This is a genomic window from Achromobacter agilis (genome assembly GCF_900496965.1).
Classification (GTDB): Bacteria; Pseudomonadota; Gammaproteobacteria; order Burkholderiales; family Burkholderiaceae_B; genus Achromobacter; species Achromobacter agilis.
The window spans coordinates 1-57,671 of the sequence record NZ_UFQB01000005.1; the positions used below are offsets into that span (position 1 = coordinate 1).

Sequence of the window (57,671 nt, forward strand, 5' to 3'; positions counted from 1 at the left end):
AAGTCCACGTTGAACTTCAGGCCCGACACGCGCTCCAGCACCGGCACGCAGTCTTCTTCGGTGGCGCCCGGATAGACTGTGGACTCATAGATGACGATGTCGCCGCGCTTGAGCACGGCGCCGATCGTTTCGCTGGCCTTGACCAGCGGCGTCAGGTCGGGCTGCTTGTATTCGTCGATGGGGGTCGGCACGGTCACGATGAACACGTTGGCCTTGCCCAGTTCTGCGCGGTCTGCGGTGTACGTCAGTTCGGCGGCTTCGGCCAGCTCGGCGTCGCTGACTTCCAGCGTATGGTCGTGGCCGGACTTCAGGGCCTCGATGCGGCGCGTATTGATATCGAAACCGATAACCGGACGCTTCTTGCCGAACTCGACTGCAAGCGGCAGACCGACATAGCCCAGGCCGACGACGGCGAGTTTCACATCCTGGATTCGCAACATAACTCTCCCTTCACCGTAGAACGATTACGGCATTTTAAATTTGATCGGGTGATGGATAACCGAGCCCCCGGCGGCGGTCGCTGGGGCGCTCAACACTAATCGGTGGTCCGCAAGACGGAGGGCAGCAGCAGCCAGCCAGGGCGGCGCCAGGACACAAGGCGCGCATAGAGCCAGATATACACGCTGGCGAACACCACCAGGCTGGCGCTCAGCGCCCAGGCGTTGTCCCACCAGATGGTGGCCGGCACCAGGCCGATCAGGGCCAGCACCCACATGTAAGGCGACGCCAGCGCATTGCACAGCGCCGGCACGGCATGGCGGCGGCCGCGGCTGAACGTGACGCGCACCAGGCGGCGGAACACCAGCTGATGCAGGTGCAGCGCGTCCGGCTGGTCGACGGGCACGCCGCGCTTGAAGCGGCGGCGCCAAATCGAAAAGCCGGTTTCGAATACCGGGTAGAACAGCACGGCCAGGGCGTAGAACGGCGACACCGACGGATTGCGCACCACCAGCAGCACGGCCAGTTCAGCCAGCATGAAGCCCAGGAAGTACGCGCCGCCATCGCCCAGGAACACGCGCCCGAACGGGAAATTCCAGACCAGGAAACCCAGCGTGGCCGATGCCAGCGCCGCAGCCACCAGGAAGATCGGCACGTCGCCCACTTGCAGCGCCACCAGGCTGATCGAGACCGCCATCAAGGTGGCGACCATGCCGGCCAGGCCGTTCATGCCGTCCACGATGTTTAGCGCATGCGTACAGCCGCCCACCGCGAACATGGTGAACAGCAGCGACACCGGCCAGAAGGACAGCACGTAATCCACCGGGGCCATGCCGACACGGCTGACGCCGCCCAGCAGCCACCAGGCGATCGCGGCCGACAGGAATGCGGCCAGCAGGCGCTTGCTGGCGCCGATATCCTTGGTAATGTCCTCAAGCAGGCCGGCCACGAAAACGGGCAGCGCCGCGACGAACAGCGCGGGCCACAGCCAGGTCAGCGTCATGTTGCTGGGGCCGAGCACCAGCAGGCCGGCGAGCGTGCCGGCAAGCACAGCCAGGCCCCCGACCCGAGGCGTTGCCCGGGAATGGTTGGCTTGAGGCTTATTGAGGTCGCTGTCGCCAGTAAAAGCGCCATGCCAGCGCTCCGACGCCACGATGAGTCCCCCCACCATGAATGCGACCACGCAAATGTACAGCCAGGTCACAGAATCACCTCTGGTTGGTCTATCGAGACAGGCCCGCCATTATCGGGGGCAGGTGTAACGCCCATATATGGGAGGAATAAGGAAGTGCAATTCCACGGCACAGAACGTAACGCCCCGCGCCAGGCTGGTCGTCCGCAACCCGGCCGCCGGCCGGGACGGACCGCAGCGGCTGAACCGCAGACGCGCGGATATACAGGTTTCATAGAGCGATTGTAGAACTTTCCGCCCTGGCGCACTCGAAATATCCAAGGGAAAACGCGAAGGTCGGCCCAGGGCGAAAACGGCGCCCGGCCCTGGCGGGCCGGCCATCTCCTCAATTAAATAGGGACGCATCTTACTCAGACAAAAAAAAGCCCGAGATCGTGAGATCTCGGGCTAAATCCACCAAAGGAGGAGGGTGGAGGAGACAACCTTGGCATGCTGGGAGCTGGCCTTCCGCTCGCTACGCTTTCGGGGTTTTGCACCGCGCCGACTGCGTTTCAACATCCGATGAGTGAATAGTACAGAGGTTTTTTGTGCGATGCAAGATTTTTTTTGATCGGTGCTCCAGGCGTTTTTTTTCGTTGCGTTTTTGCCGCAGCGCCTGCCCCCTCCCCCTGGAAACCCGCGCCAATCATTGGCCTGTCCAAAAAAAGGGTTTTTGCCGAATGGGTAAACCCGTTTCGGACTAACCCTAGATCGTATCGGGTAATCCCGCTCTTTCTTTTGCACCAAAGCAGTGCATCAAGCACCGTTCTGCAGCTTTTTTGCGCATTGCAACATTTCGACGCCGGCGGCCTCAGATCCAGTAAGCCGTGGTCGTCATCACCTTCGACATGGCCTTCATGGCCGTCCTCACGGGCAGCGACAGGGGCACGCCCCCCGCCTGCTCCGCGCTGGCGCGGTGCTGGGCTTCATCTTCCTTCATCTTTTCGACGATCTGGCGGGAGCGCTCATCCTGCACCGGCAAGGTGCGCAGATGGCTCTCGAGGTGGGCCTCCACCTGCTTTTCGGTTTCGGCCATGAAACCCAGGTTGCGGGGCACGCCTGCATAGCTGGCCAGCACGCCGAGCGCAAACGATCCGGCGTACCAGACGGGATTCAGGAGGCTGGCGCGGCTGCCGAGCTCGGCCAGGCGCTGGTTGCACCAGACCAGGTGATCGACCTCTTCGGCCGCGGCGTTCAGCAGCAGCGCCCGGGGCGCGGGCTCGCGGCACACGGAAGCCTGGCCGCGGTAGAGCGCCTGCGCGCAAATCTCTCCGACATGGTTCACGCGCATCAGCCCGGCCGCGTGGCGCTTCTCCTGCGCCGACAGGGTCTGCGGCGCTTCGTCGGCCGTGGCCGGATAGGGCCGCCCGGCGGTGGCGCTGCCGCTCAGCACCCGCAGCGCGCGGTCCGCTTCGGCCAGCAAGGCGTCCAGCGGATTGGCGCGACGCAGGAAAGAAACAGGGCCGGATCTAGACAGGGCGGTGGACATAAACGACTCCTCGGCAAGGCAGGCGCCCACACCCCTGATGCGGGGCGGGGTTCTCATGCCTGGAATTGTACGCAACAGGTATCATCAACCATTGACTGCGCTCAAGCTCAAGGACACGACAAAATGGAATGCACGATCGACTGGGGCGGCCCGAACGGCATGCTCTTTACCGCCAGCACCGGCAGCGGCCACGTGGCCGTGATGGACGGCGCCGTTGACGGCGGCGGCCACAACCTGGCCCCCCGTCCGATGGAAATGCTGCTGGCCGGCACCGGCGGCTGCACCGCGTACGACGTGGTGCTGATCCTCAAGCGCGGCCACCACGCGATCAACGGCTGCAGCGTCAAGCTGCAGGCCGAGCGCGCCGACAGCGACCCCAAGGTCTTCACGCGCATCCATTTCGCCTTCACCGTCACCGGCCGCGACCTGCCGCGCGCCGCGGTCGAACGCGCGGTGCAGCTCTCGCACGAGAAATACTGCTCCGCCTCGGCCATGCTGGAAAAGACGGCCGCGCTGACGTTTTCGGTCGATATCGTCGACACGCAGGAACCCCCCGCAGCAGCCTGAACCACCATGAAACAATACCTGGACCTCGTTCAAACCATCCTGGACACCGGCGCGTGGCAGGAAAACCGCACCGGAATACGCACCCTGAGCATGCCGGGCGCATCGCTGCGCTTCGACCTGCAGAAAGGGTTTCCCGCGGTGACCACCAAGAAGCTGGCGTTCAAGTCCGCCGTCGGCGAAATGGTCGGATTCCTGCGCGCATCCCGCAGCGCCGCGGAATTCCGCGACCTGGGCTGCAAGGTCTGGGACCAGAACGCCAACGAGAACAGCCAGTGGCTGGCCAACCCGTACCGCGAAGGCGCCGACGACCTGGGCCCGGTGTACGGCGTGCAATGGCGCCAATGGCCGGCCTACAAGATGCTGGACGCCGGCCGCGGCGACCAGGTCGCCGATGCCCTCTCGCGCGGATACGCCAAGGTGGCCGACCTGGAAGAAGGCGGCCGGCCGAAGGTGCTGCTGTACAAGGCGGTGGACCAGCTGCGGCAATGCCTGGACACCATTCACGAGCGTCCCGGCGACCGCCGCATCCTGTTCCACGGCTGGAACTGGGCGCAGATCGAGGAAATGGCGCTGCCGCCCTGCCATCTGCTGTACCAATTCCTGCCGAACGCGACGACCCGCGAAATCTCCCTGTGCCTGTACATCCGCTCCAACGATGTCGGCCTGGGCACGCCGTTCAACCTGACCGAAGGCGCAGCCCTGCTGCACCTGGTCGGCCGGCTGACGGGCTACACGCCGCGCTGGTTCTCCTACTTCATCGGCGACGCCCACATCTATGAAAACCATCTGCCGATGCTGCGCGAGCAACTGACGCGCGAGCCGTACGAGGCGCCCCGGCTGGTGCTGTCGGACCGCATCCCCGACTTCGCGGTCACCGGGCGCTACGAGCCCGAATGGCTGGAAAAGGTGGAACCCAGCGACTTCTCGCTGTCCGGCTACCGGCACCACGCGCCGCTGACCGCGGCCATGGCCGTCTAGGATCTCGTCGGGCCGCGGTTCCGCGGCCTTCGGAATGGATGCGGCGGCGCTGGCCTCGGGCATCAGCCCGGGGCAGCCCCCGTTGCGCTCCCGCCTGGCCGCAAGTGAAGATTGGTGAGCATCTGGAAGCGCGATTTCGGTATAACCCATCCCTTAGCCACGGGCGCGCGTCCAGCATGCCGCGCGCTGTTGGCTCCGACCGGCCCATGCCGCGCCCTGCCCGTCGCTCGCCGCGAACCGGGCACTCCGCCTGGCAGCGCCGACCGCCGGCGTCGCCCAGCCGCCTCCCCTTCCCGACCAGAGAGTACGTAAATCGCCAAACTCGGCAGCAGGACTTGCCCTGCGTTCGAATTGCAACCGTTGAATACCAATTGATTTGAGTTGAAGCCCGCGCGGCGGCTGTATGCGCTAAGGACAGGACCCTATAAATGCTCGTTGGAACTTATAACCCTTCGCTCGTCCTCGTATCCCTAGGGGTCGCCATCCTGGCGTCATATACAGCGTTGGGCATGGCCAACCGCGTCAGGGCCGCGACCGGGCTGCCCGCCGCGCGCTATTGGCTGGCAGGCGGCGCCTTCGCCATGGGCATCGGCATCTGGGCCATGCATTTCATCGGCATGCTGGCGTTCAGCCTTCCCATTCCCATGGGCTACGACCTGCCCCTGACCCTGCTGTCGCTGGCCATCGCGATCGGCTGCTCCGCATACGCGCTGTGGACCGTGAGCAAGGACGAACTGCCGCGCCGGCGGCTCGCGGCCGGCGCTCTCTTGATGGGCATCGGCATCGCGTCGATGCACTACATCGGCATGGCCGCAATGCGCATGGCGCCCGGCATCGTGTACGACGCGGCATGGTTCGCGCTGTCCATTCTCATCGCCGCGGCGGCCTCCGGCGCGGCGCTCTGGATCACCTACCGGCTGCGCCAGGACGGGCCCCGGGTGGCCTTGTCGCGCCCGCTTGCCGCTGTCGTCATGGGCCTCGCCATCGTGGGCATGCACTACACCGGCATGGAAGCCGCCGGCTTCCCGGAGGGCAGCATCTGCATGGCGGCGGACGGCGGCATCTCGGCCGGCTGGCTGGCCATCGCCGTCACCGCGGTGACGCTGAGCGTGCTCGCGATCGCCCTGCTGGTCGCGGTGCTGGACAACCGGCTGGAGGCACGTACCTCGGCCCTCGCCTCTTCGCTGGCCGAGGCCAACGAAGAACTGGTACAGCTGGCGCTGCACGACACGCTGACCAAGCTGCCCAACCGCATCCTGCTGGAAGACCGGCTGGAGCAGGCCATCGAAAGCGCCAGCCGGCGCAAGGGCTATTTCGCGGTCCTGTTTTTCGACCTGGACGGATTCAAGGCGGTCAACGATGCCTACGGGCACCACACGGGCGACGCCCTGCTGATCGACCTGGCGCAACGCATCCGCCAGACGCTGCGCACCCAGGACACCGTGGCGCGCCTGGGCGGCGATGAATTCATCGTGCTCAGCGAAGTGGTCGAGCCCACCGACGCCGCCAACGTGGCCGACCGCCTGATCGACGCCATCGCCCGTCCGGTCACGGTCTACGGGCACGAAGTGCTGGTGACCTCCAGTGTCGGCATCGCCATCTACCCGAACGACGGCGAAGACACCCATGCCCTGCTCACCAATGCCGACGCCGCGATGTACCACGCCAAGCGCCTGGGCGGCACCGGCTACAGCTTCTTCGAGCCGTCCATGAACGCGGATGCGCACGAGCAGATCGAATTGCTGCACGATCTGCGCCTGGCCCAGGAGCGCAACCAGTTCATCCTGCACTACCAGCCCAAATACGAAGCGCCCTCGGGCCCCATCGTCGGCGCCGAGGCCCTGCTGCGCTGGAACCATCCCACGCGCGGCCTCGTCGGCCCGGACCAGTTCATTCCCACCGCGGAAAAAACCGGACTGATCCTGCCCATCGGGGAATGGGTCATCAACGAAGCCTGCCGCCAGATGCGGGAATGGATAGACGCCGGCCAGGGCCACTGGACTGTCGCCGTGAATATTTCGTCGCTGCAGTTCGCCCATGCCAGCCTGGTGGAAACGGTGCGCTCCGCCCTGCTGCGGCACGACGTGCCGCCGGCCTGCCTGACGCTGGAGGTAACCGAATCCACCGCGATGCGCGACGCCGAGGCCAGCCTGGCCGTGCTCAAGCGCCTGTCGACCCTGGGCGTGACGATTTCCATCGACGACTTCGGCACCGGCTATTCCAGCCTGCTTTACCTGAAGCGCCTGCCCGCCACCGAACTGAAGATCGACCGGGGCTTCGTGAACCAGCTGGAAAACGACAACGAAGACGCCGCCATCGTGTCGGCCATCGTCGCGCTGGCGCAGCAACTCAACCTGCGCATCGTGGCCGAAGGTGTGGAAACGGCGGCGCAGCAGAAGTTCCTGACCGGCCTGGGCTGCGACTCCCTGCAAGGCTTCCTGCTGGGCAAGCCCATGCCCGCCACCGAATTCCTGGAACACGCCGCGGACTGAACCGCCCGCGCGGCCCCGCCGCCGCGCTAATTTGCTACGCTAGGCGCGTCCAACCGAACCCTCAACGCAGCCTATCCGCATGTCCGCCAGCCTCACCCTGATCGTTGCCTATTCCACCAACCGCGCCATCGGCCGCGACAATGCCCTGCCCTGGAAGCTCCCGGGCGACCTGGCGCACTTCAAGCGCAGCACGCTGGGCCGCCCCATCATCATGGGCCGCAAGACCTGGGACTCTCTGGGCCGGCCCTTGCCCGGCCGCAGCAACATCGTGATCAGCCGCAATCCGGACTTCCACGCCGAAGGCGCCACCCTGGTTCCCACGCTGCAGGCCGCCATCGACGCTTGCGGCAGCGTCGAGGAAGCCTTCGTGATCGGCGGCGCGCAGATCTACGCGCAGGCCCTGCCGCTGGCGCAGCGCGTGCTGGCCACCGAAGTCCATGCGCAGGCCGAAGGCGACGCCTTCTTCCCGCTGCTGCCCGCCTTCCTGTGGAAAGAGGTGGCGCGCGCGTCGCAGCCGGCCGAAAACGGCTACGCCTACGACTTCGTTACGTACGAACGCGCCTGAGCCTCAGGCCGCGCCCGCGTTGCGCATGAAGCGCCATAGCGCGGGCGCTTCCGAATAGGCCACATTGAACCGCACCCACGGCGTATCGGCCTCGTCCGCCTCGAAGTAGGAGCCGGGCGCCAGCCAAATGCCGTCCTTGAGCGCCAGTTCCGCCAAGCCGTTGGCGCCGCGCTCGCGCCACTGCCCGCCCACCTTGGCCCACAGGAACAGGCCGCCCTGCGGCCGTCCGTAGATCTCGAAACCGTGCTGCGCCATCTGCTGGGCCACGCCGGCATGGGCCGCCGCCAGCCGCTCGCGGGTGCGCGCGATGTGGGCGCGGTAGCGCCCTTCCCGGATGACCTGGTGCACGATGCGCTCCATGATCTCCGGCGACGTCAGGCCCACCGCCATCTTGGTGCGCGCGATGTCGCGGGTGAGATCCCGGTGCGCCACCACGTAGCCCACCCGCACCGACGGGCTGATGACTTTGGAATAGCCGCCCAGGTAAACCACCCGCCGGGTGCCGTCCAGGGCGGCCAGCATCGGGGTGACCCCGGGCGCCAGCTCGCGGGAGATGTCGTCCTCGATCACCCACAGGCCGTGGCGTTCCGCCGCCTGCAGGATGCGGAAGGCATTGGCCATGCCGATGCTGGCGCCCGACGGATTCTGCAGGGCAGTATTGACGAACAGGGCGCGGGGCCGGTGCCGGGCCACGGCGACGTCCAGCGCGTCGCAATCCAGCCCCTCCAGCGTGCGCGGCACGGCCACGGCGCGCAAGCCCGCCAGCCGCAGCATCTGCAGCAGATTGGCGTAGGCCGGCTGCTCCACCACCACGGTATCGCCCGGCCGCAGCAGCGTGCGGATCACCATGTCCAACCCGTGCGTCACGCCCTGGGTCAGCAGGACCTGCGACGCCTCGACCTCCATGCCCTGCGCGCTGAGGCTGGCCGCGATGGTTTCGCGCAGCGGCGCATAGCCGTAGGGATGACCGTAATTCGCGATGCGCATGGCCGGCACCCGCCCCATGTGGCGCAGGGCCATGTGCAGCCCTTCCTCGTTCAGCCATTCGCCCGGCAGCCAGCCACAGCCCGATTTGATGGGGATGGAGTGGTCCGCGAAGATGTCCGACAGCAGCCACCCGGCATTCAGGCGCGGCGGCTCCCAGGACAGCGGCTGGCGGGGACGCGCGGGCGCGTCCGGCGTGGCGACCCGGTAGCCCGCGCCCGGCCGCGCCGCCAGCCATCCCAGCGACACGAGCCGGCTGTAGGCGCTGGCCACGGTGAAGGTGCTGACGCCGTACTGGCGCGCGAACTCGCGCACCGACGGCAGGGACATGCCCGGGCGGAGCGTCTGCGCCTCGATGGCCTGCAGGATGGCGGCAACCAGCTGTTCGACCAGGGTCGGCGCGTGGCCGCGGGCACGGTTGGGCTGGAAATCGATCACGGACATATCTGTACAGTTGTGTTGCCTGCAACTATACAGTTAGCGGCATTTGCGCGGATCGTATATTTGCATTCCCCTCCGGACGCACCAGAATCGTTTGCATGCCGCTGGCTGCGCGATTGTCGCGCCGGCCCGGCGCCTGCCCTACCCTGGAGCCGCCATGAACGCCCCCGCCGCCTTGCCCGATCTGTCCCACCTCTGGATGCCTTTCACTGCCAACAAGCAGTTCAAGGCCCAGCCGCGCATGCTGGCCACGGCCAAAGGCATGTACTACACCTCGACCGACGGGCGCCAGGTCCTGGACGGCACCGCCGGCCTGTGGTGCGTCAACGCCGGCCACGGCCGCGAGGAAATCGTCGCCGCGATCGCCAATCAGGCGGGCACCCTGGATTACGCCCCCGGCTTCCAGCTGGGCCACCCGCTGGCCTTCGAAGCCGCCACGGCCGTCGCGGGCATGATGCCCCAGGGGCTGGACCGCGTCTTCTTCACGAATTCGGGCTCCGAGTCCGTCGATACGTCCCTGAAAATCGCCCTGGCCTATCACCGCGCCCGCGGCGAAGGCCAGCGCACCCGCCTGATCGGCCGCGAGCGCGGCTACCACGGCGTGGGCTTCGGCGGCATCTCGGTCGGCGGCATCTCGACCAACCGCAAGACCTTCTCCGGCGCGCTGCTGCCCGCCGTGGACCACCTGCCGCACACGCACAATATCGAGCAGAACGCCTATTCCAAGGGCCAGCCCGCCTGGGGCGCCCACCTGGCCGACGAGCTCGAGCGCATCATCGCCCTGCACGACGCGTCCACCATTGCCGCGGTGATCGTCGAGCCCATGGCGGGCTCCACCGGCGTGCTGATCCCGCCCAAGGGCTACCTGGAAAAGCTGCGCGAAATCACCTCCAAGCACGGCATCCTGCTGATTTTCGACGAAGTCATCACCGCCTACGGCCGCCTGGGCGCCGCCACGGCCTCCGAATTCTTCGGCGTGACGCCGGACATCATCGCCATGGCCAAGGGCGTCAGCAACGCCGCCGTGCCGGCCGGCGCGGTCGCCGTCAAGCGCGAGGTGCATGACGCCATCGTCAACGGCCCGGCCGGCGGCATCGAGTTCTTCCACGGCTACACCTATTCGGCGCACCCGCTCGCGGCCGCCGCCATCCTGGCCACGCTGGACATCTACCGCCGCGAAGACCTGTTCGGCCGCGCCCGCAAGCTGTCTGGCGCCTTCCAGGACGCCGCCCACTCCCTGAAGGGCGCCCCGCACGTGATCGACGTGCGCAACCTGGGCCTGGTCAGCGGCATCGAACTGGCGCCGCGCGCCGGCGCGCCCGGCGCCCGCGCCGCCGAGGTCTTCCAGAAGTGCTTCGACAGCGGCCTGATGGTGCGCTACACCGGCGACATCATCGCCGTCTCGCCCCCGCTGATCATCGACGAAGCCCAGATCGGGCAGATCTTCGAACAGATCGGCAAGGTCCTGAAGGAAGTGGCATGAAGACGATCCCGCATTTCATCAACGGCCAGCGTTACGACGGTAGCAGCAGCCGCTACGCCGATGGCTTCAACCCCGCCACCGGCGAAGTCACCGCGTCGATCCCGCTGGCGTCCAATGACGATGTGGCGCTTGCCGTGGCCGCCGCCAAGGCCGCCTTTCCTGCCTGGTCCGAAACCCCCGCGCTCAAGCGCGCCCGCATCCTGTTCAACTTCAAGGCGCTGCTCGACAAGCACCAGGACGAACTGGCCGAGCTGATCACCCGCGAACACGGCAAGGTCTTCTCCGACGCCAAGGGCGAAGTCACGCGCGGCATCGAGATCGTCGAATTCGCCTGCGGCATCCCCCAGTTGCTCAAGGGCCAATACACCGACCAGATCGGCGGCGGCATCGACAACTGGAGCATGCGCCAGGCCCTGGGCGTCGTGGCCGGCATCACGCCGTTCAACTTCCCCATGATGGTGCCGTGCTGGATGTTCCCCGTGGCAATCGCCTGCGGCAACACCTTCGTGCTCAAACCCTCCGAACGCGACCCGTCGGCATCGCTGCGCCTGGCCGAACTGCTGACCGAGGCAGGCCTTCCCCCCGGGGTCTTCAACGTCGTGCACGGCGATAAGCAGGCCGTGGACGCGCTCATTGCGCACCAGGACGTGGAAGCCCTGTCGTTCGTCGGCTCCACGCCCATCGCCGAATACATCTACGCGGAAGGCACCCGCCGCGGCAAGCGCGTGCAAGCGCTGGGCGGTGCCAAGAACCACCTCGTCGTCATGCCCGACGCCGACCTGGACCAGGTCACCGACGCGCTGATGGGCGCGGCCTACGGCTCTGCCGGCGAGCGCTGCATGGCCATCTCGGTCGCCGTGGCGGTGGGCGACGTGGCCGACCAGCTGATCGAACGCCTGACGCCGCGCGTGAAGTCGCTGATCGTGAAGGACGGCATGCAATCGGACGCCGAAATGGGCCCGCTGGTGACCGCGCAGCATCGCACCAAGGTCATGGGTTACATCGAGGACGGCATCGCCGCCGGCGCCGATCTGGTGGTGGACGGCCGCGGCCTGAGCGTGGCCGGCAACGAACGCGGCTTCTTCCTGGGCGGCACGTTGTTCGACAACGTGAAGCCGTCCATGAACATCTACCGCGAAGAAATCTTCGGGCCGGTGCTGTGCATCGTGCGCGTGCCGGATTTCGCCACCGCGGTGGATCTGATCAACGCCCACGAATTCGGCAACGGCGTGGCCTGCTTCACGTCCGACGGCGGCGTGGCGCGTGCCTTCGCCCGCCAGATCAAGGTGGGCATGGTCGGCATCAACGTGCCGATCCCCGTGCCCATGGCCTGGCACTCCTTCGGCGGCTGGAAGCGTTCGCTGTTCGGCGACCACCACGCCTACGGCGAAGAAGGCATCCGCTTCTATTCGCGCTACAAGAGCGTGATGCAGCGCTGGCCGGACAGCATCGCCAAGGGCGCCGAATTCACGATGCCTGTGGCTAAATGAGGCCCCCCCCGAAGCGCTGCGCGCCTCCCCCCAGGGGGCGTCGCTGCGGACCGGCGGAGCCGGATCCGCGCGACCCGGCTTGGGGGAGGTTTTGCCGGTTTGGGGCGATCTGCTTGTAGTAGTGCGATGGGCGCGGGGTGATACCCGCGCCTTTTTACATTGGGACGACTGGGAAAATCTGATGCGCATCGGAATAGGCGGGTTTCAGCATGAGACCAATACGTTCGCGCCGTCGCGCGCCGCTTGGGAGGATTTCGCCGAGAAAGGCGGGGGCTGGCCCAGGCTGGTCAGCGGACCCGCGATGTTCCAGGCGGTGGCGGGCGCCAACATCCCGGTAGCGGGATTCATTGAGGCGATGGGCCGGCATACGCTGCTGCCGACCACCTGGGCCGCGGCCAGCCCCTCGGGCCACGTTACGCGCGACGCATTCGAACGCATCAGCGCCATGATTCTGCAGGGCCTGTCCCTGGCCGCTCCGCTGGACGGTGTCTATCTGGATTTGCACGGCGCGATGGTGACCGAGCATCTGGACGACGGCGAAGGCGAGCTGCTGCGCCGCGTGCGCGAGCTGGTGGGCCCGGACGTGCCCATCGTGGCCAGCCTGGACCTGCATGCCAATGTTACTCGCGCCATGGTGCGCTATGCCGACGCGCTGGTCTGCTATCGCACCTATCCTCATATCGACATGGCCGAGACCGGCCAGCGCGCCGCCGAATTGCTGTCGCAACGGCTGGCGGGGATGCCCCGCCCCCACGTAGCGCTACGCTCGCTGCCCTACCTAATTTCGCTGTGCTGGCAGTCCACTGACATTGAGCCCTCGCGCAGCCTGTACGCGCTGGTAGGTGAAATCGAAGCGCGCGGCGCCACCAGCCTGTCTTTTGCCACGGGGTTCCCCGCGGCCGACTTCCCCGAATGCGCGCCGACGGTGTGGGCCTACGGCGCCAGCCAGGCCGATGCCGACGCCGCGGCCGACGAAATGACGCGCGCCGTATTGGATGTGGAACGCGACTTCGGCGGCAAACTCTATACGCCGGACGAAGCGGTTGAAGAAGCCATGCGGCTTGCGCGAGACGCCAGCAAACCCGTGGTTATCGCGGACGCGCAGGACAACCCGGGAGCGGGCGGCAGTTCCGACACCACCGGCGTGTTGCGCGCGCTGATCCGCCACGATGCGCGCGATGCGTCTATTGGTCTGATTGTGGATCCGGAGGCCGCTCTGGCCGCCCATCGCGCGGGCGTTGGCAAGAAGGTCCGGATTGCACTGGGTGGACATTCGGGTATTCCCGACGATGAACCGCTGGACACCGAATTCATTGTCGAGAAAACTTCAGATGGGCGTTTCGATACGCACGGCGCGTTCTACCGCGGATTCCACATGGACCTGGGCCCCAGCGCCTGCCTGCGCATCGGCGGCGTACGCATCATCGTCGCCTCCAACAAGGTGCAGATGGCGGACCAGGAAATGTTCCGTTTCGCGGGCGTGGAGCCGCGGCGCGCGGCCATCCTGGTGGTCAAGAGTTCCGCGCACTTCCGCGCGGACTTCTCCCCGATCGCGCAGACGATCCTGGTGTGCGCGGCCCCTGGTTCCATGCTGATGGATGCGGCAAAACAACCATGGACACGGTTGCGTCCGGGCATCAGAATGGCGCCTTGCGGACCGGTCTTTACCGGCCGGTCGGCTACTGCCTGAACCTCGCACGCCGCCTCGCGCGGCGGGTTAACGACGCAGCGACGCATTGCGCCGCTCATTACGCATCAAGGGGAAGATTCATGCTGAAGTTCGTCCGAGCCGCCGCCTTGGCGGGCGCGACCCTCATGATGGCTCACGGCGCCTACGCCGAGACCGTCATAAAAACGGTGATGCACTCGCCTTTGCGCCTGACCGATCCGCATGCCACCACTGCGTACATCACGACGTGGCACGGCTACATGATCTACGACACCCTGCTGGCCACCGACGCCGACAACAAGATCCAGCCGCAGATGCTGGAAAAATGGGAAGTCTCGCCCGACGGCAAGACCTACACCATGACGTTGCGCGACGGCCAGAAATGGCATGACGGCAAACCGGTCACCTCGGAAGACTGCGTGGCCTCGATCAAGCGCTGGGCCGCCGGCGACGGCATGGGCCGCACGCTGATGAAGTTCACCGACAAGATCGAAGTCATCGACGACAAGAATTTCCGCATCGTCATGAAGGAGCCCACCGACCTGGCGCTGCGCGCCTTGTCCAAGCCCACCGGCACCGCGCCCTTCATGATGCCCAAGCGCATCGCCGACCTGGCCATCGGCCAACCCATCACCGACATGACGGGCTCGGGTCCGTTCAAGGTCATCGAATTCAAACCGGGCGTGAAGACGGTGTACGCCAAGAACGCCGACTACGTGCCGCGCAAGGAACCCGCCAGCGGCCTGGCCGGCGGCAAGGTCGTCAACGTCGACAAGGTCGAATGGGACGTCATGCCCGACGCCCTGACCACCGCCAACGCGCTGCTGGGCGGCGAAATCGACTTCGTCGAGCAGTTCCCGTACGACCTGCTGCCCATGATCGAAGGCAATAAAGACCTGAAGGAAGAGTCGCTCAGCCCGGTCGGCTACTTCACGATGTACCGCTTCAACTTCAAGTACCCGCCCTTCAACAACAAGAAGATCCGCCAGGCCGCGATGTACGCGATCGGCCAGGAAGACGTGATGAAGGCGCTGGTCGGCAATCCCAAGTACTGGAAGACCTGCGCGTCGCTGTGGGGCTGCGGCACGCCGCTGGAAAGCGACATCGGCAAGGATATGATCGTGCCGTCCAACATCGAGAAGGCGAAGGCCCTTCTGAAGGAAGCGGGTTACGACAACACCCCCATCCTGGTCATGCATGCGACCGACGTGGGCACCTTGTCGGCCCAGCCGGTCGTGATGGCCCAGGCGCTGCGCAAGGCCGGCTTCAACGTCAACCTGGCGGCGATGGACTGGCAGAGCGTGGCCACCCGCCGCGCCTCGAAGGCCGCGCCCGCGGAAGGCGGCTGGAACGTCCACAACACCAACTGGTACGCCACGGACGTGATGGATCCGGTCCGCTCCGCGCCCGCTGCCGCCAACGGCGACAACGCCTGGTTCGGCTGGCCCGACTTCCCGCAGATCGAGGAATTGCGCACGAAGATGGCGCTGACCTCCGACCCCGCGGAACAGAAGAAAATCGCCGAAGAAGTGCAGCGCATCGGCATCGACGAAGGCCTGTACGTGCCGCTGGGCCAGATGTCCGTGCCCACGGTGTATTCGGCCAAGCTCTCGGGCCTGGTGCATGCGCCGGTCTTTGCATTCTGGAACGTCAAGAAAGCCCCTTGACGGGCACGTAGTACAGGGGGAATTACATGCTGGCATTTGTCTCACGCCGGCTCCTCGCGACCATCCCCGTTCTGGTGATGGTCGCGGTGGTGGTCTTCGCGATATTGCGTTTCAGCCCGGGAGATCCGGCCATCATCATGGCGGGCGACGGCGCCACGCCTGACCGTATCGAACAAATACGGCAGACGATGGGCCTGGACCAGCCGGTCATCAAACAATTCTTCATCTGGGGCACCCGGCTCCTGCAGGGCGACCTGGGCACTTCGCTGATGTCCGGCGTGCCCGTCACGAAACTCATCGGGCAGCGCCTGGAACCCTCATTGGGCCTGGCGGTCCTGACCCTGGTCTTCACCCTGCTCGTCGCCATTCCGCTGGGCGTGCTGGCGGCATGGCGCCAGGGCAAGCTGCTGGACCGCGCGGTGATGGGCTTTTCGGTGCTGGGCTTCTCCGTGCCGGTGTTCGTCACGGGCTATCTGCTCATCTGGCTCTTCGCGATCAAGCTGGGCTGGTTCAACGTGCAGGGCTACACGCCGCTGGCGAACGGCTTCTGGCCGTTCCTGCACCGGCTCATCCTGCCGTCGCTGGCCCTGTCCACGGTCTATGTGGCGCTGATCGCGCGCATCACGCGCACCAGCGTGATCGAAGTCATGGGAGAGGATTTCATCCGGACCGCCCGCTCCAAGGGCCTGGGCGAAACCGGCGTGCTGCTGGGGCATGCCCTGCGCAACGCCGCCGTGCCCATCGCCACCGTCGTGGGCCTGGGCATCGCGCTGCTGATCAGCGGCGTCGTCGTGACCGAATCGGTCTTCAACATCCCCGGCCTGGGCCGGCTGGTGGTGGAAGCCGTCCTCGCCCGCGATTATCCGGTCATCCAGGGCCTGACGCTCTTCTTCGCGTTCGTCTACGTGTTCATCAATCTGGTTGTCGATTGCGCCTACACGGTGTTCGACCCGAGGATCAGGTACTAGGGGCCCACCATGCAAACGCCAACCGATGTCGCCGATCTTCCCGGAGGCGGCAATCCCCAAGTCACGGCCTGGCGGCAGGTCCGCCAGGGGCTCAAGAGCTGGCCGGTCATGCTGGCGCTGGTGGTGCTGGCGGCGATCGTCGTCACCGCCCTGTTCGCGCCCCTGCTGGGCACCGTCGACCCGACGCTCATCAACCCCGGCTCCCGCCTGAAGCCGCCCTTCTCCGATTACCTGTTCGGCACCGATGCCTTCGGCCGCGACGTCTGGTCGCGCGTGGCCTACGGCGCCCGCGTCTCGCTCATCGCGGGCCTGGGCGCGGCGGTCGTCAGCGTGGTCATCGGGCTGGTCATCGGCGTGATCGCGGGCTGGTTCCGCTCGCTGGACGGGCTGATCATGCGCACCATGGACGCCATCATGGCGATCCCCGGCATCCTGCTGGCGATCGCCCTGGTGTCCGTCACGGGCGCCAGCCTCATGACCGTGCTGGTCGCCATCACCATCCCGGAAATCCCCCGGGTGGTGCGGCTGGTGCGAGGTCAGATCCTGACCGTGCGCGGCGAACCCTACGTCGAAGCCGCGCTGGCGCTGGGCACGCCGCTGCCGCTGCTGCTGTGGCGCCACATGGTGCCCAGCACGATCGCGCCGCTGACCGTGCAGGGCACCTATGTCTTCGCGTCCGCGATGCTGACCGAGGCCATCCTGAGCTTCCTGGGCGCGGGCATCCCGCCCGAGATCGCCTCCTGGGGCAACATCATGTCCGAAGGACGCATGTATTTCCGCATGCTGCCCGGGCTGATTCTCTTTCCCGGCCTGTTCCTGTCGCTGACCGTGCTCAGCGTGAACATTCTGGGAGACGCCCTGCGCGATGCGCTGGACCCGAAAATGGTGCGCAGGATCTGATGCCCATGACCACCTACTCCCCCATTCCCCCCGCGGGCGACACGTCGTCCGCCATTCTCGCCATCCGCAACCTGTCGGTGGAAGTCGCCGGCGCGGGCAATCGCGTGGTGCGCAACCTCAGCCTGGACGTGCATGCGGGCGAAACGGTATGCGTCGTCGGAGAATCCGGTTCGGGCAAGTCCGTCACGTCCCTGGCCGTCATGGGCCTGCTGCCGCCCGGCGTGCTGACCGTCAACGCCGGCTCGATCCGCGTGGAAGGCGAAGACGTGGTCACCGCCACGCAGCGCCGCCTGCGCGAAATGCGGGCCACCCGCATGGCCATGGTGTTCCAGGAGCCCATGACCGCGCTGAACCCCGTGCACACGGTGGGCAAGCAGGTCGACGAAGTCTTGCGCCTGCACCGCAAGAAGATGTCGGCCGCGGAGCGCCGCGCCAAGGTGCTGGACATGTTCCGGTCCGTGCACCTGCCCGACGTCGAGCGCATCTTCGATTCGTATCCCCACCAGTTGTCCGGCGGCCAGCGCCAGCGCATCGTCATCGCGATGGCGCTGATCCTGGAGCCCAAGCTGCTCATTGCCGACGAGCCCACCACCGCATTGGACGTCACCACTCAGAAGCAGATCCTGGCGCTCATCAAGGAACTCCAGGTCAAGCACCAGACCGCCGTGCTGTTCATCACCCACGACTTCGGCGTCGTGGCCGAGATCTCCGACCGCATCGTCGTGATGAACCGCGGCGACCTGGTCGAAAGCGGGACCCGCAACGAGATCCTGGCCGAGCCCAAGCAGTCCTACACCCGCCGCCTGGTGTCGTCGGTGCCCAGCCTGGTCCCGTCGCGCCGGGAAGCGCCCTCCGGCATGCCGGTGCTGCACGTCAAGGGGCTGGGCCGCACCTATGGCGGCAAGCGCTCGGTGCTGTCGCGCAAGGCGGCGCACAACATCATCGCAGCCGCCGACGTCAACCTGACTCTGCGCAAGGGCGAGATCCTGGGCATCGTGGGCGAATCCGGGTCGGGCAAGTCCACGGTAGCGCGCTGCATCGTGCGGCTGATCGAACCCACCGCCGGCCACATGATGATGGGCGGCGAAGACCTGAGCACCCTGTCCGGCTCAGCGCTGCGCCCCGTGCGCCGGCGGATCCAGATCGTGTTCCAGGATCCCTACCGCTCGCTGAACCCGCGCCGCACCGTCGGCGAATCCATCATCGAAGGCCTGCTCAACTTCGGCGTGCCGCGGGAAGACGCCTTGAAGCGCGCCGGCGAGACCCTCTCCGTGGTGGGCCTGAGCCCGGACGCGATGCGTCGCTACCCCCACCAGTTCTCCGGCGGCCAGCGCCAGCGCATCTGCATCGCGCGCGCGCTGGTCATGGATCCGGAGATCCTGGTGGCCGACGAAGCCGTGTCCGCGCTGGACGTATCGGTGCAGGCGCAGGTGCTGGAATTGCTGGAACAGGTGCGCCAGCGCACCGGCGTGGGGGTGCTGTTCATCACGCACGACCTGCGCGTGGCCGCCCAGATCTGCGACACCATCATGGTCATGCAGCGCGGCAAGGTCGTCGAGACCGGCTCCGCCGAAACCGTGCTGACCGAACCGCGCCACGAGTACACCCGGGCCCTGATCGACGCGGCGCCCGGACGGGACTGGGACTTCCGCAACTTCCGGCCCATCTCGGCCGGCTTGGCGCCGGCCTCCGCGCCGTGACGCAACGATCCGCACACAGGAACCGAAATGTCGCAACCGCATGAACTGTCCGCAGTGGAGCTTCTTCAGGCATACCGCGACAAGACGCTGTCGCCCGTCGAGGTGACTCGCTCCGTGCTGGAGCACATCGCGCACTGGGAGCCGCAACTGAAGGCCACCTACGCGCTGGATCCCGAAGGCGCGCTGGCGATGGCCCGCGCCTCCGAGGCCCGCTGGATGAAAGGCGAGCCCCAAACGGCCGGCGGCCATACGCTGGACGGCGTGCCGTCCACCATCAAGGAAAACATCGCCACGCGCGGCGTGCCCGTGCCGCTGGGCACCGCGGCGACCGACCTGACGCCTGCCGCGGCCGATGCCCCACCCGCCGCCCGCATGCGGGAAGCCGGCGCGGTGCTGCTTGGCAAGACCACCATGCCCGACTACGGCATGCTGTCGTCGGGCCTGTCCAGCTTCCATGAATTGACGCGCAACCCCTGGGACCTGTCCAAGAATCCGGGCGGCTCCAGCGCCGGCGCGGGCGCCGCGGCGGCCGCGGGCTACGGCCCCCTGCATATCGGCACCGACATCGGCGGCTCCTTGCGCCTGCCCGCGGCGTGGTGCGGCATCGCGACGCTCAAGCCCAGCCTCGGCCGCATTCCCATCGACCCGCCGTTCATGGGCCGCTGCGCCGGCCCCATGACCCGCACGGTCACCGACGCCGCCCTCATGATGGGCGTGCTGTCGCAGCCCGACGCGCGCGACCACATGAGCCTCCCGTTCCAGGATTTCGACTGGCTGAACCTGGAGCGCGAAGTGCGCGGCCTGCGCATCGGCCTGTTGCTGGACGCGGGCTGCGGCTTGCCGGTGGATCCCGAGATCATCGAGGCAGTGGAAGCCGCGGCCCGCGCCTTCGAGGCCGCGGGCGCCATCGTGACGCCCGTGCAGCCCTGGATGACCCCGGACATGCTGGACGGCGTGGACCGTTTCTGGCGCACCCGCTCGGCGCTCGACCTGGCCGCCCTGCCGGAAGCGCGCCGCGCCAGGATCCTGCCCTTCATCCGCGCCTGGGCGGAAAGCGGCGGCGGCCAGTCCGGCGAGGCCGTGTTCCGCAGCTACCACGAAACCGTGAACGTGCGCGCCAAGACCGTCGCGGCCTGCGCGCCGTACGACTACGTGCTGTCGCCCGTGGCGCCCGTGGTCGCCTACAACGCGGAATGGCCCTCGCCCACCAACGAGCTCGCCACCACGATGCACCACATCGGCTTCACGTTGCCCTTTAACATGAGCGAGCAGCCCGCGGCTTCCGTCAATTGCGGCTACACCAAGGCGGGCCTGCCCATCGGCCTGCAGATCGCCGGCCCGCGCTTCGACGACCTGGGCGTGCTGCGGCTCGCGCGCGCCTGGGAACGGATGCGCCCCGCCCAACATCCCTGGCCCCAGCCCCCCCCAGGCAGCCTGATTCTTCCACAGCAACCCACAGGAATTCCCATGCGTTGGCTTTTGGCAATGATCAAGCACGAAACGAATACGTTTTCGCCCGTGCCGACCCCGCTCGACCGCTTCTTCCGCGGCAATCCCGAAGTCCTGGCCGGCGAACGCGCCATCAAGGCCTACGAGAACACCGACAGCGGCCTGGGCGGCTACATCGAGGTGGCGCGCCGCGAAGGCGCCGACATGGTCGTGCCCGTGGCGGCAGAGTCCTGGCCCAGCGGACCGGCCAGCGCGGAAACGCACGAGCGGCTGTGCAAGCTGATCCTGGACGAGGTCAAGCGCGGCGGCTTCGACGCCATCCTGCTGGATCTGCACGGCGCCATGGTGGCGCAGGGCGTGGACGACGCCGAAGGCGACCTGCTGCGCCGCCTGCGCGAGATCGACCCCACGACGCCCGTGGCGGTCACGCTGGACATGCACGCCAACATCTACGACGACATCGTCAAGAACGCCACGGTCATCAGCGGCTTCCATACCTATCCCCACGTCGACATCCGCGAATCGGGCGTGCGCGCCGCGAACGTGATCGTCCGCACTTTGAAGGGCGAGATCAAGCCCGTCATGGCCTGGGCCAACAAGCCCATGCTGCCTCACATCATGTGCCAGGGCACCCATGCCGCGCCCAACAAGCCCCTGCAGGAACGCTGCAAGGAACTGGAGGCCGGCGGTGTGCTGGCCGCCTCGGTCTTCGTAGGGTTTCCCCACGCCGACATCCGCGAAGCGGGCCTGAGCGCCGTGGTCTGTACGAACGGCAAGCTGGAAGAAGCGCAACAGTACCGAGACGAACTGCTGGACCGCGCCTGGGCCGGCCGCGCCGACTGGGTGTTTCACCCGCAACCGCTCGCGCCGACCATCGCGCGCGCCAAAACCATCGAGCAAGGCCCCGTGGTGCTGCTGGATCACTACGACAACACCGGCTCGGGCGGCACGATGGACACCACCGCCGTCCTGGCCGAGGTGCTGAGCCAGGAACTGGAAAATGTCGTCTTCTACGCCATCTGCGACCCGCAGGCCGCGCAGGAAGCGGCCGCGGCCGGCGTGGGCCGGACCATCACCCTCAAGCTGGGCGGCAAAGTGGCCATGCCCGCCATTCAAGCGCCCAATGAGCCGCTGGAAGTCACCGGCCGCGTCAAACTGGTGTTTGACGGCGTCTACCTGAACCGCGGCCCGATGTACCGCGGGGTGCGCAACGATACCGGCCTGACCGTCGTGATCGACACGGGCCGCGTCGAGATCGTGGTGGTGTCGCGCCACCAAGAGCCCTTCGACGTGAACTGCCTGCTGTCGGCCGGTATCGACCCGCTGCAAAAACGCTATGTGGTGCTGAAGAGCCGCGTGCATTGGCGCGCGGGCTTCTCCGACATGGCCACGGAAGTCATTGAATGCACCGGCGTGGGAGTCACCACCTCCGACTACGGCCAGTTGGAGTTCAAGAACGTGCGCCGCCCGATTTACCCGCTGGATCCGCTGTAACTTCCCCGTCTTTCCGCAGAAAAAGCCGGCGCCAACGCGCCGGCTTTCATTTTGAAATCTTCTGTAACCGTGAGCACGGTCAGGTGACCTACTGCCTCGGTATACTCGCCGCGGGCCTTACAGGCCGATGAATACGTGTATTCCGATGAAGGGCTCCTCAAGGGCGCCCCGCGGCTGAAGCCGCCGCGGCTATCGGATATGACTCGATAATCAACGACACAAGCAGAACGATGAAAAAGAGCGTAGCGATCACCCTCGGCGTGGTCATAGTGGGAGCAGGAAGCTGGGTAGGCGCCACGTGGTACACCGGCAAGCGCATCGAAGAAAGCTCGCAGCGCCATTTGGCCGAGGCCAATGAAAAACTGGCCAAGATCACGCCGCTGTTCGGCCTGCGCATCGATCAACTGAAGTACGAACGCGGCCTGTTCTCGACGCAGGCGCGCTACGGCCTGTCCTTCGTCAAGAGCGACAACACTCCCGACGGCATGCCCGCCGGCATGGTCGAGTTCGACGCCACCATCGAACATGGCCCCTTCCCCAAGAGCGCCCTGGCGCGCGGCGCGATCGCGCCCAAGCTGGCTTTCGTCCACTCCGAGATCGCCAAGACCGACAACATCAAGGAACTGTTCGAACTGACCAAGGACGTCTCGCCGCTGACCGGCGACGCCATGATCAACTTCGGCGGCGTCACGACCTCGACCGCCCGGATCGCCCCGGTGAAGATCGCGCATGCCGGCAATGCGGTCGACTTCAGCGGCATGACGGTCAATGGCTCGTTCGACCGCAGCCTGCAGGCCGTCACGGCGCATGCCCTGATGGAAACCCTGTCGGTGGACGGCGAGAAAGCGGACGACCCCATCAAGATGACGATGTCGGGCCTGACGATGGACGTGAACAGCCGCATGGGCAAGTTCGGCCTGTCCATCGGCGACTCGAACATCAAGGTCAAGCGCATCGACGTCGTCAAGCCCGACGAGGACATCAAGCTCTCGCTGGACAACCTGGGCTATGGCGTCAAGCTGGCTGAAGACGACAAGACCATCAACGCCGAGGCCACCTACCAGACCGGCGACATCGTCCTGAACGATGTAGCGCTGGGCAATGGCCAGGCCGTCATCAAGCTGGCCAAGCTGGACGGCAGCGCCGTCAAGCAACTGTCGGACACCTATAACCAGATCGTGCGCCAGTACATGATGGGCGCCAGCGACGAAGGCCTGAAGGACGAACAGTTCGACGTGCTGCTGGATAACGCCGGCAAGCTGCTCAACGGCAACCCGTCGTTCAGCATCGATCCGATCAGCTGGAAAACCGCCAAGGGCGAAAGCAAGCTGACGTTCGCGCTGGACCTGGCCAATCCGCCCAACGTGAAGGACCTGACGCCGCAGGAAATCGTGGTCAAGGCCATCAAGCAGATCGACGCCACGCTGATCATCTCCAAGCCCATGGTCCGCGACCTGATGGTGCAGTACGCCATCAAGAAGGAAGGCCTGGACGCCACGGCAGCGGGCGCCGAAGCCGACGAGCAGATGCGCTCGGTATCGGGCATGGCCGAAATGTTCAACGTCGGCAAGAACGACGGCGACAACATCGTCGGCAAGTTCCACTTCGCCGACGGCATGGGCGACCTGAACGGCACGAAGATCCCGGCTGACGAACTGTTCGCGGGCCTGTTGGGCGCGGCGGGCATGGATGACGAAGGCGAGCCGGAAGACATGGACATGGACATGGATCCGGAAGAGCCCGCCGCGGCGGCCGCTCCCGCCGACCTGATGCAGGACTTCGACCTCGACACCGTCAACGCCATGCTGACCGACATGTCGTACTCCCCCCGCAAGGAAGACGGCGACGAGGGCCCCGTGCTGATCCTGGCCCCCGCCAATACGGGCGCCACCGAACTGCGCGTCGAACTCCTGTGCAACGACTTCACGGAAAAGTGCCATGACCTCGTGGTGACCGCGACCTACAGCAGCAAGAAGCCGGTTTCGCTCAAGGCCATCAACGCCTGGAACCAGGAGTACCGCTGGACGCGCGCCTACCTGGACGACAAGAACCAGGCCGTGCTGCAGATGGACGTGAACTCGGAAGGCGGAATCGGCAAGGAAAACCTGCAGATCCTGTTGAACACGTTCTTCAGCATCGCGGAAGACTTCAACGTCACCGCCAAGGCCGCGCCGGCGAAGTAAGCACCAAGCCGACGCAGGATAAAAAAATCCCCCGTCTTCCTGACGGGGGATTTTTTTTGCCCAGGCCCGGCTCGCGCCGGGCCTTGCCGCCCGCGCTTACGCGTAGGCCTCGATCGGCAGGCAGGCGCACACCAGGTTGCGATCGCCATAGGCATTGTCCACGCGGGCAACCGGCGGCCAGTACTTCGCATCGCGCAGCGACGCCACCGGGTAGGCGGCCTGCTGGCGCGGATAGTCGTGCAGCCACTCTTCGGCCAGCAGCATCTGCGCCGTGTGCGGCGCGTTCTTCAGGACGTTGTCCTCGCGATCGCGCTCGCCGCGCTCGACCTGGGCGATTTCCTCGCGGATCGAGATCATCGCGTCGATGAAACGGTCCAGCTCGGCGATGCCTTCCGATTCCGTCGGCTCGACCATCAGCGTGCCGGCCACGGGGAAGCTCATCGTGGGCGCATGGAAACCGTAGTCCATCAGGCGCTTGGCGATGTCTTCGGCGCTGATGCCGCTGGTTTCCTTCAGCGGACGCACGTCCAGGATGCATTCGTGCGCCACACGGCCGTGACGGCCGGCGTACAGCACCGGATAGTGGCCGCGCAGGCGCGTCGCGATGTAGTTGGCGTTCAGGATGGCCACTTCGGTGGCGCGGCGCAGGCCGTCGGCGCCCATCAGCGCGATATACACGTACGGGATCGGCAGGATGCCGGCGGAGCCGAACGGCGCGGCCGAGACGGGACCGACCTTGGCATCGCCCGACAGCTTGCCCTGTTCGTTCACCACGCCGGGCAGGTACGGCGCCAGGTGCGCGCGCACCGCTACGGGGCCCACGCCGGGGCCGCCGCCGCCGTGCGGGATGCAGAAGGTCTTGTGCAGGTTCAGGTGGGACACGTCCGAGCCGAATTTGCCCGGCTGGGCCACGCCGACCATCGCGTTCATGTTGGCGCCGTCCAGGTAAACCTGGCCGCCGGCCTGGTGCACCAGATCGCAGATTTCGGTCACGGCTTCTTCGAACACGCCGTGCGTGGAGGGGTACGTGATCATCAGGGCGGCCAGCTTGTCGCCGACCTGTTCGATCTTGGCGCGCAGGTCGGTCAGATCGACGTTGCCGTTGGAGTCAGAGGCCACCACCACCACGTCCATGCCGGCCAGCTGGGCCGAGGCGGGGTTGGTGCCGTGCGCCGACGACGGGATCAGGCAGATGTTGCGCTGGTGCTGGCCATTGGCCTGGTGGTAGCCGCGGATCGCCAGCAGGCCGGCGTACTCGCCCTGCGCGCCCGAGTTGGGCTGCAGGCTGATGTTGTCGTAGCCGGTGATTTCGCACAGCGCGGCCGACAGGCGGTCGATCAGCTCGTTGTAGCCCTGGCTTTGCGCGGCGGGCGCGAACGGGTGGATCAGCGCGAACTCGGGCCAGGTGATGGGAATCATCTCGGCGGTGGCGTTGAGCTTCATGGTGCACGACCCCAGCGGGATCATCGTGCGGTCCAGGGCCAGGTCCTTGTCGGCCAGCTTGCGGAGATAGCGCAGCATGTCGGTTTCGGACTGCACGCTGGAGAACACCGGGTGCGCCAGGATCGCGCTTTCGCGCGCCACGCTGGCGGGGATGCCGCCGGCGGCGGCCGCGTCCAGCGCGTCGAGGTCGAGTTCGACGTCATCGCGCTCCAGGCCGGCGGCGAAGACGTTGACCAGCGCCTGCAGGTCAGCCGCGGTTACGGTTTCGTCCAGCGAGACCGCCAGGCGGGCGCCGTCGACGCGGCGCAGGTTGATGCGCGCGCAATCGGCGGCCGTCAGGATGGCGGGGGTGGCAGCGCCCGTTTCCAGCAGCAGCGTATCGAAGAAGGTGTCGTTGGCGACCTTGACGCCCAGCTTGACCAGCTCGGCGCGCAGGATGGCCGTGCTGCGCTGCACGCGCTCGGCGATGCGGCGGATACCGGCCGGGCCGTGCCACACGGCGTACATGCCGGCCATCACGGCCAGCAGCACTTGCGCCGTGCAGATGTTGGAAGTGGCCTTTTCGCGGCGGATGTGCTGTTCGCGCGTCTGCAGCGCCAGGCGCATCGCCGGGTTGCCCTGCGCGTCCTTGGACACGCCGACCAGGCGGCCGGCCATGTTGCGCTTGAAGGCGTCCTTGCAGGCCATGAAGCCGGCATGCGGGCCGCCGAAACCGAACGGCACGCCGAAGCGCTGGGCCGAACCGATGGCGATGTCCGCGCCCCATTCGCCCGGCGCGGCCAGCAGGGCCAGTGCCAGCAGGTCGGTGGCGACGGCCACGACGGCGCCTTGCGCATGCGCGGCGTCGGCCAGTTGGCGGTAGTCGGACACGGAGCCCGTGCTGTGCGGGTACTGGAGCAGCACGCCGAAGCATTCGGGCAGGCCTTCGGCCTCGTCGCCCACGGCGATCTCGATATCCAGGCCTTCGGCGCGCGTTCGCACGACTTCGAGGGTCTGGGGATGCACGTGGCGCGAGACGAAGAACACCGAGCTCTTCGACTTGGCGCTGCGGCGCGCCAGCGTCATGGCTTCGGCCGCGGCGGTGCCTTCATCCAGCAGCGAGGCGTTGGAGATGTCCAGCCCGGTGATGTCGGCGACCATGGTCTGGTAGTTCAGCAGGGCCTCGAGGCGACCCTGCGAGATCTCGGGCTGGTACGGCGTGTAGGCCGTGTACCAGGCGGGATTCTCGAGGATGTTGCGCAACACTACGTTGGGCGTCTGCGTGCCGTAGTACCCTTGGCCGATGTAGCTGCGGTAGACCTGGTTGCGGCCCGCGATCTGCTTCAGCTCATCCAGCACGTCGGTTTCGCTGCGCGATTGCGGCAGCGCCAGCGGGGCCTGGCTGCGGATCTTGGGCGGCACGACTTCCTCGATCAGGGCGTCCAGGCTGGCGCTGCCGATGACGGCAAGCATGGCGGCCTGGTCGGCGTCGGAGGGGCCGATGTGGCGGGGAATGAAGTCGGTATGGGTGTCTAGGGCGCGCGACATGGGGAGATCTCGGGGTAGCGGATGCCGTCGGAAGACGGACGGTATTGCATCTTGCGGGGCGGGCGCCAGGCCGTTGCGGCCACGCCCGCCCCGGCGGACCGGCTCAGCCGTTGGCGACGGCTTCGTAGCCGGCGGCGTCCAGCAGCTTGTCGGCGTCGGCGGCGTTGACCGGCTTGATCTTGAAGATCCAGGCGGTGAAGGCCGATTCGTTGATCAGGTTGGGGTTGTTTTCCAGTTCTTCGTTGAACGCGACGATCTCGCCGGCCACCGGCGCATAGATGTCGGAGGCGGCCTTGACCGACTCGACCACGCCAGCGGTCTCGCCGGCGTTCAGCTTGGCGCCGACCTTCACGTCGCCGACGAAAACCAGGTCGCCCAACTGGTCCTGGGCGGTATCGGTGATGCCGACGACGAACACGTCGCCTTCGGCTTTGACCCATTCATGGGACTCGGTGTACTTGCGATCGGTGGGCAGACTCATGGGAACTCCTGAGGGAATGCGGGTAGATGAATGGTGTTGCGCGCCTCGCGCGGGCGGACCTGTCGCCCCATAGGGGCGGCCGCCCGCGCGAAGCTTCGAGTTTACGAGTGTTCGACCGCTTTGCCGTTACGGACGAACGGCAATTTGCATGCCAGGGCGGGCACCCATTTGCCGCGGATATCGACTTCGACCGTATCGCCGGGACGCACGCCTTGCGGCAGGCGGGCGAAGCCGATCGACACGCCGAGCGTGGGGGACATGGTGCCGCTGGTGAGTTCGCCCACGCCTTCCTTGGTGCGCACGGCCATGTGCGCGCGCATCACGCCACGCTCTTGCAGCTTCAGGCCGATGAAGGCCGCCGGCGTGGCGAATTGCTCCAGCGCCTCGCGGCCGATGAAGCGGCGCTCGGCGTCCTTCAGGGACACCGTCCAGGTCAGGCCGGCCTGGCCGGGCTGGATCAGCTCGTCCATGTCCTGGCCGTACAGATTCATGCCGGCTTCCAGGCGCAGCGTATCGCGCGCGCCCAGGCCGCAGGGACGCACGCCCTGGGCGACCAGATCGCGCCACAGCTGCACGACCTCGGTGGCGGGCAGCACGATTTCGAAGCCGTCTTCGCCGGTGTAGCCGGTGCGGGCCACGAGCGTGTCGTCGCCGACCACCGCCGCCACGAAGGGGGTCAGGGGTTCAGTGGCGGCCTGCCATGCCGGGCGCGCGGCCCAGACCTTGGCGCGGGCGTTGGGGCCCTGCACGGCCACCATGGCCAGGTCGCGGCGCGGCGTGATGGCGACGTCGAAACCGCCGGCCTGCTTCACGCGCAGCATCCAGGCGATGTCCTTGTCGGCCGTGCCGGCGTTGACGACCATGCGCCATTCGTCGGACGCGAAGAAATAGATGATCAGGTCGTCGATCACGCCGCCCTGCGGATTCAGCATGCAGCTGTACAGCGCCTTGCCAGGCACGGTCAGCTTGGCCACGTCGTTGGCGACCAGGCGCTGCAGGAAGGCGAAGGCGTCCGGACCCGCCACGTCGACGTTCAGCATGTGCGAGACGTCGAACATGCCCGCGTCCTGGCGCACGGCGTGATGCTCTTCCAGTTGCGAACCGTAGGCCAGGGGCATGTCCCAGCCGCCGAAGTCGACCATTCGGGCGCCAGAGGCGATGTGTTCTTCGGCCAGCGGGGTGCGTTTGAGGGGTGCGGACATGCGCGGGAACTCCGGGACGGCATTGTTGCCAGGGTTACGGAATGCCGGTGGTGCGTAGCGGGCTGCGCCTGCACAACGGCTGAATCTTCCGCCCCTCTGTCCTTTTGCCTGAGAGTTGCCCCGCTGCGCGGGTTTGCACCTTCGGCGCCTGGGCTGCTCGCTATGTCCCTATTTCAGGGGCGGCGCCAGGTCTCTCCAGAGTGCTGTTTTGCCACGTCCGCGCGGTAAAAAAAACCGGGACAGGGCAAGCATGGGCGGTATGGGTTACCTGAGCGATTCCGGGCGAATTGCGCCTTCGGCGGCGGCCGGGCATACAGGCCGCTCTCTCCCGCAACATGCGTGACAGCGGCGAAAGCATACAACGAAAGCCGCCGCCAGGGAATGCCCGGCTAGCCCAGCGCCGTGTCCAGCAACATCATCAGCACGAAGCCCAGCATCAGCCCGCAGGTGGCGTAGACCTCGTGCCCCTTGCGGTGCGACTCCGGAATGATCTCGTGGCTGATCACGAACAGCATCGCACCCGCGGCGAAGCCCAGCCCCCACGGCAGCAGCGGCGCCGACCAGCCGACCACGGCCGCGCCCAGCAGCGCCCCCAGCGGCTCGACCAGGCCGGACAGCATCCCCAGCGCCACCGCGAACGCGCGCTGGTAGCCCGCGGCCAGCAGCGCTACCGCCACGACCAGCCCTTCGGGAATGTCCTGGATCGCAATTCCTGTGGCCAGCGCGGTGCCGCGTAGGGGGTCGTTGCCCGCGTAGCCCACGCCGATGGCCAGGCCCTCCGGCAGGTTATGCAGGGTGATGGCGAACACGAACAGCCACGTGCGGCGCAGCCGGTGCGCCTCGATCCCTTCCCTGCCCTTGATGAAATGCTCGTGCGGCAGCGTGCGGTCCATGAGCAGCAGGACGGCCGCCCCCAGCAGCACCGCGGCCCCCACCGTCAGGCCCGCGCCCCACGGGCCGTAGCCCAGGTCGCGGCCCGCGGCGATGCCGGGCGCCACCAGCGAAAAGGCGCTGGCCGCCAGCATCACGCCGGCGCCGAAGCCGAACATGCTGTCCTGCACCTTCTGCGCAATGCTGCGGGCGAACAGGATGGGCACGGTCCCCACCGCGGTCGCGCCGGCGGCGACCAGCCCGCCCAGCAGCGCGTTCGCCACGTGCGGCGCCCGCACGTCCAGGTATGCCCACAACTGGTGCAATCCCAGGCAAGCCACCAGGACGGCCAGGGTCCAGACGCTAATGCTGGTAGCCGCCGGCCGCACGCGATGACGGCTGAAGGTATTCATTGCCGCTGCCCTCCTTGCGAAAGACGCGCTCAGCGCTTCGCCGCGGCGTAGCGGCGCGCGACTTCGGGCCAGTTCACGACATTGTAGAAGGCGGCAATGTATTCCGGCCGGCGGTTCTGGTACTTCAGGTAATAGGCGTGCTCCCACACATCCAGCCCCAGGACCGGCGTATTGCCGAGCATCAGCGGACTGTCCTGGTTGGCGCTGCTTTCCACCGCGAGCTTGCCGGCCGGCGTCACCGACAGCCAGGCCCAGCCGCTGCCGAAGCGGGTCAGCGCGGCCTTGGTGAAGGCATCGCGGAAGGCGGCCATGCCGCCCAGCTCGGACTCGAGGGCGGCGGCCAGGGTTCCCGAGGGCTCGCCGCCGCCCTCGGGGGACATGACCGACCAGAACAGGCTGTGGTTCGCATGCCCGCCGCCATGGTTGCGCACCGCGCCGCGGACGGCCTCGGGCAGCTGGTCCAGGCGCGACACCAGCGCCTCGACGGGCTCATCGGTGCAAAGCCCCGCCCCTTCCAGCGCGGCATTCAGGCTGTTGACGTAGGTCTGATGGTGCTTGCTGTAGTGGATCTCCATCGTCATCGCGTCGATGTGGGGCTCCAGGGCGTCATAGGCGTACGGCAGGGTGGGAAGGGTGTAGGGCATGCAGACTCTCCATTCAGGCTCCCGCGGGAGCGGTTTATGTGCCAGCGCGCATCCGGGCTCCCGGACGGCGGATCCGAGCGGGACGGAAACTTGAAACCGTTTTGCGCCAAACCCAAATACATAATGATAATTTTAATGATATTAATTTTTATTCAATATCGCAATTGACCATCTCATCCCCCACTGCCGAATACCGGACTTCACGGGGTTGAAACCGCCGCGAACCCCGGCCGGCGGCAACCCCGCCCATAAGGTTTCCTAATCGATCTATTGGGTCACTTGCATTGTTCCCCGTCCCTTCGGACCGTAGATTGTCGACCGTACGAGATGCTGGCAAACAGCTGCGCCCAACACGAGAGACAACCAAGGAGACTCAATGTTGCGTTTCGATCCCAACCTGCGCTGGATGTTTACCGAACTGCCTATGCTGCAACGGTATGGTGCGGCCGCGCGCGCCGGGTTCAAAGGCGTGGAGGTGGCGTTCCCTTACGAATACCCCGCCCGCCAGATCGCGGACCTGCTGGGTGAGCACGGCTTGACCTTGGTCCAGGTGCTCACCCCGTGCGATTGGGCGGCGGGTGAACGCGGCATCGCTGCCCTGCCGGGGCGCGAGGCCGACTTCCGGCGCAGCGTGGAAAGCGCCGTGCAATACGCCGTCCAGGTCGGCGGCCCCATGATTCATGCCATGGCCGGAAACATCCCCACGGGCATGGACCGGGCCCAGTGCCGCGACGTATTCCTGGAGAACATTGCCTACGCGGCCGCGCTGACCGGCAGCGAAGGCTTGACCCTGATCCTCGAGCCCTGTTGCCGGGCGCGCTTTCCCGACTATTTCTACAACCGCATCGACGAAGGCCTGTCGTGCATCGAAGCCATCGGCAAGCCCAACGTAAAGCTGTGCTTCGACACCTATCACGTACAGATGGAAGAAGGCAATCTCACCGAGACGCTGCGCCGCGCCTATCCGCACGTGGGCCACGTACAGATCGGCAATGTGCCGGGCCGGCATGAGCCGGGCACCGGTGAAATCCACTTCCCCTGGTTTTTCGAGCAACTCGAGGCCCTGGGGTGGGACCGCTGGATCGGCTGCGAGTACGAGCCCTCCGGACTCACCACCGACACGCTGCAATGGGGAACTCCTTACGGCATCGGCACAGCGCGCTAATACACAGACAAGCTACTGCGAGGAACAAGCATGCTGAACGCAGCTGACAATGAACTCTTGACCCGCACCGATGGGGATCAGCCCATGGGGCAGTACTTCCGGCGCTTCTGGCAGCCCGTGGCGCTATCGGCGCAGTTGCCTGAACCCGACGGCACACCGCTACGCTTGCAGGTCCTGGGCGAAAAGCTCTTGGCCTTTCGGGATACGCAAGGACGTGTGGGACTGGTCGACCCAGTCTGTCCGCATCGCGGCGCCGATCTCTATTACGGCCGCAATGAAGACTGCGGATTGCGCTGCGTGTTCCACGGCTGGAAATTCGACGTGAACGGCAAGGCCATGGACCTGCCAAACGTGTCCCCGGACTCCAATTACCACGGCGAGATGGCAATCAAGGCCTACCCCACGCGCGAGTACGGCGGCATTGTATGGGCCTACCTGGGTCCACAGACCGAGGCCAGCGAACTACCCGAAGTGCCAAGACTGGAATTCGGCGAACTGCCCGAGACGCATCGCTATGTGACGAAGAAGCGCCAGGAATGCAATTGGGCGCAGGCGATCGAAGGCGCCCTGGATACCTCGCATTTCTCGTTCCTGCATATGCCGGCGCCGTCCGTGCCGTCCAACGCGAATCCGGATGCGCCAGCCGATGAACAACGCCTGGCCTGGATTCGCCGCGACCCCATGCCGAGCTTCTCGATTCTGTCCCACGACGTCGGCTTCGTGGTGGGCGGCGCGCGGCGCGCCGGCGGCAATAGCATCTATTGGCGCATGGCGCACTTCGCGCTGCCGTCGCACAGCACGACCCCATCGACGCTGCCCGGCGAGAATTATTTCGGCTATACCTTCGTACCCATTACCGATACGGCATGCTGGATATATACCTACGTCTGGAACCCCGACCGCCCCCTCTCCGATGAAGAACGGACACAACTCCAAGGGGGGCACGGCGTCGTGGCCGAGGTCGGCCCCGACTATCTTCCCCTGCGCAACAAGTCCAACGAATATCTGCTCAACCGCATGGATCAAAAGCACAGAACATTCACGGGTGTGCATGGCGTGGCCGAGCAGGACGCAATGATCCAGGAAAGCCAAGGCGCGATAGCCGATCGCACGCGCGAACATCTAACCGCGACCGATGCCGCGATCGTGCGGTTTCGCCGCACCGTATTGGCCGGCGCCAAAGCACTTGCCAACGGCGATCCGCCGCAGGCGCCCTTGCTCCACGAAAGCTACCGGCTGCGCTCAGGCAGTTGGGTCGCCAACGAAGGCACTCCCTTCGAAGAGATCATGAAGGAACGCTTCGGCGATCCGACAGGCCGGATGCCGGCCGCCAGAACCTGACCCGCCGGTCTGGAACCAACCGTCGATACAGGCGGACCGCTATCAACCAAAGGAGAGAGCATGAACATATCCCTACGCAAGCTGTGCGCCACGACTTCGCTGCTGTTCTTCGCCTGTTGCGGTGCGGCCCAGGCCGACTACCCCGACAAGCCGGTGCGCCTGATTGTTCCGTATGCAGCGGGCGGCTCGACCGACAGTACCGCGCGGTTGGTTGCCAAATCGCTGGCCCAGCGGCTGGGCCAGCCCTTTGTCGTGGAAAACCGGGCCGGCGCGGGCGGCATGATCGGGCAGGACATGGTCGCCAAAGCGCCCGCCGACGGCTACACGCTGCTTTTCAGCGCCGCCGGTCCCCTGACCGTAACTCCGCACGCCTATCCCAAACTGCCTTACGAGGCCATCGATTCGTTCACACCGGTCAAACTGATTGCCCAATCGCCCCTGGTGCTCGTCGCCAACCCCGATACCGGCCTCAAGACCGTGCGGGATCTGGTCCGGGCCGCCCGCGCTCAACCGGGGAAGCTGACGTATGCGTCGTTCGGTAACGGCAGCGCGGCGCACCTTGCCGGCGAATTGTTCAAATCGATCGAACAGGTGGACATCGTCCACATTCCCTACAAGGGCAGTTCGCCTGGCCTGGTTGACGTTATCAGCGGGCAGGTCGACGTCATGTTCGACGTACTGGTATCGGCCTTACCCCATGTGCAGAGCGGCAAGCTCGTGCCGCTGGCCATCACGCTAAGCAATCGTTCCCCCCTGATGCCAGACGTACCCACAATGCAAGAGTCCGGCGTGGACGGCTTCGAGGCAGGCACCTGGTTCGCCGTACTCGGTCCCAGGGAGATGCCTGCCGGCATCGTGACACGCCTGTCCCAGGCGCTGGACGAAACGTTGAAAACACCCGATTTTCAGCAGGCGATGGCCGCGCAAGGCGCCGAAGTCGCTACCGGAACGCCAGACTCATTTGCCCGTTTCTTCCGCGCCCAGTACGACAAATGGGGCAAGATTGCCCACATGGCCGGCATCAAGGTCGAATGACCAAACGCTGCAGCCGCCCGCCATCTCCAGACCCAGCCTCGCATCATGAGCAATGAGTTCCTCCTTTCCTTGCGGGTTCGCGCCATTTCCGAAGAGGCGCGCGGCATCCTCGCTTACGAGTTCGTCTCGAACGATGGATGCCCGCTGCCGGCCTTCACCGCCGGCGCGCACATCTCCTTGGTGCTGCCGGACAGCATGCGGCGCAGCTATTCGCTGACGAACTCACAACGCGAACGCCACCGCTACGTGGTCGCGGTCAACCTCGATCCACGCAGCCGTGGCGGCTCGCGCTACCTGCACGAACGCGTTCGCGTCGGCGACATACTGCCGGCGGTCGCGCCCAGCAATGCGTTCGCGCTGGTCGAAAATGCCCGGCAGTCGGTATTCATTGCCGGCGGTATCGGAATCACGCCCATACGCGCCATGATCCGGCGCCTGAACGACCTGGGAAAACACTGGTCGTTGCACTACTGCGCCAGGACGCCCAGCGCGGCGGCTTTCACGGCCGAGTTTGAGGGCGACGAGCGGGTGCGCTTCTACTTCGACCAGGCCGAACCGGCCGACCGTCTGGATATCGAAGGCCTGGTGGGCAACCTGCCGCCGCATGCGCATATCTATTGCTGCGGCCCGGCTTCCATGCTGGACGCGTTTCTTGCGGCCGCGTCCCGGCTGCCCGCCGAGCGCGTGCACTACGAGCGCTTCGCCGCCACCGAGGCGCCCTCGCGCGCTGGCGGCTATACCGTCACGCTGGCCCGCAGCGGACGCTCCCTGCAGGTACCGGCGGGCCGGACGATCTTGCAGGTGCTGCAGGAAGCCGGCCTGGACCCCGCCTTTTCCTGCGGCCAGGGGGTATGCGGCAGTTGCGAGACCGGCGTGCTGGCCGGCCGCCCCGACCACCGCGACCAGGTGCTCAGCGAAAACGAACGCGCCGCCGGCCGCAGCATGATGATCTGCTGCTCGGGCTGCCTGGACGACAACCTGGTGCTCGACCTGTGATAGCCAGCGTATTGCCGCAGCGCCAGCAAGTATTGCGAGCGGCGGCCGAACCGCGCCGGGCCCGCAAAACCTGCGCACATCACTTCCGGTCGGCCATGAAGTCGGACAGGAACTGTTTAAGGCTTTGCGCCGCAGGCGACAGGCTGCGTCCTTTCTTGGTAAAGATAGATATCTGCCGATGAATCACCGGATCCTGCACCGCAATGCCGGTGACGCCATACGACGACAACAACGGTGTCGAATACGACGGCAGCGCGGTCAGACCGTGCCCCCACTTCACCATGCCGATGGCCGTGGTGAGATACGAAACGGAATGCGCAGGCTCAAGCACCAGCGATTCGGACCATGCGCGCAAATCTGCCTGCAGACGCACGGTGAAGTCCAGCGGCAGGCTGATGAACGGGTAATCGAGCGCCTGCTTCCAAGTGACCCTTTTCTTGCGCGCAAGCGGATGGGTACTCGGGCAGATAAGCTGGATGCGGTCCTGGAACAGCCGTTCTTGGCGCATCCCGGCAGGCGTCGGACGTTGCGGCGCGATGCCGAAATCGGCCTCGTCGTTCAGCACCCGCACCAGAACCTGCTCATTGGGCATATCGAGCATGCGCACGTCAATGCCCGGATACCGCTGACCGAACATCGCCAGGATTTCAGGCATGAGCGCCTGGCTGTAAAGCAGCGTACAAGCGACGCGCACGCCGCCGCGCTGGCGATCATGCAGCTGCAGCGTGCTGTGCACGGCGTTATCGAGGTCGTCGAGGACTTTGACGGCAAGCGGATAGAACTCGGCCCCCATGACCGACAGTTGCGTATTGCGGCTATTCCGATCGAGCAGGCGGAAATCCAGTTCGCTTTCCAATTCGCGCAGCAGCAGGCTCAGGGCCGATTGCGTCACATGCATGCGCTTGGCAGCTTCGGTGAAGCTGCCGGCGTTGGCCACGTTCACGAAAGCGCGCAACTGCTTGATGGTTATGTTCATGGAGAAACCGGTTCTGGCGTCGGCTTGCCATTCTAAGGGAACCGTGGGCTTTTTAACGATAGCGAAACCTATAGGAGATCATCATGAAACTACTCAGCTTTGAACGGCAGGGCCTTGCCTCCTGGGGCCTGCTCGCGGAAGACGGGCGCATCATCGACGGACAGCCGCTAACGCAAGGACGCTACCGCTCGCTGCGGGCGGCACTGCAGGCGCAGGCCCTGCCCGACATCGCGCGCGCGGCGCGGGGCCGCGCTGCCGATGTCAGTCTTGAAGACGTGCAACTGCTGCCGGTCATCCCCGATCCGGGAAAGATTCTGTGCGTAGGCTTGAACTACGAGGACCACCGTCGGGAAACCAATCGCGAACCCACCGGCGAGCCGACCCTGTTCCTGCGCGTCGCCACCTCGCAGGTCGGACACGGCCTGGCCATTCGATGCCCCGCCGAATCGCACAAGTTGGACTATGAAGGCGAGATCGCCGTGGTGATCGGCAAGGGAGGCCGCCGCATCAGCCAGGAAGATGCCTACGCGCACATCGCCGGCTACGCGCCCTACAACGACGCGTCGGTGCGTGATTGGCAGCAGCACACGAGCCAGTGGACGCCTGGCAAGAACTTCGACGCCACCGGCGCATTCGGGCCGTGGATGGCCACCCGCGACGAGGTTCCCGACGGTGCCGACCTTTCGCTAAGCACCCGGCTGAACGGCGAGGTAGTGCAGCATGCCACCACCGCGCAACTGATCTTCAGCATCCCACGGCTCATCCAGTACATCTCTCGCTTCGCAACGCTGGAGCCAGGCGATGTCATCGTAACGGGCACGCCCGGCGGCGTCGGCTTCAAGCGCAATCCTCCCCTGTTCATGAAGGATGGCGACATCGTCGAGGTGGAAGTGGGAAGTGTCGGCTGCCTCTCGAACCGCGTGCTGGCCGGCTAGCAGGCGCCCTACAGCGCCTTGCCGCAAGCCATGCCCGAGGCCCAGGCCCACTGGAAGTTGTAGCCGCCCAGCCAACCCGTGACGTCCACGGTTTCGCCGATGAAGTAAAGGCCGGGCGTGGTCTTGGCCTGCATGGACTTCTGGTCCAGGCCGCGCGTGTCCACGCCGCCGCGCATCACCTCGGCCTTCTTGTAGCCCGCCGTGCCGCTGGGCACCAGCGTCCATTGGTGGATGTCCTGCGCCAGCCCGCGCAGGGTCTTGTCCGGCGCATCGGCCAGGCGCAACGCCGCCAGCCCGGGCTTGCCCTTCTGCTCCGCCAGGTGCAGCCAGCGGTCGGCCAGGCGCTTGGGCCAGAGGCCCGCCAGCACGGTGTGCAGCTGCTGCCGGTTGCCGGATTTCGACGCCAGCAGCTCCTCGGCCAGGTTACGGCCGGGCGCCAGATCCACCACGATGGGCTCGCCCGGCTTCCAGAAACTGGATATCTGCAGGATCGCCGGCCCCGACAGGCCGCGGTGCGTGAACAGCAGGTCTTCCAGGAATTCGCCGCGGGCCTTGCCCTGCCCTGTGTGCAGGCTGACTTCCAGCGCCACGCCGGACAATTCGGACAGGGCCTGCCACTGCGCGGGGTCGAAAGTCAGCGGCACCAGGGCGGGCCGGGGCTCCACGACCTTCAGGCCGAACTGCCGCGCGACCTTCAGGCCGAAGTCGGTGGCGCCCAGCTGCGGGATCGCCATGCCGCCGGTGGCGATCACCAGCTTGGCCGCGCGGATCGGCCCCTGGCCGGTGCGCAATTCGAAGCCCTGCTCGCCCTGCCCGATCTCGGCCACCGCGCAATTCATGCGCCACTGCACGCCGCCCGCGTCGCATTCGGCGCGCAGCATCTCGATGATGGATTCGCTGGAGTCGTCGCAGAACAGCTGGCCGCGATGCTTCTCGTGCCAGGCGATATGGTGGCGCTTCAGCAACGCCAGGAAATCCTGCGGCGTATACCCCGACAGGGCCGAACGGCAGAAATGCGGATTGTCGGAAAGAAAGTTGGCGGGCCCGGCGCCGATGTTGGTGAAATTGCAGCGGCCGCCGCCGGAAATGCGGATCTTCTCGGCCAGGCGGCTGGCGTGGTCGACCAGCACCACGCGCAGGCCGCGCTGGCCGGCCACCGCGGCGCACATCATGCCAGCGGCGCCGGCGCCGAGTACGGCTACATCGAACATCAGGACTCCAGGCCCGCCGGGCCTCACTCTTCGATCAGGCAATCAACGTAATAGCGCTTTTCGCCGTCGGGACCCACTTCATCGGCCAGGCCGTGGATATAGGTTTCGAAACCGGGGAAGCGCTGGTTGAACTCGCGCGCGAACTGCAGATACTGGACGATGGTGCGGTTGAAGCGTTCGCCCGGAATCAACAGCGGGATGCCCGGAGGATACGGCGTCAGCAGCACGCCGGTCACGCGGCCTTCCAGCTTGTCGATATCGACGCGCTCGACCTCGCGGTGCGCCATGCGGGCAAAGGCGTCCGACGGCTTCAGGGCCGGGACCATGTCGCTCAGGTACATCTCGGTCGTCAGGCGCGCCACGTCGCGTTCGCGGTAAGCCTCGTGGATCTGCTGGCACAGGTCGCGCAGGCCCATGCGCTCGTAGCGGCGATGGTCGCGACAGAACTCCGGCAGGATGCGCCACAGTGGCTGATTGCGGTCGTAGTCGTCCTTGAACTGCTGCAGGGCGGTCAGCAGCGTGTTCCAGCGGCCCTTGGTAATGCCGATGGTGAACAGGATGAAGAACGAATACAGGCCGGTCTTCTCGACCACCACGCCGTGCTCGGTCAGGTACTTGGAGACCAGGGCGGCGGGGATGCCCGTTTCGCCGAAGCTGCCGGACATGTCCAGGCCCGGGGTGATGACCGTGGCCTTGATCGGATCCAACATGTTGAAGCCTTCGGCCAGGTCGCCGAAGCCATGCCAATGGTCGTCGGATTCCAGGATCCATTCGTCGCGGTTGCCGATGCCTTCCGGCACCAGGCGGTTCGGACCCCAGACCTTGAACCACCAGTCGTTCTTGCCGAATTCCGACTCCACCTTGCGCATGGCGCGGCGGAAGTCCATGGCTTCGCGGATGCTTTCCTCGACCAGCGCGGTGCCGCCCGGCGGCTCCATCATGGCGGCGGCCACGTCGCAGGACGCGATGATCGCGTACTGGGGCGAGGTGGACGTGTGCATCAGGTAGGCTTCGTTGAAAACGTTGCGGTCCAGCTTGCGGGTCTCGGACTCCTGCACGATGATCTGCGAGGCCTGCGAAATGCCGGCCAGCAGCTTGTGCGTGGAGTGCGTGGCGAACACCATCGCGTCCTGGCTGCGCGGGCGGTCCTGGCCGATGGCGTGCATGTCCTGGTAGAACTCGTGGAACGATGCGTGCGGCAGCCACGCTTCGTCGAAGTGCAGCGTATCGACGTAGCTGCCCAGCTCCCGCTTGATCATTTCCACGTTGTAGATGACGCCGTCATACGTGCTCTGCGTCAGCGTCAGGATGCGCGGATTCTTGTTGACCGCCTCGCGCGCGAAGGGGTTGGCCTCGATCTTCTTGCGGATGTTGTCGGGGTGGAATTCTTCCAGCGGGATCGGGCCGATGATGCCCAGGTGGTTGCGCGTGGGGCGCAGGAACACCGGAATCGCGCCTGTCATCGTGATGGCGTGCAGAATGGACTTGTGGCAGTTGCGGTCCACCACGACCACGTCGCCGGCGGCGACGTTGGCGTGCCACACCACCTTGTTCGAAGTGGAGGTGCCGTTGGTCACGAAGAAGCAGTGGTCGGCGTGGAAGATGCGCGCCGCATTCAGTTCCGACTCGGCCACGGGGCCGGTGTGGTCCAGCAGCTGGCCCAGTTCGTCGACGGCATTGCAGACGTCGGCGCGCAGCATGTTCTCGCCGAAGAACTGGTGGAACATCCGGCCCACCGGGCTCTTCAGGAACGCCACGCCGCCCGAGTGGCCGGGACAGTGCCAGGAGTACGAACCGTCCTGCGCGTACTTGACCAGTTCACGGAAAAACGGCGGCGGCAGGCTGTCGACGTAGCTGCGGGCTTCGCGAATGATATGGCGCGCCACGAATTCGGGGGTGTCCTCGAACATGTGGATGAAGCCGTGCAGTTCGCGCAGGATGTCGTTCGGGATGTGTTCCGAGGTGCGCGTCTCGCCGTACAGGTAGATGGGGATGTCGGCGTTGCGAAAGCGCAGTTCGCCGATGAAGGCGCGCAGGTTCTTGATCGCGCTAGCCACGTCCTCGGGCGAATCCACGTCGAACTCTTCATCGTCGATCGACAGGATGAAGGCGCTGGCACGGCTTTGCTGCTGGGCAAACGAACTCAGGTCGCCATAACTGGTCACCCCGATCACCTCGACGCCCTCGGCCTCGATCGCGGCAGAGAGGGCGCGGATGCCCAAACCGGACGCGTTCTCGGAACGGTAGTCCTCGTCGATGATGAAAATGGGGAAGCGGAATTTCATGCGGGCGCTCCTGGGGGCAAGGCGGAATCGGACGCGTAACGCGGCGCGAGTGTACAGCGAGTAAAAATCCGCCTGATGACAGACGGCGCGAGCACCCGCCGGGGAGGCGGGAATGGCGGAATTGTAGGGCTGTTTTTCTTACAGTCCTAAGGGAAATCCCCAGAAGGGATGCGCGGCCGTTGTCATCGCGCCAAAAGCGCGGCTTTTCAACCCGGACGGGGCTACCGGATGGTCCGGGCCTCGCGCGCCTCCAACGCCGCCGTGAACTGCTCGAAATAAGGCGGAATCGCCTCCGTGGCCCCGTACCGGATCCGGCGTTCGATCTTTGCGATCGCGCCGAAGCAGACTTCGGTTCCCGGTTCGCCGCAGACCAGCACGACCGGGTCCTCGTCGTCGCACACTTCGTAAAGGCCGCCATGCGCGCGGCGGCCGACCTCGTAGAGGTAGGCGGCGGCGCCGACAGTCTGCATGGGGGTCAGAGGGAGGGTCCCGAGGTGGGCGGCCTCCAGCGCTTCATCCAGCGCGTGGACGCTGGACGGCGAATAGTCCAGCACGGCGCCGGTCTGGCCGGCTGCCTGGACAAAGTCCTGCGCGGCACCCGCCACGCGCGCTACGAACTCTTCCTGGACTTCGTTGCGCTTGGCGTCCTGGTTTATCTTGAGGAAACCGAACATCAGTGGCTCCTTTGTGAAAACCGCAAGCGGCATTGGAACCATTATAGGCAAGCCACCCTTCTATACTGGCCAAACCGCCTCCAAAACGTTACCTATTCCCAACACTTTTCTCCCATGCCCTCACCCCTGGTCCGACGCCTCGTTCCCGCAGACGCCGCCGCCCTGCGCCAATTGCGCCTGGACGCGCTCGTTGAAACCCCCGAATCGTTCGGATCGAGTTACGAAGAGGAACATACCCTGACATTGGAGGACATCCGCGCCTGGATCGCGCCGGTGGACGACGGGGCGATGTTCGGCGTCTTCGACGGCGAGGCGCTGGCCGGTATCGTCGGCGTGGCCCGGCAGCGCAAGCTGAAGACACGGCACAAGGCCCACATCTGGAGCATGTACGTAGCGCCCGCCCAGCGGGGCCGGGGCCTGGCCAGGCTGCTGATGCAGGCGGCCATCGCGCACGCCGGGGCCATGCGCGGGATCCGCTACGTGCAGTTGAGCGTAACGTCGAACAACGCCGCGGCCACCGCCCTGTACGCCGGCCTGGGTTTCGCCGAATACGGGTGCGAACGCGAAGCGCTGTGCGTGAACGGCAGGTTCTACGACGAAACGCTGATGTCGCTGGCCCTGCCCGGCCAGTAGCGCGGCAGCCTACGCCTGGCCGGGCCGCCGCCGCAAGCTGTACAGGCACACCTGGTTGCGGCCGCCATCCTTGGCCCGGTAGAGCGCCTGGTCGGCCGCCTTGATCACCGCTTCGGGCACGCGCAGCGCGTCGCCGCGTTCGGCCACGCCCATGCTGACGGTCACGCGCAGCGGCCGCGCGTTGCGCCCATCGCGCCCGCCCCGCCGGCGCATGCCCAGCTGGTCGGCCTTGGGACGCGCGGGCTTGTCGCGCAGGCGCATCTGGTAGGCCTCGATGGCGCGCCGGACGCTTTCCAGGTGCGGCTTGCATTCCGCCGCGGTCTTGCCCGGGAACACCAGCGTGAACTCTTCGCCGCCGAAACGGTAGGCGTGCCCGCCGCCCGGCACCCGCCGCAGCTGGGCCGCCACCATGCGCAGGACCTGATCGCCCACATCATGGCCGTGGGTATCGTTGAACGCCTTGAAATGATCCACGTCGGCCATCGCCAGCGCGTAGACGCGTCCGCCCATGCGCTGCAGCCGCTCGTTCAGCGCGCGCCTGCCGGGCAGGCCGGTCAGTTCGTCGAGGAACGCCATGTGAAAGCCTTCGTGCGCCAGCGACACGCACAGCGCGGTCAGCGCGGCGGTGGACATCAGCGCCAGTTCGACGGGATGCTGCGCGCCGCGCGGCAAAGCCCAGGCCATGCACACGAAACCCAGCCATTGCCCGGCCTGCTGCGGCCGGCCATAGCGCAGGAGCAGCAGCGTCAGCGCCAGGCCGGTGGCCAGCAATGCGATCAGCCCCTCGATCGGCACGCTCAGGTGGCCGAGTTTGCCTTGCACGGACAGCACGCCGAGGGCGCCGGCCACGCCGTCCTTGCCCGCCAGCGCAATCGCGGCTGCGCCCAGCGCCATCAGGCCGGTGCGCGCCGCCGTGTCCACCAGCATGCTGGACCGCTCGGACCACAAGGCATTGATCGCGTAGACCAGGGCCCACCACGCCATGGCGTGCCCCAGCGCCCAGGGCGCTTCCCGCCCCAGCGCGGGCCAGGCCGCCGTGGCGGCCAGCACGCAGAGCATCAGCGCCAGCGTCTGCGAACGCTGGTACATGAAGCAGGTGGCCGCGCAGATCAAGGCCATCGCCCATGGCATGAACGGGACGATCAGCGTCAGCGCGGGCGGCCATTCCCGCCACAGCAACAGCGCCACCGCCGCGGCCACCGGCAGCGCGGGATAGAACAATAGGGGCAGCCAGGGGACATGGGGGTAACGCACGGATCGGGGCTCACGCTTGCAGAAATGACGTCGCCAAATCGGCAAACACATATATAGTCATTTACGGTCGCGACGTGAGGTTCTTTAGCACTTGCGGCGCAACAACGGACCTGGCGGCCATGCTATGTTTTGCGCCATCTCCGACGGAAGAACTCCCATGCGTATCCTGGTCAACATCGATGTGCCGGATCTGGAACATGCCATCGATTTCTATCGCCGAGCCTTCGGGCTGAGGCTGCAGCGCAGGCTCGGGCCCAAGGCCGCCGAAATGCGCGGCGCCGAAGCGCCCATCTATCTGCTGGAAAAAGCGGCCGGCACACCCGCCGCGGGCGCTACGCGGCAGCCGCGCGACTATGCCCGGCACTGGACGCCGATCCATCTGGACGTGGTGGTCGACGACGCGGACCGCGCGGTCGAATGGGCCGTGGCGGCGGGCGCGCGGCTGGAAGACCCGGCCGTCTCGCACGAATGGGGCCGGATCGCGCACCTGAGCGATCCCTACGGGCACGGCATCTGCATCCTGCAGTTCCTGGGACGGGGCTACGACGCGCTGGCGGCACCGGACATCCGGTACGAGCCCGTCGGCGAAGCGGATTTCGAAGCCCTGCTGGCGCTGCGCATCGAAGCCATGCGCGAAAGCCTGGAACGCCTGGGGCGCTTCGATCCAGAGCGCGCGCGATCACGGCTGCGCAGCACGTTCCGGCCGGAACATACCTGGTCCATCGAACTGGACGGGCAGCGGCTGGGCTTCTATGCGCTGCGCCCGGACGGCGACGGCCTGCGTCTGGATCACCTGTATCTGCGGCCCGGCTCCCAGGGCGCAGGCCTGGGCAGCCAAGTTTTGCGGCGGATCCTGGAAGACGCCGACCGGCTCGGGTTGCCGGTGCGCGTGGGCGCACTGCGCGGCAGCGATTCGAATCGCTTCTACCAGCGGCATGGATTCGTCCAGACCGCCGAAAGCGAATGGGATATCGATTACCTGCGGCCGGCGCCCCCGCCGGCCGGCTGACGCATCAGGTGCGCGGCAGCGTGACGCCGCGCTGGCCCTGGTACTTGCCGCCGCGGTCGCGGTAGGAAGTCTCGCAGACCTCGTCGCTTTCCAGGAACAGCATCTGCGCGCAGCCTTCGCCCGCGTAGATCTTGGCCGGCAACGGCGTGGTGTTCGAGAATTCCAGCGTTACGTGGCCTTCCCATTCGGGTTCCAGCGGCGTGACGTTGACGATGATGCCGCAGCGCGCGTAGGTGCTCTTGCCCAGGCAGACCGTCAGGACGCTGCGCGGGATGCGGAAGTATTCGACCGTGCGGGCCAGCGCGAACGAGTTGGGCGGGATGATGCAGACATCGCCCTTGAAATCCACGAATGACCCTTCGTCGAAATTCTTGGGATCGACGATGGTGGAATTGATGTTCGTGAAGATCTTGAACTCATCGGCGCAGCGCACGTCGTAGCCGTAGCTGCTGGTGCCGTAGCTGACGATGCGCCCGCCATTGGCCGTGCGGACCTGCCCCGGTTCAAAGGGTTCGATCATGCCGGCTTCGGCCTGGCGGCGGATCCAGCGGTCGCTTTTGATGCTCATGGTGGGAAGGGTGCTAAGGGGTTGAATGGCCGTCATTTTATCCCGAGCGCGCGCATGCCGCCCGGAGCGGGGGGAGGCAACCGCCCCGCCCCGTCCGCGAATCAGTTGCCGAAGAAGGTCCGGTACACCAATTCGATCCCGTTGACCGCGCCCCCCTTCACGTCCAGGGACAGACCCCGCGCCAGGCGGTAGCTGGCCCGGCCGACGGTATCGCTGCCCGCCAGCGCCTGCTCCACGCTGAGCGTGATGCCGTTGGCGAACGACTTGCTGGCCACCAGGAATTGCGTGGCCAGCTGGCTGTCGCTGTCCCGGTTCACGTCGCCGGCCACCGTGCGGTCGGGCAGGATGCTGCCCGAGCTGCCGATGTTGCCCGTGCGGATACTGACGTCGTCCAGCCCGAACTGCTTGTAGAACGGCTGCCCGCCGCCCAGCAGCGCCGTGCCCACCGACATCAGCAGCGCGGCGTCGCCCCCGCTTTCGTCCGGCCCTCGGCCCAGCAGCAGCCAGGACAGTTTTTCCACGTCGCTGACGTCCGGGTAGGACACCAGGTCGATGCGCGGGCGCTGCGCCGTGCCGACCACCTTCACGCCGGCCTCGACCTGCTCGCCGGTGCGCAGGGCTTCGATATCCAGCAGCGGATTGTCCAGCCGGCCCTGGAAAGTCAGGGTGCCCCGGCTCAGGCGCAGTTTCTGGCCATAGGCCTCGATGCCGCCGCCTCGCGTCCGCAATTGCCCCCAGCCCGTCAGGCGGCCCTCGTTGAGCTGAATCTGGATGGAGCCCAACAGGCCCGCGTCCAGCCCCATCCCGGTGATGTAGAAGCGCGGCCCCATGTCGAACTTGAGGTTCATGCTGGTCTGCAACGGCGTCGAAACGGCCGTGGCGTCGTCGCCCGCCCGGCGCACTTTCACGTCGTCGTCCAGCGACGGCACCCCTTGCAGGATTTCCAGGCTGAACCAGCCGGCGTCGGCCTTCAGGTCGCCGACGATCTCGAGGCGCGGCATGGCCGCCTTCAGGTCGATGACGCCCGAAACCATCGCGTAGCGGTCCGACCGCTGCAGCGCCGGGAACCGGTGCAGCGTCAGGCGCACGTTGCCGCCGCCGTCGATCAGGTTCCACTGCCCCTTGGCCTCGGCGTAGCCGCCCTTGGCTTCGGGGTTGGTGGTGATCCATTCCTTGGTCCGCCATTCCGCCGGCATGACCCGCAGCGACGCGGGGAAGCGCAGGCTGTCGAGCACCAGCGTGTCCCCGTCCAGGCGGGCAGACAGTGTGCCCTCGATCAGGCGCACGCCATCGTCGATCCGCACCAGCCGCAGCTTGTCGCCGCGGATGTTGCCGCTGGCGCTCCATTTGCCGGCAAGCGAGCCCTGCGCTTCCAGGTTGGCCTTGAGCGTGCCGCCGATTTCCATCGTGTCGCCCACGAACAGGCCGACCCACCCCAGGTCGGCGATGTCGGCGTCCAGCTTGGCGCGCAAGGGCTGGCGGGCGTCCAGCGCCATGCCGCCCTTGGCGTCGACCAGCAGCACCGCGGAGCCGGAGCCAACCACCGAGCCCATTTTCTCCGTGACCAGGTTCACCTTGGCGTCCAGCCGGCTGGCGTTGGCCGAAACGGGCGTGGCGATTACGTCCAGGACCAGCGTGCGCAGGCCGAGCGGCGTCGGCGGGTCGCCCGGGATCAGCAGATCCCCTTCGCGCCGCGAGAGACGGGCCGTGCCGGCCAGCCGGCCATCGAATTTCAGGTCCCACAGCGCGTCGAGCGCGATGCGGCGCTGGCCTTCCGGAACCATGGCGTTCACGCGCGCGGGGCGCTTGCCCAGCCGGGCCGCGGCCTCGGGATCTACCGCGCCGATCACCTGCCGCGCCATGGCGGCGGTAATGACCAGGTTGTCGGCCTGCCCCGCCGTTTCCCAGCGCTTGCCGCCGCCGCGCGACCCCTTGTGCGCCAGCGTCAGGCGCTCCTTGCCGGGCAGGGTCACGCTCAGCACGGTCTGGCCGACCTGCCATTGCCACTGCGGCGCCACGGCCGACGGTAGGAAAGCCAGCGAAACCGGCCGGTCTGCCGTGACCGCAAAACCGGCCGTATCGGCCGCCAGGCGCGAAAACTGGCCTCGCCAGCCCGTCAGCGCGGCGTCGGGCTCGCCCTGGCGTCCCTTGCCCCAGCCGCCCGCGAACGCGATGCCAGCCTGAGCCTTGGATTGACCCAACATGCCCGGACGCGGCTTCGCGGGGGTATAGCTGGCGGTGAAATCGCCGCGGTGCGCGGCCGCCGATCCGGTCAGCTTGCCCTTCAGCTCCGCCCCGCCCGGCACGTCGGGCCAGAACGCGTCCAGCTGGGGCGCCTGGGCGTCCAGCGTCAGGGCGCCATCCGAGGCGCCGAGTTCGCCGCTGGCCCGGACGCGGTTGCGTCCCAGCTTCACGTCTAGATCCAACCCGTGGATGCGCAGCCCCGCCAGCGGATCGCCGGCGGCGCCGGCCGCTTCGGAAGACGGGCCGGCCGCCGGCGCGGCGATGTCGACCTGGGCCTTCAGCGCGCCGGTCAGCGGTTGCCGGTTCCAGCGGGTGCCGTCTTCGAAACGCAGCTCCACGCCGGCATGGCGCAGCTGGCTCAGGTTCTCGATCTCGGCCTGCAGGTCGGCCCGCACGGTCAGCACCGCGGGCGGAATGGCCTGGCCGAGCCAGGGCGCCAGGTCCAGGCGCTGGGCGCTCAGCGAGCCGACCACGCGGTCGCGCCCCGCGCCCTGCTCCTGCGCCGTCTGCAGGTCGAACTGCGCCGCCAGCGAGGATTTGTCCGGCAGCTCCGCGCGTGCCCGGGCGCTGCGCAACACCAGCGCCGTGCGCGGCGCCAGGTCGGCGACCACGTCGAGCGCCAGGCCGGAGCCCGAGCCGTCCAGCTTGGCCTGGATGCCGTCGAGCGAGCCGGCGGCATCGGCGCGCAGCACGACCTGGCAGGCCGGCGCCGCCGGCCCGGCTATCTCGGGAGGGGCCGCAGGGGCGTCGGCCCGGGGCTTCTCGGCGCCGCGCTTCGCCGCGGCAGGCTTGGGCGCGGAGGGCTTCGGTTCGTAGATACCGCGCAGCCTGTCGGGCTGGCACAGCGGGGAATCAGGGCCGGCGCCGCGTGCCATCACGTCCAGGCGCGCCGTGAAGGGCCAGGGATCGGCCATGCCCTGGAGATCGGCCTGGCCGCTGAGTTCCGCCGTGCCGACGTCGTGGCCGACGCGCAGGCTCGCGATCCGCAACTGCGCGCCTTCGCGCCCCGCGGCCAGCGTGGCCTCTAGGCCGCCCAGCGTTACCGGCAGAGGCTCGCCGTCCTGCAGCAGCTCGAACTGCCCCAGCGCCACGCGGTCCACGGCGATGTCCACCGGCAGGGCCGGAAGCGTGAACGGCGTACCGTCGTCCTCTTCCGGCGGCGCCTCGGGCGACGACACGAGCGCCACGTGGACCGACCCCGCCGAAACTTCCCGCACATGCAGCAAGCGGTCGCCCAGCGCGCGCCAGTGCACGTTCAGGCGCAGATCGCTGATGCCGATACGCGTGCCGTCCATGTCCAGGTCCAGCCTGCCGACCGTCACGCCGCGCAGCAGCGAGCCGTTCACGTCCAGCGCCTGCCCGTTCAGCTGCTGCGCGGCCGTGGTCAGCAGCAGGCGCGTGCCGTTCTGGGATCCCGCCAGCCAGACCAGGAAGCCGCCCGCCAGCACGGCCAGCATCGCCAGGCCGGGCAGCCACCACACCAGCACGTGGCGCAGGAATTTGCGCAGCCGCTTCAAAACGCGATCCCCAGCGAAAAGTGCAGGCGCAGGTCGCGGTCGCGCTGGCCATAGGCCACGTCCAGGAACAACGGGCCCGCAGGGGTGCGCACGCGCGCGCCGACGCCATAGCCCAGCGCCAGCGACATATCGCCAAAGGATTCGGCGGCGTCGCCCGCATCCACGAACACGCCCATGCCCCAGCGTTCGTTGAAATAGTGGTCGTACTCGATACTGCCGACCAGCAACGTGGGCGCGCCGACGACCGCGTTGTCGCGCTGCACGCCGATGCTCTGGTACTTGTAGCCTCGGATGGAACGCGCGCCGCCCGTGCGGAAGCCGAAATCGTCGGGCACCTGCACGTCGCCGTTGGCCCACAGGCGGCCGACCTCGCCGCGCACCGTCAGCACGTCCAGCTTGCCTATCGGCCACCACTTCTGCGCCCGCAACCGCAGGCGCGTGTAGGGTTGCCCCGTGTCCAGCGTGACGCCGACGCCGCCGCCCACCGCGATCAGATTGCCTTCGCGCGGGTCGTACTTGTTGTCCACGTCGCGGCGCAGCCACTCGGCCGTCGCGGTCAGCGTGGGCAGGGTGTATTCGTCGCCGCCGTCGATCTTGACATGGTCGTGCGCCAGCAGCATGCCCCAGCGGGTTTCATATTCGACCCGGCTGTCGCCCGCGCCCTTGCGCTCCTGTGTGCGGGTCGCGCCCAGCGCGTAGCGCGTCACGTCCAGGCCCTGGATGTCGGAGTGGTCCGCAAGCAGGCCGATGGAATCCTTGTAGCCGCGTTCGGTCGGCGGCATGAAAATGTCGAGGTAGGCGCGCTGGCGCAGGCGGTCCACGCCAAAGCCGGTTTCCATGGTGACGGGCTGGCCGAACACCACGTTCTGGCGGTACAGGGACTCCAGCCGCGCCCCCGCCTCGTCGTCTACCCCCACCGAGACGGACAGCCGCTTGGGCGGGGCCTCGACCACGCGCACCTGCACCGGCAAAGTGACTTCGCCGTCGGAATCGTATTTGGCGGGCGGCGGCGGCATGGCGCCGGACACGGCCGGATCGCCCGCCGGCGCCGAAGCCGCCGCATCGGCCGCCCCCGGCGCGCGGGCGCGATCGGAGACGGGCGCGGCGGGCTGCTCGCCCCCGCCCGGCTGCTCCAGGGACACGAACGCCCCCCGGAAAAAAGCCGTGGACTGCAGGTCCTGCTGCCATTCATCCAGCCGGTTCTGGTCGTAGGCGGCGCCCACGGAATAGCGCACGTAGCGGTCGACCAGCTTGTCCGGCACGCGTTTGAGCCCCAGGATGGTGAGTTCGCCCATGCGGACCTGCGGCCCGCTGTCGATCGTGACGCGCAGCGCGGCCGTGGCCGCGTCGGCCTGGATCTCGGCCTCGGAGGCGGTCATGCGCGCCAGCAGGAAATCGCGCGTGGACACGTTGTCCAGCAGGGTCGATTTGGCCTTGTTCCAGTCGCTGTTGATGAAAGGCTGTCCCACCTTCAGCAGCCAGTCGTCGCGCAGCTTGCGCACGCGCTCGGCGTACTCGGGCCGCGTGATCCGGCCGGTGAAGGTCAGGTCGACCGAACCGACGGTCGTGCGCTTGCCGGAGACGATGCCGATGTCCCAGGTTTCGCCGCCGATGTCGGTGCCGGCCTCGAGCGTTACCGTGGGCGAGAAGTAGCCCTGGGTGGCCAGGGCCGCCAGCGTCGCGTCGCGTGCGCGCCGGCGCAGGCGGTTGATTTCACCGCCGTCCTGGTCCTCGGCCAGCCGCGCGATCGCGTCTACCGCCTCGGTGATCGCCTGCAGCGCGGCCGGCGGCACGCCGCCCGGGTCCACGATGATCTCCGGGCGCTTGGCCAACGCCTCGCCCGCCATCACACAACATCCAGCCAAGAAGGCGTGGGCTGCCCACCGCATGCTTCAGGTCGGTTGCTGCACAACGATGGACGGGAACTTGCCAGCCATATCGCGCGGGAGCGCGGCAACGCCGGCAGCCAGTTTCCTGGCGATTCCACGGTACAGCGCCGCAGCCTCGCTGGCCGGGTCCGACACCACGGTCGGCGTGCCGGCGTCCGTCTGCTCACGGATGGCCAGGGTCAGCGGCAGGCTGCCCAGCCACGGCGCGTGGTACTGCTCGGCCATGCGCTGGCCGCCGCCTTCGCCGAAAATGTGTTCCGCGCGCCCGCAACCCGGGCAGATATGGATGGCCATGTTTTCGACCACGCCCAGGATCGGCACCTCGACCTTCTGGAACATGCGCAAGCCCTTGCGCGCGTCCAGCAAGGCCACGTCCTGTGGCGTGGTGACGATGACGGCGCCCACGACCGGCACCTTCTGCGCCAGGGTCAGGGCCACGTCGCCGGTGCCCGGCGGCATGTCGACGATCAGGTAATCGAGATCCTGCCAGTTGGTCTGGCGCAGCAACTGCTCCAGGGCCTGCGTCACCATCGGGCCGCGCCAGATGGCTGGCGAATCGGCGTCGATCAGGAAGCCGATGGAATTGGCCTGCAGGCCGTGGCCCGTCAGCGGCTCCATGGTTTTGTTGTCGCGGCTCTCGGGACGGCCCGAGATGCCCAGCATGGTCGGCACGCTGGGACCGTAGATGTCGGCGTCCAGCAGGCCGACCCGGGCCCCTTCCGCCACCAGGGCCAGGGCCAGGTTCACCGCCGTGGTGCTCTTGCCCACGCCGCCCTTGCCCGACGCCACCGCAATAATATTGCGCACGTTGGGCAGAGGCTTCAGCCCCTTCTGCACCGCGTGGGCGGCCACTTTCCAGGTGACGGAGACCTGCGCGCCCGGCACGCCGGCGCCGGCAAGCGCCGCCTCGGCGATTTCGCGCACCTGGTCCTTGACGCCGTCGGCGGGATAGCCCAGTTCCAGCGCCACCGCGACACGGCCGCCGCCCAGTTGAATGTCACGATCTTTTACAGAAACACCCAAATCCAAACCGGTATTCGGGTCTTGCGCAGCGCGCAACGCGGCGCGGATGTGTTCTATCGTTATACTCATATCACTGTGGTTCCGTAGGCAGCGCGGCTTCTGCGCGCCGCCATCCCCTAAAGGATAGCGGATACCCGGGAACCTTTCGCTGCGTTTTGCATCCCATCTTCATGACCAACACACTTATCCGCTTCTTTCGTGCCGTCCTATTCGCCGCCCTGGCCCTGATCGGCATGGCGATGGCGCTGGTGTTCATGCTTTCCACGGCAATCGCCGTGGCGATCCTGTACGTGGTCGCCAAAGTGCGCGGCAAGCCGTTCGGCGTGCGCGCCTACTGGAGCCAGCGCCAAGGCGCCCGCCCGGGTCCGTTCCAGTCCGCCGCCGGCCCGTTCGCCACGCAGCCGCGCGGCGATGTGATCGACGTCGAAGCCCGCGAAATCCGCTGACGGCGGCTTTCCCGATGCCCGCAATGCCAGCGGGCCGCTGCTTCGTGCATCCGCAAGGCGGCATCGCCGCCTTTTTTGCTGCCTTCCCCAGCCGGCCCCGCCGGCCCTGAATCCCGCCTGATCCGCCATTCGCGGCGGGCGGGTCGCGCCATGGATGGGCCGTCTCCGGCGCACCTGCCAGGCAAGTCTCCGCCATTGCCCTAAAATGGCCGGCCAACCCCTTTTTCCCTCAACCTCTATCGACAACCATGTCTCGCACCCTTTTTGTCACCACTGCGCTGCCCTACGCCAACGGATCTTTCCACATCGGCCACATCATGGAGTACATCCAGGCCGATATCTGGGTTCGTTCGATGCGAATGGCGGGCCACACGGTGCACTTCGTGGGTGCGGATGACGCGCACGGCGCGCCGATCATGCTGAAGGCGGAAAAAGAAGGCATCACGCCGCAGGCGCTGGTCGCCCGCTACGCCGCGGAACGCCCGCAATACCTGAACGGCTTCCACATCCGTTTCGACCACTGGCATTCCACCGACTCCGCCGAGAACGTCGCGCTGTCGCACGACATTTACCGCGCGCTGAAGGCCCAGGGCCTGATCGAGACCCGCTCCATCGAGCAGTTCTACGACCCGGTCAAGGGCATGTTCCTGGCCGACCGCTACATCAAGGGCGAATGCCCCAAGTGCCACGCCAAGGACCAGTACGGGGACTCCTGCGAAGTGTGCGGCGCGGTCTACGCGCCCACGGACCTGATCAACCCGTATTCGGCGCTGACCGGCGCCACGCCCGTGCTGAAGTCGTCGGACCACTTCTTCTTCAAGCTGTCCGATCCGCGCTGCGTGGAGTTCCTGCAGCAATGGACGACCGGCTCGAACGCCGCCGGCGGCAAGCACCTGCAGCCCGAAATGCTGGCCAAGACGCGCGAATGGCTGGGCGCCGACGACGGCGAAGCCAAACTCGGCGACTGGGACATCTCCCGCGATGCCCCCTATTTCGGCATCGAGATTCCGGACGCGCCGGGCAAGTACTTCTACGTGTGGCTGGACGCGCCGGTGGGCTACCTTGCCTCGCTGAAGTCGTACTGCGCCGTCAAGGGCCTGGATTTCGACGCCCTGCTCGACCCCGCCGGCAGCACGGAACAAGTCCACTTCATCGGCAAGGACATCGTGTATTTCCACGCGCTGTTCTGGCCCGCGATGCTGAAGTTCGCCGGCCGCAAGACGCCGGACGCCGTGAACGTGCACGGCTTCATCACCGTCAGCGGCGAAAAGATGTCCAAGAGCCGCGGCACCGGGATTTCGCCGCTGCGCTACCTCGAGCTCGGCATGAACGCCGAGTGGATGCGCTACTACATCGCCGCCAAGCTGAACGCGCGGGTCGAAGACATGGACTTCAACCCCGATGACTTCATCGCCCGGGTCAACAGCGACCTGGTCGGCAAGTACGTCAACATCGCCAGCCGCGCAGCCAGCTTCATCACCAAGCATTTCGACGGCGTCCTGGGCTATGCCGGCGACACCGCCGCGCTGGCCGCGGAATACGCCGAACAGGCGGAATCGATCCGTGCCGCGTTCGAAGCCCGCGAGTACAACCGCGCCATCCGCGAAATCATGGCCTACGCCGACCGCATCAACCAGGCGTTCGACACCGCGCAGCCGTGGATCCTGGCCAAGGGCATCGCCACGGCCGGCGAGGAGCAAAAGGCCGCGCTGCAAGACATCTGCTCGCGCTCGCTGGCGGGTTTCAAGGCCTTGTCCGTCATGCTGGCGCCGGTGCTGCCGGCCCTGGCCGAACGCGTGGCGCTGGAGCTCTTCGGCGCGCAGGCCCCGTTCACCTGGGCCGACGCCTCGGTACTGCCGCAGCGCGTGGCGCCGTTCAAGCACCTGATGCAGCGCGTCGAGCCGCAAATGCTGGAAGACCTGTTCGAACCGCCCGCCGCTCCGGCGGTGGTGCCCGGCGGCGAACCCGTTGCCGATACCATCTCCATCGACGACTTCGCCCGCGTCGACCTGCGTATCGCGCAGATCGTCAATTGCGAGCACGTGGAAGGTTCGACCAAGCTGCTGCGCCTGACGCTGGACGTGGGCGAAGGTCGCCACCGCAACGTGTTCTCCGGCATCAAGTCGGCCTACCGGCCCGAAGACCTGATCGGCAAGCTGACCGTCATGGTGGCCAACCTGGCCCCGCGCAAGATGAAGTTCGGAATCTCCGAAGGTATGGTGCTGGCCGCCAGCCACGCCGACGAATCGGTCGACGCCGGCATCTACGTGCTGGAACCGTTCCCCGGCGCCAAGCCGGGCATGCGCGTGCGCTAAGCTTTTTCGTCCGTGTCAGACACCCGGCTAGGCCGTCTCGTATCGGTGAGAATTTCTCGTACGGGTGTCAGACACTACACATCCGGCTGTGTCAGGCACCCGTGGGGGCTATCTCAAGCCTGGAAGCCATCTCGCAGGGGTGTCTGACACTCGGGCTGTCCGGAAGGCGCCAGCGCCGGGTCCAGGGATATCCGTTCGTCGAAGACGAAGCACTTGCCGTCATAGCCCGGACCGCCGGTTTCCTCGAAATACTTGAGGATGCCGCCGTCTAGCTGGTAGACGTTCTGGATGCCGGCTTCGTTCATGTAGATGGCCGCCTTTTCGCAGCGAATGCCGCCGGTGCAGAAGCTGACCACGGTCTTGCCTTCGAGTTCGGCGCGGTGCGCCTGCACCGCCTCGGGAAACTGCGTGAAGCGGTCGATGCGCCAATCGATGGCGTTCTTGAAGGTGCCCTCGTCCACCTCGAAGGCGTTGCGGGTGTCGAGCATGACCACGGGCCGCCCCGCGTCGTCCACGCCCTGTGCCAGCCAACGGGCCAGCGTATGCGCGTCCACGCCGGGCGCTCTCCCCGCCTCGGGGCGGATGGCCGGGTGATTCATGCGGATGATCTCGCGCTTGATCTTTACCAGCAACTTGCGGAACGGCACCCCGTCGCTGTGGCTGAACTTCACTTCAAGATCCGCGAAGCGCGCATCGGCGCGCAGGCCTTGCAGAAAAGCATCGATGCCCTGCGCCGAACCGGCCAGGAACAGGTTGATGCCCTCTTCGGCCAGCAGGATCGTGCCCTTGAGCCCGGCCTGGGCCGCCTCATCCAGCAGGCGCAGGCGCAGCGCCGGCAGGTCAGCGAGGGACACGAATTTGTAAGCGGCGATATTGACGACGGAAGTCATGGAAAAGCGGGAAAAGACGGGCGGCGAAACCCGTAATAGTAATCGCTGGGCGGCATCCGCCGCCCCCGCCGCGCCTTGACCGCGCTCAACGCGAGACGATTTCCTGCTCGACCACCGCGTCCAGCACCCAGCGCAACGACGAGGCGTCGGCTGGCGGATTCGGGTCCTGGACCTCGACCACGCGCAGCCGGTAACGGATACCCGGCTGGAAATGAAAGCCGGTGATTTCCCCGTACCAGAACTGCCAGGGCTGCGCGGCGCTGTCCCGCACCTGGTAACACATCGCGCGGCCCGCCCCGGCGCTGCACGGCACCCGTTCCGAGTTCACGTAGACCAGCTTGGTCGGCCCCTGCTGGCCGCCGACGATGGGATCGGTCCGCCGGCCGAAGTCCAGCGTGTCGCCCGAACTGAGGACCCAGGTCATGCGTTGCGGGTTATTGGTGTTGTCCACCGAACTCGCGGTAATGCGCGTCATGCCCGCCAGGAAATCCTGCTCGAGCTTCATGCTGCCGGGCGCGCAGGCCATCATGGTCGCCACGGGATGATCGCGCACGATCAGCAGGCCATTGGCGACCGTATAGGAAGCGCTGTACTGGTTACAGCCCGCGAAACCCGCCATGCGCGGCGCGCCCTGCTCATGGATGAAGCTGACCGTGAGGGGACGCGAGCGCGTGGAAGGATGCGGCACTGGCCGCAGGGCGCCGTCGGGTTTTGTCCAGCGCGCCAGGTCCCAACTGGTCTGGGCCAGGATGTCCGACGCGGAGGCCGGCTGGAAGCGGGGATCCTGCCCGTCTGCGGCGCGCTGGGGCGGCGATGAGCAGGCGGCGAGGCCGACGGACAGCAGGCAGGGCGCCAGCCAGCGCAGGGAAACCGAAATAGGCATGGTGATCTCCGGGCGGCTTGCTTACGGCGTCGGCGGATCCTGGCGCCGCGCGAATTCCAGCACGTCGCCACCGCGCAGATTGAAGGTCAGGTGCCGCGGCGCGCCGCCGTTGTCCAGCGTGAACGTGTCGATGGCGGCGAGGCCGCGCAGGTAATCGGTTTCGAGACGGGCGCGTTCGGGCGGCACGCAGGCCATGCGCGTCGTGGCGGGCGCGTCGATGTAAAGCTTGCCGCCTTGCAGCTTGTACGAGCCCATGTAGCGGTTGCACCCCGAAAATCCGTTGACGCGGTATTGCTTGCCCTGCGCCAGGAAGGTCAGGCGCACGGGCTCGCCGTTGTCGCCATGGGGAATGTCGCGCAGCGCGCCGCCGGGCTGCGTCCAGCGCACCAGCTCCCAACTGGTCTGCGCCAGCGAGTCCGCGCTGCTGGCGGCGTTGGCCGCGGCCGCGCCTTGCGGCCGGGCGCCGCCGGGGGATCCGGCGCAGCCCGCCAATGCCGCAGCCAGTAGGCCCAGGCAAAGCAGCCGGCAACGCGTAGACATCAGGATAGGCATGAACGGGACTCCAAAGAATTGCATCCCCCAACTGTAACCGCCCTTGGGGCAGGACGGCCGTCTTCTACGCCCAACAGCCGTATCCAAAAGCAGCACACCCGGTCTTGCCGCCTCGCTCCGATGGAAGGGCTTGCTGCATCGTAAGCCGCATGGCGGCGGCCGCAAGCGGCGCGCAGAATCAGTACGGGTCCCCCTCCGGCAGGACCTGGCAGCTCCAGGAAATGGGGAGCCGGCCGCAAGTACCGCAGGGCCCAAAAAAAACTACTCCTGGAGACACGGCGATGGGCTTCTTGAGAACCTTGTTGGCATTATCGGTGGTGCTGGACCATCTGGGCGGCGGCAATGCCGATCACCTGGTCGGCGGCAGGCTGGCTGTGCAACTGTTCTATGTCATTTCAGGCTTCCTGATTTCCTATGTGCTGACCGCCACCGACCGCTATCAGGGCGCCACGGGCAAGTTCTACGCCAACCGCTTCCTGCGCCTGTTCCCGATCTACCTGGCCGTGGCCTCGATGACCCTGCTGGCCCATGCACTGAGCGGCGGCGCGTTCTTCCGCTTCTACGACGCCCTGCCCTTCAGCGCGGAACTCTTCCTGGTCCTTTCCAATATTTTCATCATGGGCCAGGATTGGCTGATGTTCTTCGGCATCGAACATTCCCAGCTGGCGTTCACGGGGAGCTTCGCCCGCAGCGAGGTGCCGCTCTACCAAGGCCTGCTGGTGCCCCAGGCCTGGACCCTGGGGGTCGAAATGAGCTTCTACCTGGTGGCGCCGTTCGTGCTGGGATCGCCGCGCCGGCTGCTGACGCTGCTGGTCATGTCGCTGGCCCTGCGCGGGGTGCTGATCGCGAGCGGCATCGGCCAGAGCGACCCCTGGACCTACCGCTTCTTTCCGACGGAACTGGCGCTGTTCCTGATCGGTTCGCTGTCGCACCAGGTGCTGCTGCCGCGCTACAAGGCCTGGGCCCGGAAGGCGAAACTCCTGCCCGAAGCGGGCACCGCCCTGCTGTTTGGCTACTGTCTGCTGCATTTTTCGATCGGCATCAATCCTACCGTGCGCGACGGCCTGGCGGTGCTGCTCTTCGCCGCGCTGCTGCCGCTGGCCTTCCTGTTCCAGTCGCGCC

43 protein-coding genes, 2 pseudogenes and 2 riboswitches (1 of these 47 running past the window's edge) are annotated in these 57,671 nt (G+C 66.6%); of the genes and pseudogenes, 24 read left to right on the top strand and 21 right to left on the bottom strand.

Annotation, left to right across the window (positions count from 1 at the left end):
* From AGI3411_RS07540 to coq7, 3 genes and pseudogenes are all read right to left on the bottom strand, one after another.
* Nucleotides 1–440 (bottom strand): annotated as a pseudogene (locus tag AGI3411_RS07540) (Vi polysaccharide biosynthesis UDP-N-acetylglucosamine C-6 dehydrogenase TviB); the annotation flags it as partial.
* Between the two features lie 95 nt (nt 441–535).
* Entirely contained in the window at nt 536–1,642 is a 1,107-nt protein-coding gene (locus AGI3411_RS07545) for an MraY family glycosyltransferase (RefSeq protein WP_056325286.1), read from the bottom strand.
* 778 nt (nt 1,643–2,420) lie between these two features.
* Nucleotides 2,421–3,098, bottom strand: a complete 678-nt coding sequence (gene coq7 / locus AGI3411_RS07550; RefSeq protein WP_129526771.1) for a 2-polyprenyl-3-methyl-6-methoxy-1,4-benzoquinone monooxygenase — start codon at nt 3,096–3,098, stop codon at nt 2,421–2,423.
* A 123-nt stretch (nt 3,099–3,221) separates the two neighbouring features.
* On the opposite strand from coq7, the gene AGI3411_RS07555 reads away from it, so the two are divergent.
* From AGI3411_RS07555 to AGI3411_RS07570, 4 genes are all read left to right on the top strand, one after another.
* Nucleotides 3,222–3,665 carry an OsmC family protein gene (locus AGI3411_RS07555; protein WP_129526772.1) on the top strand — a complete coding sequence of 148 codons (444 nt, stop codon included), beginning with the start codon at nt 3,222–3,224 and terminating at the stop codon, nt 3,663–3,665.
* 6 nt (nt 3,666–3,671) lie between these two features.
* Complete coding sequence (locus tag AGI3411_RS07560; RefSeq protein WP_129526773.1) at nt 3,672–4,643, top strand: thymidylate synthase; 972 nt, start codon at nt 3,672–3,674, stop codon at nt 4,641–4,643.
* Nucleotides 4,644–5,071: 428 nt separating this feature from the next.
* Nucleotides 5,072–7,135 (top strand): putative bifunctional diguanylate cyclase/phosphodiesterase, encoded by a 2,064-nt coding sequence (locus AGI3411_RS07565; protein WP_129526774.1) that lies wholly within the window; start codon nt 5,072–5,074, stop codon nt 7,133–7,135.
* Between the two features lie 79 nt (nt 7,136–7,214).
* Nucleotides 7,215–7,700, top strand: coding sequence for a dihydrofolate reductase (locus AGI3411_RS07570; RefSeq protein ID WP_129526775.1), 486 nt, complete (start codon nt 7,215–7,217; stop codon nt 7,698–7,700).
* A 3-nt stretch (nt 7,701–7,703) separates the two neighbouring features.
* Here the strand turns inward: AGI3411_RS07570 and AGI3411_RS07575 are convergent, their stop codons facing one another.
* A complete protein-coding gene (locus AGI3411_RS07575) occupies nt 7,704–9,122 on the bottom strand; it encodes an aminotransferase-like domain-containing protein (RefSeq protein WP_129526776.1) in 1,419 nt (472 codons plus the stop codon).
* A gap of 160 nt (nt 9,123–9,282) precedes the next feature.
* Here AGI3411_RS07575 and aptA point away from each other — a divergent pair, with 160 nt between their 5' ends.
* The 10 genes and pseudogenes from aptA (at nt 9,283) to AGI3411_RS07625 (ending at nt 24,128) form a co-directional block, all read left to right on the top strand.
* On the top strand, nt 9,283–10,608 hold the full coding sequence (gene aptA / locus AGI3411_RS07580; protein ID WP_165359102.1) for an omega-aminotransferase AptA: 1,326 nt from the start codon (nt 9,283–9,285) through the stop codon (nt 10,606–10,608).
* Nucleotides 10,605–12,098 (top strand): CoA-acylating methylmalonate-semialdehyde dehydrogenase, encoded by a 1,494-nt coding sequence (locus tag AGI3411_RS07585; RefSeq protein ID WP_129526777.1) that lies wholly within the window; start codon nt 10,605–10,607, stop codon nt 12,096–12,098. Before aptA ends, AGI3411_RS07585 begins: the two co-directional genes overlap by 4 nt.
* Nucleotides 12,099–12,279: 181 nt before the next feature.
* On the top strand, nt 12,280–13,788 hold the full coding sequence (locus tag AGI3411_RS07590) for a M81 family metallopeptidase (protein WP_129526778.1): 1,509 nt from the start codon (nt 12,280–12,282) through the stop codon (nt 13,786–13,788).
* An 80-nt stretch (nt 13,789–13,868) separates the two neighbouring features.
* Entirely contained in the window at nt 13,869–15,434 is a 1,566-nt protein-coding gene (locus tag AGI3411_RS07595) for an ABC transporter substrate-binding protein (RefSeq protein ID WP_129526779.1), read from the top strand.
* Between the two features lie 26 nt (nt 15,435–15,460).
* Nucleotides 15,461–16,402 (top strand): ABC transporter permease, encoded by a 942-nt coding sequence (locus AGI3411_RS07600; protein WP_129526780.1) that lies wholly within the window; start codon nt 15,461–15,463, stop codon nt 16,400–16,402.
* 9 nt (nt 16,403–16,411) lie between these two features.
* Nucleotides 16,412–17,302: an ABC transporter permease gene (locus AGI3411_RS07605; protein WP_129526781.1), complete on the top strand. Its 891-nt coding sequence runs from the start codon at nt 16,412–16,414 to the stop codon at nt 17,300–17,302.
* Nucleotides 17,302–19,002, top strand: coding sequence for an ABC transporter ATP-binding protein (locus tag AGI3411_RS07610; RefSeq protein ID WP_129526782.1), 1,701 nt, complete (start codon nt 17,302–17,304; stop codon nt 19,000–19,002). Before AGI3411_RS07605 ends, AGI3411_RS07610 begins: the two co-directional genes overlap by 1 nt.
* Nucleotides 19,003–19,029: 27 nt before the next feature.
* Nucleotides 19,030–20,427, top strand: a pseudogene (locus AGI3411_RS07615) (amidase); the annotation flags it as partial.
* Nucleotides 20,428–20,469: 42 nt separating this feature from the next.
* Nucleotides 20,470–21,945, top strand: coding sequence for a M81 family metallopeptidase (locus tag AGI3411_RS07620; RefSeq protein WP_129527004.1), 1,476 nt, complete (start codon nt 20,470–20,472; stop codon nt 21,943–21,945).
* Between the two features lie 230 nt (nt 21,946–22,175).
* Nucleotides 22,176–24,128: a DUF945 family protein gene (locus AGI3411_RS07625; RefSeq protein WP_129526783.1), complete on the top strand. Its 1,953-nt coding sequence runs from the start codon at nt 22,176–22,178 to the stop codon at nt 24,126–24,128.
* A 96-nt stretch (nt 24,129–24,224) separates the two neighbouring features.
* Here the strand turns inward: AGI3411_RS07625 and gcvP are convergent, their stop codons facing one another.
* From gcvP to AGI3411_RS07650, 5 genes are all read right to left on the bottom strand, one after another.
* Nucleotides 24,225–27,098, bottom strand: a complete 2,874-nt coding sequence (gene gcvP, locus AGI3411_RS07630; RefSeq protein WP_129526784.1) for an aminomethyl-transferring glycine dehydrogenase — start codon at nt 27,096–27,098, stop codon at nt 24,225–24,227.
* Nucleotides 27,099–27,201: 103 nt separating this feature from the next.
* On the bottom strand, nt 27,202–27,579 hold the full coding sequence (gcvH, locus tag AGI3411_RS07635; RefSeq protein ID WP_042795177.1) for a glycine cleavage system protein GcvH: 378 nt from the start codon (nt 27,577–27,579) through the stop codon (nt 27,202–27,204).
* A gap of 101 nt (nt 27,580–27,680) precedes the next feature.
* Nucleotides 27,681–28,781, bottom strand: coding sequence for a glycine cleavage system aminomethyltransferase GcvT (gcvT, locus tag AGI3411_RS07640; protein ID WP_129526785.1), 1,101 nt, complete (start codon nt 28,779–28,781; stop codon nt 27,681–27,683).
* Nucleotides 28,782–28,867: 86 nt separating this feature from the next.
* A riboswitch (glycine riboswitch) is annotated at nt 28,868–28,990 on the bottom strand.
* A 36-nt stretch (nt 28,991–29,026) separates the two neighbouring features.
* A riboswitch (glycine riboswitch) is annotated at nt 29,027–29,122 on the bottom strand.
* Nucleotides 29,123–29,170: 48 nt separating this feature from the next.
* Complete coding sequence (locus AGI3411_RS07645; RefSeq protein WP_129526786.1) at nt 29,171–30,064, bottom strand: ZIP family metal transporter; 894 nt, start codon at nt 30,062–30,064, stop codon at nt 29,171–29,173.
* Nucleotides 30,065–30,093: 29 nt separating this feature from the next.
* Nucleotides 30,094–30,708: a superoxide dismutase gene (locus AGI3411_RS07650; protein WP_129526787.1), complete on the bottom strand. Its 615-nt coding sequence runs from the start codon at nt 30,706–30,708 to the stop codon at nt 30,094–30,096.
* 376 nt (nt 30,709–31,084) lie between these two features.
* Between AGI3411_RS07650 and AGI3411_RS07655 the strand changes: the two genes are divergently transcribed.
* Genes AGI3411_RS07655 through AGI3411_RS07670 form a run of 4 tightly spaced genes read left to right on the top strand, consistent with a single transcriptional unit; the run spans nt 31,085 to nt 35,245 of the window.
* The gene (locus AGI3411_RS07655; RefSeq protein ID WP_129526788.1) at nt 31,085–31,873 is read left to right on the top strand and encodes a hydroxypyruvate isomerase family protein; all 789 of its coding nucleotides are present in this window, start codon (nt 31,085–31,087) and stop codon (nt 31,871–31,873) included.
* Nucleotides 31,874–31,903: 30 nt separating this feature from the next.
* Nucleotides 31,904–33,214 (top strand): Rieske 2Fe-2S domain-containing protein, encoded by a 1,311-nt coding sequence (locus AGI3411_RS07660; protein WP_129526789.1) that lies wholly within the window; start codon nt 31,904–31,906, stop codon nt 33,212–33,214.
* A 60-nt stretch (nt 33,215–33,274) separates the two neighbouring features.
* Nucleotides 33,275–34,249: a Bug family tripartite tricarboxylate transporter substrate binding protein gene (locus AGI3411_RS07665; RefSeq protein ID WP_129526790.1), complete on the top strand. Its 975-nt coding sequence runs from the start codon at nt 33,275–33,277 to the stop codon at nt 34,247–34,249.
* 45 nt (nt 34,250–34,294) lie between these two features.
* Nucleotides 34,295–35,245, top strand: coding sequence for a PDR/VanB family oxidoreductase (locus AGI3411_RS07670; RefSeq protein WP_129526791.1), 951 nt, complete (start codon nt 34,295–34,297; stop codon nt 35,243–35,245).
* Between the two features lie 79 nt (nt 35,246–35,324).
* Here the strand turns inward: AGI3411_RS07670 and AGI3411_RS07675 are convergent, their stop codons facing one another.
* A complete protein-coding gene (locus tag AGI3411_RS07675; protein ID WP_129526792.1) occupies nt 35,325–36,221 on the bottom strand; it encodes a LysR substrate-binding domain-containing protein in 897 nt (298 codons plus the stop codon).
* 83 nt (nt 36,222–36,304) lie between these two features.
* Here AGI3411_RS07675 and AGI3411_RS07680 point away from each other — a divergent pair, with 83 nt between their 5' ends.
* Nucleotides 36,305–37,156, top strand: coding sequence for a fumarylacetoacetate hydrolase family protein (locus AGI3411_RS07680; protein ID WP_129526793.1), 852 nt, complete (start codon nt 36,305–36,307; stop codon nt 37,154–37,156).
* A gap of 8 nt (nt 37,157–37,164) precedes the next feature.
* Here the strand turns inward: AGI3411_RS07680 and AGI3411_RS07685 are convergent, their stop codons facing one another.
* The 3 genes from AGI3411_RS07685 to AGI3411_RS07695 form a co-directional block, all read right to left on the bottom strand.
* On the bottom strand, nt 37,165–38,367 hold the full coding sequence (locus tag AGI3411_RS07685) for a BaiN/RdsA family NAD(P)/FAD-dependent oxidoreductase (protein WP_129526794.1): 1,203 nt from the start codon (nt 38,365–38,367) through the stop codon (nt 37,165–37,167).
* A gap of 23 nt (nt 38,368–38,390) precedes the next feature.
* The gene (locus AGI3411_RS07690; protein WP_129526795.1) at nt 38,391–40,652 is read right to left on the bottom strand and encodes an arginine/lysine/ornithine decarboxylase; all 2,262 of its coding nucleotides are present in this window, start codon (nt 40,650–40,652) and stop codon (nt 38,391–38,393) included.
* Between the two features lie 221 nt (nt 40,653–40,873).
* Complete coding sequence (locus AGI3411_RS07695; protein ID WP_129526796.1) at nt 40,874–41,326, bottom strand: hypothetical protein; 453 nt, start codon at nt 41,324–41,326, stop codon at nt 40,874–40,876.
* A 114-nt stretch (nt 41,327–41,440) separates the two neighbouring features.
* Here AGI3411_RS07695 and AGI3411_RS07700 point away from each other — a divergent pair, with 114 nt between their 5' ends.
* Nucleotides 41,441–41,959, top strand: a complete 519-nt coding sequence (locus AGI3411_RS07700) for a GNAT family N-acetyltransferase (RefSeq protein WP_129526797.1) — start codon at nt 41,441–41,443, stop codon at nt 41,957–41,959.
* A 9-nt stretch (nt 41,960–41,968) separates the two neighbouring features.
* Here AGI3411_RS07700 and AGI3411_RS07705 read toward each other — a convergent pair whose 3' ends face one another.
* Nucleotides 41,969–43,213 (bottom strand): GGDEF domain-containing protein, encoded by a 1,245-nt coding sequence (locus tag AGI3411_RS07705; protein ID WP_129526798.1) that lies wholly within the window; start codon nt 43,211–43,213, stop codon nt 41,969–41,971.
* Between the two features lie 157 nt (nt 43,214–43,370).
* Between AGI3411_RS07705 and AGI3411_RS07710 the strand changes: the two genes are divergently transcribed.
* Nucleotides 43,371–44,222: a GNAT family N-acetyltransferase gene (locus AGI3411_RS07710; protein WP_129526799.1), complete on the top strand. Its 852-nt coding sequence runs from the start codon at nt 43,371–43,373 to the stop codon at nt 44,220–44,222.
* A gap of 4 nt (nt 44,223–44,226) precedes the next feature.
* Here the strand turns inward: AGI3411_RS07710 and dcd are convergent, their stop codons facing one another.
* The 4 genes from dcd to apbC all read right to left on the bottom strand — a co-directional run bounded on the left by dcd (nt 44,227) and on the right by apbC (nt 51,532).
* Nucleotides 44,227–44,790, bottom strand: coding sequence for a dCTP deaminase (dcd, locus tag AGI3411_RS07715; RefSeq protein ID WP_008166733.1), 564 nt, complete (start codon nt 44,788–44,790; stop codon nt 44,227–44,229).
* A 101-nt stretch (nt 44,791–44,891) separates the two neighbouring features.
* Nucleotides 44,892–48,551: a translocation/assembly module TamB domain-containing protein gene (locus tag AGI3411_RS07720; protein ID WP_129526800.1), complete on the bottom strand. Its 3,660-nt coding sequence runs from the start codon at nt 48,549–48,551 to the stop codon at nt 44,892–44,894.
* The gene (locus AGI3411_RS07725; protein WP_129526801.1) at nt 48,548–50,440 is read right to left on the bottom strand and encodes an autotransporter assembly complex protein TamA; all 1,893 of its coding nucleotides are present in this window, start codon (nt 50,438–50,440) and stop codon (nt 48,548–48,550) included. The genes AGI3411_RS07720 and AGI3411_RS07725 overlap by 4 nt, the downstream gene beginning before the upstream one ends.
* Before the next feature lie 3 nt (nt 50,441–50,443).
* Entirely contained in the window at nt 50,444–51,532 is a 1,089-nt protein-coding gene (apbC, locus tag AGI3411_RS07730; protein WP_129526802.1) for an iron-sulfur cluster carrier protein ApbC, read from the bottom strand.
* A 101-nt stretch (nt 51,533–51,633) separates the two neighbouring features.
* On the opposite strand from apbC, the gene AGI3411_RS07735 reads away from it, so the two are divergent.
* Together AGI3411_RS07735 and metG are read left to right on the top strand one after the other, a co-directional pair.
* Nucleotides 51,634–51,909, top strand: a complete 276-nt coding sequence (locus tag AGI3411_RS07735) for a hypothetical protein (RefSeq protein ID WP_129526803.1) — start codon at nt 51,634–51,636, stop codon at nt 51,907–51,909.
* A 194-nt stretch (nt 51,910–52,103) separates the two neighbouring features.
* Nucleotides 52,104–54,224, top strand: a complete 2,121-nt coding sequence (gene metG, locus AGI3411_RS07740; protein ID WP_279638344.1) for a methionine--tRNA ligase — start codon at nt 52,104–52,106, stop codon at nt 54,222–54,224.
* A 113-nt stretch (nt 54,225–54,337) separates the two neighbouring features.
* Here metG and AGI3411_RS07745 read toward each other — a convergent pair whose 3' ends face one another.
* The 3 genes from AGI3411_RS07745 to AGI3411_RS07755 all read right to left on the bottom strand — a co-directional run bounded on the left by AGI3411_RS07745 (nt 54,338) and on the right by AGI3411_RS07755 (nt 56,549).
* Nucleotides 54,338–55,114 (bottom strand): sulfurtransferase, encoded by a 777-nt coding sequence (locus AGI3411_RS07745; protein ID WP_129526805.1) that lies wholly within the window; start codon nt 55,112–55,114, stop codon nt 54,338–54,340.
* Between the two features lie 85 nt (nt 55,115–55,199).
* Nucleotides 55,200–55,997, bottom strand: a complete 798-nt coding sequence (locus AGI3411_RS07750; protein WP_129526806.1) for an META and DUF4377 domain-containing protein — start codon at nt 55,995–55,997, stop codon at nt 55,200–55,202.
* 21 nt (nt 55,998–56,018) lie between these two features.
* Entirely contained in the window at nt 56,019–56,549 is a 531-nt protein-coding gene (locus tag AGI3411_RS07755) for an META domain-containing protein (protein ID WP_129526807.1), read from the bottom strand.
* Between the two features lie 299 nt (nt 56,550–56,848).
* On the opposite strand from AGI3411_RS07755, the gene AGI3411_RS07760 reads away from it, so the two are divergent.
* Nucleotides 56,849–57,671: the 5' portion of an acyltransferase family protein gene (locus tag AGI3411_RS07760; protein ID WP_341867904.1), read on the top strand. Its footprint extends 320 nt past the window's final position; only the first 823 of its 1,143 coding nucleotides appear in the window; it begins with the start codon at nt 56,849–56,851; its stop codon lies beyond the right edge, outside the window.

What these genes read in the sequence shown, in the direction of transcription:
- coq7 (WP_129526771.1), bottom strand. Translation starts at nt 3,098, where the DNA reads ATGTCCACCGCCCTGTCTAGATCCGGCCCTGTTTCTTTCCTGCGTCGC.
- AGI3411_RS07555 (WP_129526772.1), top strand. Translation starts at nt 3,222, where the DNA reads ATGGAATGCACGATCGACTGGGGCGGCCCGAACGGCATGCTCTTTACC.
- AGI3411_RS07560 (WP_129526773.1), top strand. Translation starts at nt 3,672, where the DNA reads ATGAAACAATACCTGGACCTCGTTCAAACCATCCTGGACACCGGCGCG.
- AGI3411_RS07565 (WP_129526774.1), top strand. Translation starts at nt 5,072, where the DNA reads ATGCTCGTTGGAACTTATAACCCTTCGCTCGTCCTCGTATCCCTAGGG.
- AGI3411_RS07570 (WP_129526775.1), top strand. Translation starts at nt 7,215, where the DNA reads ATGTCCGCCAGCCTCACCCTGATCGTTGCCTATTCCACCAACCGCGCC.
- aptA (WP_165359102.1), top strand. Translation starts at nt 9,283, where the DNA reads ATGAACGCCCCCGCCGCCTTGCCCGATCTGTCCCACCTCTGGATGCCT.
- AGI3411_RS07585 (WP_129526777.1), top strand. Translation starts at nt 10,605, where the DNA reads ATGAAGACGATCCCGCATTTCATCAACGGCCAGCGTTACGACGGTAGC.
- AGI3411_RS07590 (WP_129526778.1), top strand. Translation starts at nt 12,280, where the DNA reads ATGCGCATCGGAATAGGCGGGTTTCAGCATGAGACCAATACGTTCGCG.
- AGI3411_RS07595 (WP_129526779.1), top strand. Translation starts at nt 13,869, where the DNA reads ATGCTGAAGTTCGTCCGAGCCGCCGCCTTGGCGGGCGCGACCCTCATG.
- AGI3411_RS07600 (WP_129526780.1), top strand. Translation starts at nt 15,461, where the DNA reads ATGCTGGCATTTGTCTCACGCCGGCTCCTCGCGACCATCCCCGTTCTG.
- AGI3411_RS07605 (WP_129526781.1), top strand. Translation starts at nt 16,412, where the DNA reads ATGCAAACGCCAACCGATGTCGCCGATCTTCCCGGAGGCGGCAATCCC.
- AGI3411_RS07610 (WP_129526782.1), top strand. Translation starts at nt 17,302, where the DNA reads ATGCCCATGACCACCTACTCCCCCATTCCCCCCGCGGGCGACACGTCG.
- AGI3411_RS07620 (WP_129527004.1), top strand. Translation starts at nt 20,470, where the DNA reads ATGCGTTGGCTTTTGGCAATGATCAAGCACGAAACGAATACGTTTTCG.
- AGI3411_RS07625 (WP_129526783.1), top strand. Translation starts at nt 22,176, where the DNA reads ATGAAAAAGAGCGTAGCGATCACCCTCGGCGTGGTCATAGTGGGAGCA.
- gcvP (WP_129526784.1), bottom strand. Translation starts at nt 27,098, where the DNA reads ATGTCGCGCGCCCTAGACACCCATACCGACTTCATTCCCCGCCACATC.
- gcvH (WP_042795177.1), bottom strand. Translation starts at nt 27,579, where the DNA reads ATGAGTCTGCCCACCGATCGCAAGTACACCGAGTCCCATGAATGGGTC.
- gcvT (WP_129526785.1), bottom strand. Translation starts at nt 28,781, where the DNA reads ATGTCCGCACCCCTCAAACGCACCCCGCTGGCCGAAGAACACATCGCC.
- AGI3411_RS07645 (WP_129526786.1), bottom strand. Translation starts at nt 30,064, where the DNA reads ATGAATACCTTCAGCCGTCATCGCGTGCGGCCGGCGGCTACCAGCATT.
- AGI3411_RS07650 (WP_129526787.1), bottom strand. Translation starts at nt 30,708, where the DNA reads ATGCCCTACACCCTTCCCACCCTGCCGTACGCCTATGACGCCCTGGAG.
- AGI3411_RS07655 (WP_129526788.1), top strand. Translation starts at nt 31,085, where the DNA reads ATGTTGCGTTTCGATCCCAACCTGCGCTGGATGTTTACCGAACTGCCT.
- AGI3411_RS07660 (WP_129526789.1), top strand. Translation starts at nt 31,904, where the DNA reads ATGCTGAACGCAGCTGACAATGAACTCTTGACCCGCACCGATGGGGAT.
- AGI3411_RS07665 (WP_129526790.1), top strand. Translation starts at nt 33,275, where the DNA reads ATGAACATATCCCTACGCAAGCTGTGCGCCACGACTTCGCTGCTGTTC.
- AGI3411_RS07670 (WP_129526791.1), top strand. Translation starts at nt 34,295, where the DNA reads ATGAGCAATGAGTTCCTCCTTTCCTTGCGGGTTCGCGCCATTTCCGAA.
- AGI3411_RS07675 (WP_129526792.1), bottom strand. Translation starts at nt 36,221, where the DNA reads ATGAACATAACCATCAAGCAGTTGCGCGCTTTCGTGAACGTGGCCAAC.
- AGI3411_RS07680 (WP_129526793.1), top strand. Translation starts at nt 36,305, where the DNA reads ATGAAACTACTCAGCTTTGAACGGCAGGGCCTTGCCTCCTGGGGCCTG.
- AGI3411_RS07685 (WP_129526794.1), bottom strand. Translation starts at nt 38,367, where the DNA reads ATGTTCGATGTAGCCGTACTCGGCGCCGGCGCCGCTGGCATGATGTGC.
- AGI3411_RS07690 (WP_129526795.1), bottom strand. Translation starts at nt 40,652, where the DNA reads ATGAAATTCCGCTTCCCCATTTTCATCATCGACGAGGACTACCGTTCC.
- AGI3411_RS07695 (WP_129526796.1), bottom strand. Translation starts at nt 41,326, where the DNA reads ATGTTCGGTTTCCTCAAGATAAACCAGGACGCCAAGCGCAACGAAGTC.
- AGI3411_RS07700 (WP_129526797.1), top strand. Translation starts at nt 41,441, where the DNA reads ATGCCCTCACCCCTGGTCCGACGCCTCGTTCCCGCAGACGCCGCCGCC.
- AGI3411_RS07710 (WP_129526799.1), top strand. Translation starts at nt 43,371, where the DNA reads ATGCGTATCCTGGTCAACATCGATGTGCCGGATCTGGAACATGCCATC.
- dcd (WP_008166733.1), bottom strand. Translation starts at nt 44,790, where the DNA reads ATGAGCATCAAAAGCGACCGCTGGATCCGCCGCCAGGCCGAAGCCGGC.
- AGI3411_RS07725 (WP_129526801.1), bottom strand. Translation starts at nt 50,440, where the DNA reads ATGCGGTGGGCAGCCCACGCCTTCTTGGCTGGATGTTGTGTGATGGCG.
- apbC (WP_129526802.1), bottom strand. Translation starts at nt 51,532, where the DNA reads ATGAGTATAACGATAGAACACATCCGCGCCGCGTTGCGCGCTGCGCAA.
- AGI3411_RS07735 (WP_129526803.1), top strand. Translation starts at nt 51,634, where the DNA reads ATGACCAACACACTTATCCGCTTCTTTCGTGCCGTCCTATTCGCCGCC.
- AGI3411_RS07745 (WP_129526805.1), bottom strand. Translation starts at nt 55,114, where the DNA reads ATGACTTCCGTCGTCAATATCGCCGCTTACAAATTCGTGTCCCTCGCT.
- AGI3411_RS07750 (WP_129526806.1), bottom strand. Translation starts at nt 55,997, where the DNA reads ATGCCTATTTCGGTTTCCCTGCGCTGGCTGGCGCCCTGCCTGCTGTCC.
- AGI3411_RS07755 (WP_129526807.1), bottom strand. Translation starts at nt 56,549, where the DNA reads ATGCCTATCCTGATGTCTACGCGTTGCCGGCTGCTTTGCCTGGGCCTA.